Origin of the sequence: Thermoanaerobacter sp. X514, assembly GCF_000019065.1 — a bacterium.
GTDB classification, from domain to species: Bacteria; Bacillota; Thermoanaerobacteria; order Thermoanaerobacterales; family Thermoanaerobacteraceae; genus Thermoanaerobacter; species Thermoanaerobacter pseudethanolicus.
The window spans coordinates 1,723,309-1,777,500 of sequence record NC_010320.1; the positions used below are offsets into that span (position 1 = coordinate 1,723,309).

Here is a 54,192-nt window from a genome sequence, read left to right on the forward strand (position 1 = left end):
TTTAGATTTGTCAAAAAAATTAAGCATGTTTTACCAAGCCTCCTATTTTGTCGTCAGTATTTAGTTTAAGGGATAACAATTTGGAAACTCCTTTTTCTTGCATTGTTACACCGTATATCGCATCTGCCACCATCATTGTCCCTTTTCTGTGGCTTACAACTATAAACTGAGTATCTCTTGACAATTCTTTCAGAAACTCAGCAAATCTCTCCACATTTGCATCATCTAATGCTGCATCTATCTCATCCAATATACAAAAAGGAGTAGGTTTTATAATTAGCATTGCAAATAAAAGGGAAATAGCAACTAATGCCTTTTCTCCTCCTGAAAGAAGAGAAAGGGTTTGCAATTTCTTTCCTGGGGGCTGTGCTTTAATTTCTATACCTGTTTCTAAAAGATTGTCTTCATCAGTAAGTATTAACTCTGCATTACCCCCTCCAAAAAGTCGCCTAAACGTCTCCTTAAATTGAATCTGTAGGATTTCAAAACCATCTTTAAATTTTGTTTTGATAATTTTATTTGCTTCTTCGATTACAGAAATCAAAGATTCCTTTGCCTTTATAATATCTTCCATCTGAGATTTTAAAAAATCATACCTTTCCTTTACCTCTTTATATTCTTCAATAGCATCTATATTCACATTACCTAATCCTTTTATAGCCTTTGCCAAATGATCTGCTCTTTGTCTTAATTTTGAAATCTCGCCTTCTTCAGCTTCTTCAAAAGCTCTGTCTAAGGTCAATTCATATTCTTCCCAAAGCCTATTTTTGATATTGTCAATCTCTATCTGGAATCTTTGCATTTCCATTTCTACCTTATGAAATTCTTCATTAATATTAGTAAATTCTTGTTGTAAAATCGAAAATTTTTCTTTACGCTTTTGTAAATCCTCTTCTTCTTGGAAAATATTATCTTCTAAAGAAGAAATATCTTTTTGAATTTTTTTTACTTCTTGTTGTAATTTATATATTTCTCCTTGCAACTTTTCCCTATCTAAACTCAAATTGACCTTTAAGCTTTCTATTTCTTTAATATTCTTTTCCTTCTCTACTATATTGTTTTTTTCTCTATCAAATTCTTGCCGTTTATCTTTTAAGTTATGAAGTTCATTCTGGAGCTTTTGTTCGATTTTAGCGATTTCAATCTTCAAAGCAGTGATTTCTTTATCTAAAATTGCTAAATTTTCCTCTCCTTTATTGTTTTTTTCTTTAAAGCCATTGATCAAAGCATCCAATCGTTCTTTTTCTTTTTCTAAGCTTTCTAACTCTTTTAAAAACCGGTCAATTTCTTGTTGATAATTTCTAACATTTTCCTTTAATTCATCAATTTCTAAAGTATAATTTTCTAGTTGATTTAATAAATTTCCTATTTCTTTTTCTAATGAAATCCTCCTTTGCTCATTAGAAGTTATATTGTAGCTAATATCAAAAATTTCTTTGTTCAATAATTCTATTTGCTCCTCTTCATGAATTTTATCATTTATTTTTTGCCCAATTTCTTCCCCCAATATTTCTTGTTGATTTTTTAAACTATCAATATCTTTTTTCAGTTTAGTTATCTCTTCTTTTCTTTTAAAGATGCTTTGAAGTTTAGGTTTTAAACTGCCACCGGTTATTGCACCCCCTGGATTTATAACTTCTCCTTCTAATGTTACAATTTTATAAGCTTGATTATATTTTTTAGATAACCTCACTGCATTTTCAATGGTATCTACTATAATAACACGGCCTAACAAAAAATTAAAAATTTCTTCTAAATTATCGTTATACTTTATTAGCTTAGAAGCAACTCCAATTACGCCTTTCTCAGTCAAAATATTGCTTTCCTGTTGAGAAAGACCCCTCCCACGGATTAAATCAAGAGGCAAAAAAGTAGCTCTTCCTAAATCTTTTTGTTTTAACCTTTCAATTATTTCCGCTACTCCCTCAGAAGATTTTATAACTATATTCTGTATACTTGAGCCTAATGCTACCTCAATTGCTGTGCTATAAGTATTTTCAACCTCTAAAAGTTCCCCCACTACTCCTATTATGTTTTCTTTAAAAGAAGGAATATTTTCAGAGAGTTTTAACAAGTTCCGCACAGTTCCACTATAGCCTTCGTAATTTTTATCCATTTCCTCTAAAATAGAAAGTCGTGACCTTTTTCTCTCAATTTCTTCTTTAATAACTTTTAAAGTATCTTCCTTCAAAATCAGCTCATTATCAATTTTTTGTAAAGCTTGCTGTTTAGTAATCCTTTGCTGATTCTTTTTATCCAGTTCTTTTTGTAAAATTTGTAATTCTTCAACAATTTTATTTTTTTCTTTATCCAAAATTTCTATTCGATTTTGAATTTCCTCTATATGCTTTTTTAAATTTTGCTGCCTACTTATTGCCTCTTCCTTTAGAGAATTGTTCAAAGACAATTTTCCTTTCACATCTGCTATGCTATTTAAAATTTCAATTATATCTTCCTTAGCTTTTTCAACTTCTTCTATCTTATCTTTTTGCTGCTTTTGTAAACTTATATATTCTTCCTGAAATTGTTTTAATTTCTCTTCTAATTCTTTTTTGTTAACATGTAAAAGGGCTACATTAGACTCTACCCTTTTAAGTTCTTCCCTCAAAATTTCCTCACGTTTTGCAATTTTTTCTAACTCCTCCCTGTAAAGTCGAGAGGTTTCTTCTAAATTTCTAAGCTTCTCTATTATTAATTCCCTTTTTCCTGAGACTATCTCTATCTCTCTTAACTTATTGTGATATTCCTCTTTTTCACTGTCCAATTGCTGTTTTAAGTCATGAATTTCTTTTTCTTTATATAACAAATTCTCCTCTTGATTGATTTTATGTATTTTTTTTACATCTAATTGATTTTTTAAGTTCTCATATTTTCCTTTTAAAGCATCGTACTGATTCATAGACCTCTTTGCTAATTGAATATATAAACTTATATCTACTTTTCTTTTTTCCTGATGAAGTTTTAAAAACTCTTCTGCCTTGCTTTTTTGCGTTTCCAAAGTAGTAAGCTGCTTCTCTAATTCTACAACTATATCGTTTAAACGAAGTAGATTATCATTAGCTGCTGTGAGTTTCCTTTCTGCTTCTTCTTTTTTATATCTGTACTTTGAAATACCTATTGCTTCCTCAAAAATTTGTCTTCTATCTTCTGGTTTCGCAGATAGGATTTCGTCTATTCTACCTTGTCCTATTATTGAATAGCCTTCTTTTCCTACTCCTGTATCTAAAAAAAGCTCGTATATGTCCTTAAGACGGCAAGGAGTTTTATTTATAAAAAACTCACTTTCGCCAGATCTAAAAATTTTTCTGGTAATAACTACTTCTGTATAATCAAAAGGAAGATAACCATCGGAATTATCAAGGGTGAGATTTATTTCACAAAAACCTAAAGGTTTTCTATTCTCGCTACCTGCAAAAATTACATCCTCTAACTTAGAACCTCTTAAACTTTTGATACTTTGTTCTCCCAGAACTAATCTAATAGCGTCAGAAATATTACTTTTGCCACTTCCATTTGGACCTACAATTGCTGTTACACCTTTTTCAAAATTAAGAGTTACTTTGTCTGCAAAAGACTTAAAGCCTTGAAGTTCAAGTTTCTTAAGGTACATACCACCACTCCTTATGCACCTTCCATTTTACCACATCTACATTTAAATTTCATCTTCATTTTTTCGTATTTCTTCTACAATCTCCTCTATTTCTTCCTTATAAAAAGAAGGTGCTAATATCTCTCCCCATCCTGTTACCATTTGAAACAATCCATCATAAGCCGTATCATGATAACTTCTTATAAAATGTGGTATCCCCTTTTCTTTTAAAATGCCTTCTATCAATTTCGCTTCTATTTCATTTTCTAACACTAAAATTTTAACGAAGCCTTCCATCAAAATCACCTCTATATAAAAATAAAACCTGCTAAAAAGCAGGTTTAGATTATCTTGGTTCTACAATAAATTTTATTGCTGTCCTCATTTCGCCGTCTATCTCAATCTCTGAAAAGGCAGGAATCGCAATTAAGTCTATGCCATTTGGCGCCACAAACCCCCTTGCTATTGCAATAGCCTTAACCGCTTGATTTACTGCACCTGCCCCAACCGCCTGAATTTCTGCTGAAGATTTTTCTCTTAAGACGGCTGCTAATGCACCTGCTACAGACTTAGGTTTAGATTTAGCTGATACTTTTAGAACCTCCACTGTAAAATAACCTCCTTCATACATTATTGTGAAAATGAATACATTTGATATATATTTATATATTCGATAAAAAACCAATATTTCCTTCTTTTTTATAAAATTTTTTTAAAAATTATTTTTTATAAAATCGGTTATAGAAATACGCATAATCTTTTTATCAGTACAAACAACTATTTTGTCGTCAGTCAGACTATTTAATATTTTAAATTCCATTTTTACGTTGTATTTTTTTTCTAAAAACAACTTGTTGAATTTTTTTTGCCCTATAATTGTGGAAATCCGCCTTTCATTAGAAAAAATTGTAACCTTTGTGTTCCTTATATTTTTATCCTCAAATACCCTTATGAGAATGTCAAGAATAACACTTGACTCAACTAATTGTCCCATCGCAGGATGAAAAGGACCTGCTACTACATCTTTATTGTAATTAATATTTTCTGTCGTTTGAAGTCCAATACGAATGACGTCAATATTATTCTTAATAAAAATTATATACATTTTCTTTGAGATTTCAACAGCCTCTTGCAACGTTAGAGGGAAAAATCTTCCTTCTTTATACATTCTTTCAAGATAAGTATTTTTAATCACCAAAGTAGGATAAATCCTCACAAAATCAGGTTTCAACTCCACAATCTTATAAGCGGTATTTAAAGATTTCTCTAAGTTATCTCCAGGTAGTCCTATCATTATTTGTAATCCTAATTTAAAGTCATACTGTCGAATTAGATTCACAGTTTTTACGACATCCTCACTTGTATGACCTCTTCTACTTTTTAAAAGCACTTCTTCATCCATTGACTGTACTCCAAGTTCTATTATTGAAACTTTGTATCTCTTAAGATTTTGTAAAATCTCGGTGTCTATATAATCAGGACGAGTAGACAAACGAATAGCATCTATTTTGCCTTTGTCCAAATATTCTTTCGCAATTCCCAAGTAGAGATTTTGCTTATCCTGTGGTATTCCTGTAAAACTTCCACCAAAAAAAGATACCTCTATTTCTGCATTACTTGGAAGAGTTTTTAAATGGGTTTCTATGGTTTGCCTTACGTATTCTTCTGTTATCTCCTGTTGTTGGCCTGTTATTGAATTTTGATTGCAAAAAACACACTTAAAAGGACAACCTAAATGGGGTATAAAAAGTGGTATTATATACATCTTTTTTTTCATTTCAATATCCCCAATTTAATCAATGCTTCCATAGCCGCAGCTTGCTCAGCTTCTTTTTTACTTTTACCATAACCCTTTCCTAATATTACATCTCCAATCCGCACTTGGGTTACAAAAGTTTTATTATGGTCAGGGCCCATTTCCTCTATTAGCTCATAGATAATTTTCCCTATTTCCATGCTTTGAACAACTTCTTGCAGTTTTGTTTTATAGTCGCGATAAATAAGCCCTTCCAAAACTTCTTCAATGATATTTTTGAACAATTCTAAAATTACATTGCGAACAACTTCTAACCCTCCATCCAGATATACAGCAGCCAGTATCGCTTCCATAGCATCTGCAAGAATAGAATCCCTTTCTCTTCCTCCAGTCAGTTCTTCTCCTTTGCCAATGCGCAAAAAGTTGCCTAATTCTATTTCTCTTGCACATCTAGCAAGGGAGGGCTCACAAACTATTTCAGCTCTATATTTAGAAAGAGAACCTTCTTCTAAATCTTTTCTATTCTTGTACAAATACTCGCTTATTACAAGGCTTAGAACAGAATCTCCCAAAAACTCCAATCTTTCATTGCTAATCTTGCTATTTTTACCTTCGTGAGCCCATGAACTGTGAGTTAAAGCCTCTATAAGCAAATTTTTATCTTTAAAACTATAATTTATTCTCTCCTCTAATTCAGACAAATTTTCTCTTTTCACTTCCATACCTCTTTTAAAATTTTTTAAAAAGTAATGTCCCATTATGTCCTCCAAAGCCAAAGGAATTAGAAATCGCATAATTTACTTCTTTTTCTATAGCCTTGTTAGGCACATAATTCAAATCGCACTCTGGATCAGGAGTTTCGTAATTAATAGTAGGAGGTATAATGCCATTTTTTATAGTCAAAACAGTAGCAACAGCTTCTATCGCCCCTGCTGCTCCTAATAAATGGCCTACCATAGACTTGATAGAACTTACATAGAGTTTATACGCATGGTCTTTAAAGACCTTCTTTATAGCCATTGTTTCAAATTTGTCGTTATATTCAGTGGAAGTTCCATGAGCATTGATATAATCTATCATGTCAAAACTTACTTTTCCGTCCTTTAAAGCTGCTTCCATTGCACGAGCAGCTCCTTCTCCTTCTGGCGCAGGAGCAGTTATGTGGTAAGCATCATCTGTAGCACCATAACCTATTATCTCTGCATAAATTTTAGCTCCTCTTTTTTGTGCATGTTCTAAAGATTCTAAAATTAAGCTTGCAGACCCTTCTCCCATTACAAAACCATCTCTATTTAAGTCAAAAGGACGGGAGGCTTTTTTAGGGTCCTCATTTGTGGACATAGCTTTCATTGCACAAAAGCCTGCAAAAGACATAGGAGTTATAGCGGCTTCAGTACCACCTGTAACTATAAGGTCTGCATCTCCCCGTTGAATAGCTTTAAAAGCTTCTCCTATAGCATTAGTACTGGAAGCACAGGCATTTACTATAGTCTCGTTTATCCCTTTTAGCCCAAAAGTTATTGCAATTTGACCTGCTGCCATATTTGCTATCATCATAGGGATGAAAAAGGGACTTACTTTTCCGGGACCTTTTTCATGCATAATTTTCAACTGATTCTCAAAAGTTTCAATTCCTCCTATGCCTGTACCGTAAATGACCCCAAACCTGTTTAAATCAACTTTAGAAAGGTCAATTTGTGAATCCTCTAATGCCAACTTCGCGCTGGCAACAGCAAACTGGATGAACCTATCCATTCTTCTTGCTTCTTTTTTGTCTATGTATAAAGTGGGTTCAAAATCTTTTACTTCTGCTGCTACCTTAGTAGGAAACTCAGACACGTCAAATTTGGTAACAGTGTCTATTCCAGACTCACCATTTATTAAAGAATTCCAAAATTTTTCTACAGTATTACCTAAAGGTGTAATGACTCCTACTCCCGTTACAACTACTCTGTTCATCGGTTAAAACCTCCAAAATAGAGTAAAATTTTATATTGCATAAAGTCCCGCAACGCGGGACCTCAATTATTCAAGATTGCTTAAGTATTCTACTACATCACCTACCGTTTTAATCTTTTCAGCATCTTCATCAGGAATTTCAATATCAAACTCTTCTTCCAGAGCCATTATGAGCTCTACTATGTCCAAAGAGTCTGCTCCTAAATCATCTATAAAAGATGACTCCATCGTTATTTCCTCTGGATCAATGCCGAGTTGTTCGGCTATTATGTCCCTTACTTTTTCAAAAATCATACCTTCTTCACCTCCTCTCAAAAATTATACATTATGATAATATTACATAACCATTCCTCCGTCAACATTTATTACTTGCCCAGTAATGTAATCTGAAGCGGGACTCGCCAAAAAAGCAACTAATTCAGCTACATCCTCCGGTTTTCCAGCTCTTTTCAAAGGAATGCTCCTTAACATATTTTCTTTTATTTCATCTTTTAACACACTTGTCATATCTGTTTCAATAAAGCCAGGAGCTACAGCATTTACTGTTATTCCCCTACTCGCTAACTCTTTTGCAACAGATTTAGTAAGTCCTATCACTCCTGCTTTAGAAGCAGCATAATTAGCTTGACCTGCATTTCCCATTATTCCCACAACAGATGTAATATTTATTATTTTCCCTTTTCTCTTTTTTATCATATACTTTGAGGCAAATTTTATTACATTAAATGTACCTTTTAAATTTACATCTATTACTTGGTCCCACTCGCTTTCATCCATCTTCAAAATTAAATTATCCTTTGTAATTCCCGCATTATTTACTACCACATCTATACTACCAAATTCTTCTACAATTTTATCTATCGCTTTTTCCACCTCATCGTATTTAGAGACATCACATTTGACAGCCATTGCCTCTACTCCATACTCTTTTGCTTCTTTTACAACCTCTTCAGCACTTTTATCGCTTTTTGAATAGTTGACAACAATATTAAATCCATCTTTTGCTAAACGTACAGCAATAGCACGTCCTATTCCTCTTGACCCACCGGTTATAAAAGCAGTTTTTCTTTCAGTTTCCATACTTATCCCTCCAAAGCAGAGAGAGTCTTTAAAAGAGACTCCTCATCTTCAAAATTATAGGCAGCTTTGGTTCTGTCAATCTTTTTAACAAAACCTGTAAGAGTCTTTCCTGGACCTATTTCAACAAAAGTATCTACTCCATCTTCAATCATTCTTTTTACAGATTGTTCCCATAGCACAGGATGACTCACCTGTTTTATGAGCAAATCTTTAACTTCTTCCCTTGTAACATAGTTAGCTGTTACATTTGATATTACAGGAATTTTTAACTCTTTTATTTCTATTTTTTCTAGATCCTTTTCCAAAAGTTCTCCTGCTTTTTTTAGCATGCTGCAGTGGAAAGGAGCACTTACTGCCAATACTACTGCTCTTTTTGCACCTTTTTCTTTGGCTAGCTCGACAGCTTTTTCCACAGCTTTTACTTCTCCAGATATAACTAATTGTCCAGGGCAGTTATAATTAGCAGGTTCTACTATTCCAACTTGTGATGCAATACGACATATCTCTTCTACTGCTTCATTTTCAAGTCCCAGTATTGCTGCCATAGTACCCACTCCTTGGGGTACTACTTCTTGCATATACTTTCCTCTGTTTTTCACTAAACGAACCGCATCTTCAAAATCTAAAGCTTCAGCCAATACTAAAGAGGAATACTCTCCTAAGCTCAATCCTGCAGTAACCTCAGCCTTTATTCCTCTCTTTTGCAAAACCTTTGTTAAAGCAACAGAAACCGTTAAAATGGCCGGCTGAGTATTTTCTGTTTTCATAAGTTCTTCTTCTGGTCCTTCAAAACAAAGTTTAGATATGCTAAACCCTAAAGCTTCATCTGCTCTTTCAAAAATTTCTCTTGCCTCTTGGTATTTTTGGTATATTTCTTTGCCCATTCCAGCATATTGGGCACCTTGCCCGGGGTAAATAAAAGCTACTTTCATTTTTTCACCTCATTTTATTCAAATTGTCAATTACTTCCTCTGCTTGTTTTATTATGTCCTCTATTATTTCTTTAACAGGTTTAATATCATTTATAAGTCCTGCAATTTGCCCTGCCATAACAGACCCGTATTCTACATCACCGTCTACTACTGCTGCTCTTAATTTTCCTTCTCCTAATTTTTCTAATTGTTCCTTAGGAGCACCCATTTGTTCTAACTTTTCAAATTCTCTTGTCAGTTTGTTTTTTAATGACCTGACTGGATGACCTGTGCTTCTCCCTGTAACCACAGCATCTCTGTCTTTTGCCTTTAAAATATATTCTTTGTAACGAGGATGAGCAGTACATTCAGTAGAGCATACAAACCGAGTTCCCATTTGAACTCCCGAAGCACCTAAGCAAAAAGCCGCAGCAAAACCCCGTCCATCAGCAATTCCTCCTGCAGCGATGACTGGAATTTTAACAGCATCTACTACTTGAGGTACCAACGCCAAAGTCGTCAATTCTCCAATATGACCTCCCGATTCTGTTCCTTCAGCAATAACAGCATCTACCCCAATGTCCTCCATTCTTTTTGCTAATGCTACTGAAGGCACAACAGGAATAACTTTAATACCCCGTTCTTTAAGTCTTTGTATGTACTTACCTGGATTCCCTGCTCCAGTAGTTATAACTTCTACTTTTTCTTCTAAAATAACCTCCATAACTTCATCAACAAAAGGAGACAAAAGCATTACATTGACGCCAAAAGGTTTATCAGTAAGTTCTCTTGCCTTCCGTATCTGTTCCCTTACAAAACTGGCAGGTGCATTACCTGCTCCTATTATTCCTAAACCTCCTGCATTTGACACTGCAGCAGCTAGTTCTGCAGTTGCGACCCATGCCATTCCACCCTGAAATATTGGATATTTTATATTGAGCATTTCTACTATTTTCGTTTTAAACATATTTTTCACCCCTTACTTGCTCCATCTTATAACACTTGATGCCCAAGTCAAACCTGCACCAAAAGCGACAGTTAGTATGACATCGCCTTTTTTTATCAGTCCTTTTCTATAGGCTTCATCTAAAGCTATAGCAACAGAGGCTGCAGAAGTATTCCCGTATTTATCAAGGTTTATATAAATTTTATCATTGCTAAGTTTTAACCTCTTCCTCGCCGCTTCAATTATTCTTGTGTTTGCTTGGTGAGGTATAAGCATATCTATGTCTTCTGGTTTTAAACCACATCTGTTTAAAGCCTCAATAGTAGCACTATCCATTACTTTTACTGCAAACTTAAATACTTCTTGCCCTTCCATAAAAATAGTATGTAAATTCTTTTTTACAGTCTCTTCGCTGGCCGGCATTCTAGAACCACCTGCTGGCATGTACAAGTGTTTCCCGCCAGTTCCATCAGCTCCTAAATAAGAACTCAATATTCCATATCCGCTTTCAACTCTTCCCACAACTACTGCCCCTGCTCCATCTCCAAAGAGAACACAAGTGTTTCTATCCTTCCAGTTTATTATTTTAGACAAAGTTTCTGCTCCAATAACCAATATTTTGTTATGCATACCAGTCTCTACAAATTGCTGAGCGATAGAAAGTCCATATATAAAGCCTGAACATCCGACGGAGATATCAAAAGCGGCTGCGTTGGCTGCACCCAAATTAGCTTGAACTATGCAAGCAGTAGATGGGAAATTCATATCAGGTGTAACAGTTGCGACAATGATCATGTCAATTTCTGATGGGTCTACCTTTGCATCTTCTAATGCTTTCCTTGCAGCTTCAGTTCCTAAATCAGAAGCTGCTTGTGAAGGATCTGCAATGCGTCTTTCTTTAATTCCTGTCCTTGTAGTAATCCATTCATCAGAAGTATCCACCATTTTTTCTAAGTCAAAATTAGTAAGAACTTTTTCGGGAACATAACTTCCTGTACCTAAAATTCCTGCAGCAATCTTTTCACACACTTAACTCATCCCCCATTGATTCAATTTCTTCTTTTATATGATTTAAGACATCATTATCTACAAAATTTTTAGCTTGTTTTATCGCATTAAAAATAGCTTTTGCTTTTGAGTTGCCATGGGCTTTTATGACTGGCTTTTTAATTCCTAAAAGAGGGGCTCCTCCGTATTCAGTGTAATCCATTTTTTTAGTTATTCTTTTTAGTCCACCCATTATCAAAAGAGCACCCAGTTTAGTAAAAATATTTCGGGTCAACTCTTCCTTTAAAAGTTGAGAAATCACAGAAGCAATTCCTTCCATAGACTTTAGTATCGCATTTCCCACAAATCCATCGCAGACTACAACTTCACAGACGCCGTAAGGGATATCTCTTCCTTCCACATTCCCAATAAAATTTAGTTTTGATTTTTTAAGTTCTTCAAAAGCCTTTTTTACTACTTCATTACCTTTTTCCTCTTCTACTCCTATATTAAAAAGCCCTACTCTTGGTCTTTCTATCCCAAACATTTTTTGTGCATAAACATGTCCCATGGCAGCAAATTGTACTAAATTTTGAGCATCACAATTAGTATTAGAACCTGCATCTAATAACACGGTAGCCCCATTTAAAGTAGGAAGTATTGGAGCCAAAGCTGGTCTGTCAATTCCCTTAATGCGCCCTAAAGTAAGCAATGCTCCTGCCATGAGAGCTCCTGTATTGCCAGCTGACAAAAAAGCATCCACTTCTTCCTTTTTAAGAAGTTCTAAACCTACTATCATTGAAGAATCTTTTTTCTTTCTAACAGCCGTAACAGGTACTTCATCATTTTCAATAACTTCTGAAGCATAAACAAGCTTAAGCCTTTTCTCCTTTCCTTGGAGGCCACGTAAAACTTCTTCTTTTCCAATAAGGACAATTTCTATATCATGAAAATGCTTTAGTGCCTCTAAGCTGCCTTTAATTATCTCCTCTGGAGCATGGTCACCACCCATAGCATCAATTGCTAACCTCAACAGTGTCACTCCTTTTTTTTAGAAAATCCTCATCAATGGCTACTAAAATGAACTTACCTCTGAATACTTCCTTATCTTTAACTTTTATCTTAACCCAGACAAAATATTTGTTTCCTCTTTGACGTATCACTTCGGCTTTCGCCACAAGTCTATCTCCTACTTTAACGGGAAACTTGTACTTTATGTTTGCAACTCCAATTAAAGCAGCAGAGGCATCAATAACAGACATAGCTAAAGACTCAGCTTGAGAATAAATGTATTGCCCTTTCACAATTTTTGTCTTGACAAAAACCATATCCTCTGTAGGCTCAAAAATCGAAATACCCCTTTTACCTAATTCTAAGTCTATTAATTCTCCAACTACTTCAGTGCCTGTAATAGTTCTCACTTTTTGATAATTTTCTTCTGCAACACTTTTTATACGCTCTCTAACTTCAGGGATTCCCAATTCCATCCTGTCAAGTCTTATAGTTTGTACACTTACTCCAAACATTTCTGCTAACTCGTCATCAGTGTAAAAGGGGTTAGTATTTATTTTTTCTTTTAAAAGTCTTTGCCTTTCTACTTTACTCATTCGCACAGCCATATTACCAGCTCCAGATATTAGTTGTTTTTATGACCTACCCAAAATTATAAATTATTTTTTTTGTAAAATCAACTAAAAAAAGTAGTAATAGGTCTTTTCCTATTACTACTTTTTTTGACTCTTACTCTTCTACTTTTATTACCTCTCTATCTTTGTAATAGCCGCAGTTAGGACATACTCTATGAGGTAGTTTAGGCTCATGACATCTTGGACATAAAACGTAAGCCGGAGCAGCTATTTTATAACTATTATTCCTTCTGGTATCCCTTCTAGCCTTTGATGTCCTTCTCTTTGGAACTGGCATCTTAACACCTCCTACATCTATTGCAGTAGTTTAGAAAGGACGGTAAGCCGCGGATCAATATCTTCCCGCTTGCAGCTACAGGTTTGATGGTTTAAATTAGTACCGCAAACAGGACACAAGCCTTTGCAATCTTCTTTGCACAAAAATTTCATTGGCAATGACAATATCACAAAATGAACTACAAAAGTAGTTAAATCAAAATTTTCATAAAAGCTATCATCTACTTCTTCGTCTACTGACTCCTCTACATATTCCCGTAATTTAAGGTCTAAATTATAAATAAACTCATCCAAACATCTGTCGCAGACAGCATTTATACTACCTGTAATATCAAGTTCTGCCAAAAGCCCTTCTTTTTGTGCGGTAATGGTACCTTTTACATGTAGAGGAGTTACAATTTTGTATTCTTCCCCTTTAAATTCAATGCTCTCTATGTCCTCTACATAGTCTATATTTATGCTGCGGCCAAGCTGTCCTTTGATTTTTAATAGATCGACTTTCATTTTTCTTCACACACCTTAAAATAATTGACATCACCTATTATACTAACCCCACAACCCGTTGTCAAGATTATCTACTTTAAACCCCTTACCAATTTTTCAGTATCTTTAGCAATCATATATTCTTCATTTGTAGGAATAACCATAACTTTAACTTTTGAATCTTCTGTAGATATAATTTCCTCTTTTCCTCTTACCTTATTCTTCTCTTTGTCCAGTTTAAAACCTAAAAACTCTAGATCCTCTAAAATAAACTCTCTCATTTCTGGTCCATTTTCTCCAACTCCAGCAGTAAACACAATTACATCAACACCACCCATAGCAGCTGTATAAGAACCTATTGTCTTTTTCACCCTATAAGCGAAAACTTTTAATGCCAACATAGCCCTTTTATGCCCTTCTTTAAAAGCTGCATTTTCTATATCTCTAAAGTCATTACTTATTCCTGAAATTCCGTATACACCTGATTTCTTATTAAGTATATCTATAACCTGTTCTGCAGTCAATCCTTCTTTTTCCATTAAGAAAGTTATAATTGAAGGATCAACATTTCCGGACCTTGTACCCATAGCCAGCCCTTCTAATGGAGTAAATCCCATACTTGTATCTATCGACTTACCGCCTTTAACCGCAGCAATACTAGACCCATTCCCTAAATGGCAAGTAATAATTTTTAACTCTTCAATAGGCCTCTTTAATATTTCAGCAGCTCTTAAAGATACATATTTATGAGAAGTCCCATGGAATCCATATCTTCTTATTCTGTATTTCTCGTAGTATTCATAAGGAATGGGATAAATATACGCATAATCTGGCATTGTTTGATGGAAAGCCGTATCAAAAACTGCTACCATTGGCACCCCTGGCATTATCTGCCGACAAGCTTTTATTCCCTCAATATTAGCAGGATTGTGCAAAGGTGCAAGGTCAATACATGCTTCTAATTTTTTGATTACCTCATCGTCAATCAATACGGAATCAGTAAAAAACTCTCCACCATGAACGACTCTATGTCCTACTGCATCTATTTCTTTCATATCCTTTAATATTCCGATTTCTTTATCAACCAAAGCATCTAAAACAATTTGTATAGCTTCTTTATGATTTTTCATATCTTTTTGTATCTTTATTTTATCTTTGCCCTCTACTTGATGAGTTAAAAGAGAATCATGGATACCTATTCTTTCCGCCAATCCTTTCGCTAGCACTTTTCCATTATCCATATCCAATAATTGATACTTTAATGACGAACTTCCACAGTTCATAACCAAAATCTTCATACTCGCTGCCTCCTCAAAGTTATTTTTGCACCCCTTGAGCTTGTACACAAGTTATTGCTATAACATTAACAATATCTTCTACACTACAACCTCTTGACAAGTCATTGATAGGTTTTGCAAGACCTTGAGAAATTGGTCCGATAGCATTAGCTTTAGCAAGTCTTTGAACTAGCTTATATCCAATGTTTCCCGCTTGCAAATCTGGGAAAATAAGCACATTTGCATTCCCCGCTACAGGACTTCCTGGAGCCTTTAACTCTCCTACTTCTTTGACAATCGCAGCATCTAATTGAAGCTCACCATCAATTAGCAAATCAGGCGCCAATTCTTTTGCGATTTTAGTCGCATTTTTCACCTTATCTACTAATTCATGGTTTGCACTTCCTTTAGTAGAAAATGACAGCATAGCAATTCTAGGCTCAATTCCAGCAAGGACTTTTGCAGTATGGGCAGAAGCAATGGCAATTGCTGCTAATTCCTCTTCATTAGGATTAGGATTTATTGCACAATCAGCAAAAATAAATACTCCATCGCTTCCATAAGTACAATTAGGTACTTCCATTATAAAGGCGCTGGATACTACTTTGACACCTGCAGCAGTTTTTACAATTTGAAAAGCCGGTCTGAAAACATCAGCAGTAGCGTGAATCGCCCCAGATACCATACCATCAACATCGTCTAATTTGACCATCATGCACCCATAGTACATAGGGTCTTTCATAATTTGATATGCCTGTTCTTCTGTAACTCCTTTGTTTTTTCTCAAATTATAATATTCTTCAGCATATTTTTGTAAAAGAGGCGACTTTTCAGGGTCTATAATTTCTGCTTTCGAGATATCCAATCCCTTTGCTTTTTCTTTTATTTCTTCTTCCTTCCCTAATAAAACTACATCAGCAATACCTTCTTTAATAACCTTTTCAGCAGCTTTTAAAGTTCGAGCTTCACTTCCCTCAGGAAGCACAATCCTTTTTTTATTAGCTTTAGCCTTTTGTATGATACTATCCATTACTGCCATTTAAAATCTCCCTTCCTTTTTTAATTTTATCACTATAATATTGTATACACGATGTCCCTTTTACATTTTATCATATTTTATGTAAAATAATAAGTATATCTTAAAAAATTTTTTGAAAGGGTAAGAAGTTGTATGGGAATTTTAGGAATTATTGTCGAATATAATCCTTTTCACAATGGCCACCTTTACCATCTGCAAACTTCAAAAGAATTAACCAAATGCGATTATACTATAGCAGTAATGAGTGGAAACTTCGTGCAAAGAGGAGAACCAGCAATTGTAGACAAATGGAAACGAACTCAAATGGCATTAAAAGCCGGTATAGATTTGGTAATCGAGTTACCAGTAGTTTATGCTACCTCTACAGCTGAAAATTTCGCTTATGGAGCAGTGAAATTATTAGACTCTTTAAAAATAGTAGATTGTATTTCCTTTGGGAGTGAAAAAGGCGATTTAAACGAACTCACAAAAATTGCTGAAATACTTTTAGAAGAGCCAATTTATTATAGAAAAGCATTAAAAGAATATTTAAAAAGCGGCATAACCTTTGCAAAAGCACGGGAATTAGCATTACAAAAAGTTATAAATAATAATGAAATAGAAAAGATTTTACAAACATCCAATAACATATTGGCAATAGAATACCTTAAATCTTTAAAGAAAATAGGTAGTTCTATTACACCTTTTACTATAAAGAGAAAAGGCTCTTTGTACACCTCTTTAGAGCTAAAAGGAGAATTTGCCAGTGCCTCTTCTATAAGAAAGCATATTTTTGAAAAGGGACTAGAAGGCTTAGAAAAATATATCCCGGACTTTACAAAAGAAATTTTGCAAAGTTCTTTTGAAAAAAAACAAGGTCCCGTATCTTTAGAGGAATTTTCTAATATTTTAATTTATCTGTTGAGAAATCACATTCCTCTCAATCACATATTTGATGTCTCTGAAGGCTTAGAAAATAAAATTTACAAAGCTTCTTATAAAACTAATAATGTTGAGGAACTTATGAAACTTGTAAAATCAAAGCGATACACCGAAAGCAGAATAAGACATATACTCATTCATCTATTACTTAATATAGATAAACAAATTTTTAAAGAATTTGATGGCCCTAATTATATAAGGGTTTTGGGTTTTAATGAAAAGGGCAAAGAAATGCTAAGAGAAATAAAGAAAAAATCTCCCCTCCCTATAATCACAAAAGTATCTCAGTATAAAGAAAAACTATCTAACACTAAAATGTTCGAAAAAGATTTATTTGCTACTGATATCTATACTTTAGCTTATAAAAACTCCTCTATCGCCGGCTTAGATTTTATACATCCTTTAATAAAACTTTAAACTCCCCACCATTCATTTTTAAAGGACTTTTTAAATAATAATAGTAATGACATCAAAACAAGGTGGGGATAAATCTTGAAAAACACCTTTTTAAATATTTTTATTTCTTTTTTAATTTTAATGGTACTATCTTTAATACTTTTCCCTAAAGAAGCATTAGAAGCCGCCAAAGGCGGTATAAACCTTTGGCTTTTTACTATTACTCCTTCTCTACTTCCTTTTTTCATAGGTTCAGAGCTTCTTTTACAATTAGGAGTAGTACATTTTTTAGGCACTTTTTTAGAACCTATAATGAGGCCCTTATTTAACGTGCCGGGAAGTGGCTCTTTTGCGATGGCAATCGGATACACTTCCGGCTATCCCGTGGGGGCTCAAGTAATATCAAGACTTTGGGAAGAAAATTTATGCACAACAGAAGAAGCAGAAAGACTCATGTCCTTTTGCAACAATTCAGGCCCCCTTTTCATGTTGGGAGCCGTCGCAATTGGCATGTTCGGTAGTCCAAAATCCGGATACATAATCATGGCTTCTAATTACTTAGCAGCTATAACCACTGGACTTCTCTTTCGTCTCTACAAGAAAAATTCTTATAAAAAACCTCCTTCAATAAAAAACCTTTTAAATGCCGCCATCAAAAAAATGTATTATACAAGAGAGCAGAACAAAAAAAGTTTAAGCACTATACTGTCAGAAGCTGTCTTTAAATCAACAAATACTATTATCATAATAGGAGGGTATGTTATACTTTTTTCGGTTGTAATAGAACTTTTAAAACTGTATAAAATTTTGGATTTTCTTTCTTACTTTATATCTCCTATATTCTTATTATTAGGTTTTGACAAAAGTCTAATACCTGCTTTTTTAAGTGGCCTCTTAGAAATAACAGTAGGTTCAAACTTAATAAGCCAAGTTTCTGCACCTTTAGAACAAAAAGTAGTACTAGTAAGCGCTATAATAGCATGGGGCGGAATATCGATACATGGACAAGTGTTAGGAGTAATAGCAAAAACAAAAATAAAATATTTTCCTTATTTCATTGCAAAAACAATCCAATTTTTTCTTGCGGCTTTATACTCCCATTGGTTACTCTCTGTAATAAAAATTCAAGAAGAAAATGCAATTTCTCACGTTTTCAACCCATATACTTACAAAAATTCCTGGGACCTATTTCAATTTTCTTCAATAATTTTTATAATTGTCACTTTAACTATCCTATTTTTTGCAATAGCCATAAAACAATATCTACAACAACATTAATTACTTGTTGCCTTTTAATTCTTCTCTATTTCTTTTAATAGTTTCTAATATTTCAGACACTTGTGACTCAATTTTAGCAAGTAATTCATCAGCATATTCTCTACTTCCTAACCTTATTTCCTTTGCATTAGCTTGGGCAGTAGAAATTATTTCTGCTGCCGTCTTTTCCGCCTTTTTAACTATCTCACTTTCACTCACCATTTCCTTAATCTTTTGTTCAGCTTCTTTTATTATCATTTCTGCTTCCTGTTGTGCCTCTAAAAGAATTCTTTGCCTTTCTTGTTTGATCCATTCCGCCCTTTTAAATTCATCTGGCAATTTTATTCGGATTTGTCTTATTAAGTCCAAAACTTCTTCTTTGTTTATCAAAACTTTGTTAGAAAGAGGAATAGAAGAACTGTTTTCTATAATGTCTTCTAATTCTTCTAAAAGATTAAGAACTTCTAAACCATCAAAATTTGACAAAAATAAACCCCCCTTTAATTATCTTGAAAATTTTTCCATTAATTTTTGAGCCACAATATCCGGCACAAACTCAGAAAGACAACCGCCAAACTGAGCAATTTCTTTTACCACACTGGAACTTAGATATCCATACTTTGCATTAGTCATTAAAAAAATCGTCTCAAGAGAAGGATTTAATTTTTTGTTGATTAGTGCCATTTGAAACTCATATTCAAAGTCAGATACCATTCTTAAGCCTTTTATTATAGCATTAGCTTTGACTTTTTTAGCATAATCTACTAATAAACCATCAAAATAATCAATCTCTACATTAGAAATATCATAAGTTACCGCTTTTAAAAGCTCTACCCTTTCTTCCACCGAAAATAAGGGCTTTTTCGAGGGATTTAAAAGCACAGCTACAATCAGCTTATCAAACAGATTTGCTCCTCTTTCTATAATATCAATGTGTCCATAGGTAACTGGATCAAAACTCCCTGGATAAATTGCAGTTTTCATATTTCCTCCTTATAAAATGATAATATTGTCTCCCCATATTTATTTTCTCTTATCTTTACTAAATTTCCATACATTTCTCTTACTTTATCATTTTTATGGTGTTCTGCTATTACAATGCCATCTTCCTTTAAAACTTTAGCCTCTCCAAGCTTTATAAGAGTTTTGTCAACAAGGTTTTGATAATAAGGGGGATCTAAAAATATTATATCAAACTTTGTATTATTTTTGTCTAACATTTCGATAACTTTTAAAACATCTCGATGAAGTATTTTAGCAAAAGGTACTAAATTTAATTCAGTTACATTCTCCCTTATGCATTTTATGCTTTTTAAACTTTTATCTACAAAATAGCAAAACTGTGCCCCTCTGCTTAATGCCTCGATGCCTATATTTCCTGTACCCGCAAATAAATCCAAAAAAATACTTCCTTCTATTTTGTTCATCAATATATTAAACAGGGATTCTTTAACTCTATCGGCAGTTGGACGCACTTCATTGCCTTCTAAAGATTTTACCTTTCTTCCCTTTAACTTACCTGCTATCACTCTCAAAGACATTACCCCCACTTCAACAATTATTTTAGCATATTTTTTAAAAATATCGCAAAAAATATGTATAAAATTTTTTCAAAATGGCAAATAATATTTATGGGAACAGAAATTTCCCCAAAATTCTTCCTTCAATTTCTCCTCTCCCAGTCCAGGTAGGCAACTACCTGGATTAAAATTTTAAAAGGGCAATCACAAGGACTGCCCTTTTTTATTATAAATTATTTTATTTCCAAGTTCCTTTGCTGGCCATCTGACTTTCTGCCATTTGTATCATTTTCCTTACCATATGGCCACCTACAGCACCACAATCTCTTGATGTGAGATTGCCCCAGTAACCATCAGCTGGAGGAGTTATTCCTAATTCATTAGCTATCTCATACTTCCATTGGCTCATAACTTGCTTGGCTTCTTTTACAACAAGAGGATTTTTGGTTTCTGATCCTACAGCCATTTTAATCACCTCCTAAATCATATTCCATTATTAATTTAACCCGCTATTTAGCTTATATACCTGTAAACTATTGCTATATATACCTTTTGATATTAAAAAGGATATCCCAAAGGGATATCCTTTTTTTATATTAATAATATGATTTATTTCCAAGTTCCTTTGCTGGCCATCTGACTTTCTGCCATTTGTATCATTTTTCTTACCATATGGCCACCTACAGCACCGCAATCGCGAGATGTGAGGTTGCCCCAGTAGCCATCAGCTGGAGGAGTTATTCCTAATTCTCTTGCTATTTCATATTTCCATTGGCTCATAACCTGTTTTGCCTCTTTTACCACAAGAGGATTCTTAGTTTCTGATCCTGCTGCCATTTCAATCACCTCCATTTGTATTTGTATTATTAATTTAACCAAAATACTGTTTTATAAACTATAAATTTGTTTTCAAAAATGTATAAAAGTGATTGAAATGGCAAATAATAAAAATTTATTTTTCCTCAAAAAACACTCCTACTGCTGCAGGCCCTGCATGGGTACCTATTCCGCAGCCAGCTCTTGACCTTAAAAACTTAGTTATTCCTAACTCACTTCTTAAAGCGGCTTCTATTTCATTTAAAAATTCTTCTTTATCTGTATGAATTAATCCCACTTCTCTATCTGTAAAATCTACTCCTGTATTTTTCATATAATCAATCATCCAGCGAATAACCTTTTTTTGACCTCTAACCTTATCTACTATTTTTAATTCCCCGTCATCATTCATTAAAATAGGCTTTATATTTAAAATATTTCCTATAAAAGCCTGTGATTTAGGTAGACGTCCTCCTCTGTACAGATAGTCTAAAGAATCAAAAGCCATTATATACCTAATTTTAGGAATTAAATCATACACCTTTTCAACAATTTCCTCCTTAGAAGCCCCTGCAACTGCCATTTTAGCAGCTTGAAGAACTAACATACCATTTCCTAATGTAAAATGTCTTGAATCAATAACTTCAATCCGTTTTGGGTCTACCATATCCTTGGCAATCACAGCAGATTGATAAGTGCCGCTAAATTTAGAAGTCAAAATGATGGCAATGATGTAGTCATAGCTCTTTAATAAATCCTTAAAAACCTCCATGAACTCTACTGGTGAAACTTGAGTAGTTGTAGGCATTTTCCCTTCTCTTAAAAGCCTATAAAATTCTTCTTTTGTTATATCTACACCATCTTTATAACTTACACCATCAATATTGATAGTCAGAGGAACTATAAATATCCTATAAGTTTTCACTAAATCCTCAGGTATGTCAGACAAGCTATCTGTAACAATTGCTATCTTTTCCATACTACTATTCTCCTTCTCTAATTTAATATTATTCCTTCTAATTTTTGATAAAATTGATTAAGTAAAATACTTCTTAGCTTTGGATAGTTTTCAAGTTTAGGGTCTTTTTCCAGTAACTCTTCTACATCTTTTTGCACTCTCTCTAAAACATCTATGTCTTCAAAAATGTTAGCAATTTTAAATTCAGGAAGTCCATGCTGTCTTAATCCTAGAAATTCACCTGGCCCTCTTATTTCTAAATCTTTTTCTGCAATTTTAAATCCATCAGAAGTTTGAGCTAAAACTCCCAGTCTTTTTTTAGCTATGTCAGAATTAGAATAACTAATCAAAATACAGTAAGACTGAAATTCTGACCTGCCAACTCTACCTCTCAATTGGTGAAGCTGTGCAAGTCCAAATCTTTCTGCATTTTCTACAATCATCACTGTTGCATTAGGTACATTTACTCCCACCTCTATTACTGTAGTCGAAACTAAAATATCAATTTTTCCATTTACAAACTCTTCCATAACCTTCTCTTTATCGCTGTCCGCCATTTTACCGTGTAAAAGTCCTACTTTAGCTTCCTTAAAAGCATCTTTATAAATTTCTCTATATACTATTTCGGCAGACATCGCATTTATTTTATCCGATTCTTCAATTAGTGGACAAACTACATAAACTTGCCTTCCTTTTTTTACTTCCTTCATTGCAAACTCGTAGGCTTTTTCTCTCACAGAAGAAGAAATAACGTATGTTTTAACTTTTTTTCTTCCAGGAGGTAATTGGTCAATTATTGATATATCTAAATCTCCATAAAGAATGAGAGCAAATGTCCGAGGAATTGGTGTAGCTGTCATAACCAAAACATCGGGATTTTCACCTTTTTGTGTCAAAAGCGCCCTTTGTCTCACACCAAATCGGTGTTGCTCATCAGTTATACAAAGTCCTAAATTGTTAAAAATAACATTATCCTCTATTAGTGCATGGGTCCCTACTACAATATCATAATCTCCATTTTTGATTTTTTCTAATACTTCTTTTTTATTAGAAGGTGAAATGCTACCAGACAAAAGCCCAATTTTTATATCAGTATTTCTAAAAAGCTCTTTTAACGTATAATAATGCTGTTTTGCCAATATCTCCGTTGGAGCCATCATTGCCACTTGATAGCCATTCTTGACAGCAATGTACATGCTGCAAGCTGCAACAACTGTTTTACCAGAGCCCACATCTCCCTGCACTAAGCGATTCATCACTTTGTGAGAATTCATATCTGCAATTATTTCTTTTAAAACTTTTATCTGTGCCAAAGTCAATTTAAAAGGCAATCCCATAAGAAAAGGCTTTAAATCTGCCTGTTCAAATTTTATTCCTTTTTTTTCTTTGACAGACCTTTTCATTAAAAATAAGGCCATTTGCAGCAAAAAAAGTTCTTGATATTTAAATCTGTATTTTGCTTGTTCTAAATATGCCTCATTTTGGGGGAAATTTATATTAATTAGTGCGTTCTTTATATCCATTAATCCTTTTTCAGATAAAAATTCTTCATCAAAAAACTCTTCCACTTCCTGTACATAATCATGAAGCGCATTAAACATTATCTTCCTGATAGCATTTTGCGTCAACCCTTCTGTAAGCCCATAAATAGGAACTATCCTTCCAGTGTTTAATTTAAAATCTTCACTTTTTTCTAAAACAGGATTTTCTACTATTAACTGCCCATATTTAAATTGCAATTTGCCGTTTATTATATATTCTTCACCAATTTTAAAATTATTCTTTATATAAGGCTGATTATACCAGACTAATTCTACTACACCTGTCCCATCTTTTACAGGCACTTTAGTTATGATGACTTTTGAAGTCTTTATTTCTCTCGGGCTACCTGCGATGTAACCTCTAAAAGTTTGTTTTTCCCCAACTTTTAGGTCCTCAATCTTTAAAATATCGCTTCTATTCTCATAATCTTTGGGAAAATAGAATAATAAGTCCTCTACTGTGTTTATTCCCAATTTTTTAAGAAGTTTTGCCCTTTTAGGTCCAACTCCTTTTACGTACTGAATATCCAGATTCAAAGGCATTTCGTTTCACCTTTACTCTATTGATATAACATAATAGTAAAGCGGCTGACCTCCAAAATAAATTTCCACATCTGCATCTACGGAAAGAGAATTTTTCAATTCCTCCGCTTTTTCTTTTTTAACTTGCTCTCCATAATATATGCTAACTAATGAAGAATCCTCATCTAAAGCTTTATAAATCAATTCTTGCGCTACTTTATTATAATCTTTTCCTACTGATTCCAGACTGTCATTTATAAAACCTAACACATCTCCTTTTTTGATTTCAAAACCGTTTATTTGCGTGTCTCTTATTGAATAAGTAACTTCAATTGTCTTTATATTACTTAATATTTCTTTTATTCTAGCTACATTTTCCTCTAAACTTTTTTCAGTATCAATATTTACGATGGCAGTTATAGCTTCATTAAAATTATTTGTTGGGATTATTTCTACTTTCTTATTTGATAAGGCTTTTGCTTGTTCACAAGCCATTATTATATTTTTATTATTAGGGAAAACTAAAATATTTTCCGCATTTATCTTTTTTATACCCTCTAAAATGTCATTTGTACTAGGATTCATCGTTTGCCCACCATTTATAATAACATCACAGCCCAGCTCTGAAAAAAGATTTTTAACTCCCTGACCATTAGCTACAACTAAAACTCCATATTTTTTCTCAGGCTTTCTCTCTTCACTTACCAAACTTTCATGTTGTATTTTCATATTGTCAATTTTTACTTTTATAAGTTCACCTATTTTAAGCCCTTCTTCTAATACTAATCCAGGATTGTTAGTGTGCACATGAACTTTTAAAATGTCCTCCTCCGAAACTAACACCAAACTATCTCCAAATCTTCCAAATTTCTCTTTTAAAATAGCCTCTGCATAACTCTTTTTTGTTTTGACTAATATTTCTGTACAATATAAAAATCTTAAATCCTCCACAACTTGCTTATTTGTTACTATCCCTTCTAAAACTTCTATAGGTTCAATTTTATTTCCTTTAAACCCTTCAAACATCCCTTTTAGTACATAAACAAATCCCATTCCACCAGAATCAACTACTCCAGCCTCTTTTAAAACTGGTAAGAGATTGGGAGTGTTTTGTAAAGACTTTTCTGCAGCTTCAATAATTTTTGTGAAAAATTCTTCAAAATTTTCAATTTGTTTACATATTTTTTCAGCCTCTTCTGCAGTTTCCCTACATACTGTGAGAATAGTGCCTTCTACAGGTCTCATAACTGCTTTATAAGCTACCTCTACACCAGCTTTCAAGCCTTCTGCAAAATCGCAAGGAGTTATCTTTTTTGTATCTCTAAGTCGTTTAGAAAAACCTCTAAAAATCTGGGACAAAATAACTCCCGAATTACCTTTTGCTCCCATTAAAGTGCCTTTAGAAATAGCATCTAAAACTTCTCTTATCGTATCTTGTGATTTCTCTAACTCTTTTGCAGCGTACTGCATTGTATATGCCATATTAGAGCCAGTATCACCGTCTGGAACAGGGAAAACATTAAGTCTATCAACTTCTACTTTATTGTTAAAAAGATAATTAGAGCTTGCTATCATCATGTTCTTTAAAGTTTTTCCATCTAAGTACTTCAACACAACTTCCTCCTCAATTATCAACTTTAATTCCCTGAACATTTATTATTACATTTTCTACTTTTACTCCTACAAATTTCTCGACAGCGTATTTCACTTTTTCAATAGCATTCGCTGAAACAGTTTTTATATTTACACCGTATAGGACAACTATATAAACTTCCAGTGTTACACCATCTTCTGTGGCTAAAACTTTGACTCCTCTGCCAGAATTCTCTGTTTTAAATATTTCTATTAATCCATTTGCTCCTCTCCTCCCCAAGCCTACTATCCCATAACACTCCGCTACTGCTCTACTGGTTATAGCAGCAATTGCATCATTTGAGATATTTATTACTCCATATTTGTTTTTTATTTGAATCATTAATATCCCTCCAAATCAATCTTAATTTATATTTTACCTGAATATTTAAATAACATCAACTAGCCTGCGATGCTATATTACTCACCTATTAAAATTTTACACCTGCTTTATTGTAAAGGTATTTACATTTACAAAGGATGATGATAAAATAATATCGTTATGTTAATTTTTCTATTGTGCAAGTAATTATTTTTTGATAAAATATTATTGTCTTTTAAAGGAGGTGCAACTATGCTTAAGTGCGATATTTGTGGAAAAGGGCCTTTAGCAGGCTATCAATATAGCCACTCCCACAGAAAATCTATAAGAAAGTGGAAACCTAACATAAAAAAAGTAAGAGCTATAGTAGATGGTACTCCTGTTAGACTCCATGTATGTACAAAATGCTTAAAAGCAGGAAAAGTACAAAGGGCATTATAAAGAAAGACGTGCATTTTTGCACGCTTTTTTATTTTTTCACTTAAAATATATGTTTACATAGTAACCGGCTATTACAAGAAAAATTCCTAAAAAGATCATCCACAACCAGTAAGGAATATACATAACAAATATCAATACACCCAAAGCCATCAATATATATCCCAGCGAATAATTCAATTGCCTATTTAATCGCTTCAGCTTATAAAAAAATTTATCCATAAAAACACCCCTTCCCTCTTTAGTTACTATATACTATTCATTGGAAGGGGATTTTGAAACTATTCTCTTGGCTTTATCACTAATAAAAGCCCTTCTTCTATCTCTATTGTAGCTTTATTATCTGTAAAAACATTGCTTATACCGTAAGGCATCTCTAAATCCATACTTTGACCTGAAAGACCATAAAACAAACCTTTAGTGTATATTCCATTTACTTCCTTTGAATAAGGCAGTAAAGATAAAAGTTCTCCTTTTTTACCTTCAACCTCTATAAATTTATTAATCAAATATATTTCATTCATTTCATTTACAATTTTACCCTTAATATTGCGTTTTAGGAGATACAACAAAAGTGAAAGATTTGCATAAGAATGGTCAAGCCTTTCACCAATTACTCCTATAAAAGTGATTTCTCTTGCACCTAATTCTATCGCTTTTAACATTGCCAGTTGTGTATCTGTCTCATCCTTCATGGGTGGATATTTTTCTATCCTTACCCCCTCTTTTTCATAAAATTCTAAAACTTCTTCTTTTATTGAATCTAAATCTCCCACTATTAAATGAGGTTTTAGTTTCATTCGGTAGGCATGATTTGCTCCACCATCTGCACATATAACCATATCTGCATCTTTTATCAGCTTTTTATAAAAATTATAATCTTTTATATCCCCATTAGAAATAATTAAGACCTTCATTTTTCTACTGCCTTTCTAAATTCTTTTATAGTTTGTGCAGGATTTGAAGACTCAAAAATTGCAGAACCAGCTACAATTATATCAGCTCCTGCCTCAACCACTTCCTTTACATTATAAAGGTTAATTCCACCGTCTACCTCAATTTCAAAGTTTAAGCCTAAATCTTCTCTCATTTTCTTTAATTCTTCAATCTTTTTAAGCATTGAATCTATAAACTTTTGTCCTCCAAATCCAGGATTTACTGTCATAATCAAAATCATGTCAACATCCTGTAATATATATTTTAAAGTTTCTAAAGGTGTGGCTGGATTTAAAGAAACCCCAGCTTTTTTGCCGTAGCCTTTTATTTTTTGTATTGTCCTATGCAAGTGTATACAAGCCTCTTGGTGGACAGTTATAATATCCGCTCCTGAATTTGCAAACTCCTCTATGTACAAATCCGGATTTTCAATCATCAAATGGACATCAAAAGGAAGAGAAAAAAATTTTCTAAGGGACTTTACAACTACTGGTCCAATAGTAATATTTGGAACAAAATGGCCATCCATCACATCAATATGTAAAAGGTCAGCATCTTTTTCTATCTTTTTTATATCCTCTAATAAATTCGCAAAATTTGCAGATAATATTGAAGGAGCTATTTTCAATTTTTAGTACCTCCTCTTCTCTTTTTCCTTTAATTCTTTAAGCAGAGAAAGATAACTCAAATACCTGTTTTTATCTATTAGCCCTTCTTTCACAGCCTTTATAATATTACAATCTGGCTCATTTACATGAAGACAAGAAGAAAATTTGCATCCCCTTTGAAGCTCTAAAAATTCTCTAAAATAGTATCGAAGGTCTTGATTATCAATATCTAATGTCAAAGCAGTAAAACCAGGAGTATCTAAAACATACCCTCCAAAATCAAGAGATAAAAGTTCTACACTTCTTGTTGTGTGTCTACCTCTTAAAAGCTTTTCACTGACTTCCCCTGTCTTCAGTTTTATATTTGACTGAATAGAATTAATCAAAGAGGACTTTCCTACTCCAGAAGGACCTGCAAAAAACGAAACCTTGTCTTTTAAATAAGATTTCAGTTCCTTAATTCCATCTTTTGTTACTACGGAAGTAGTCACTGCTTTATATCCTATTTTCTGATAAATAGTCACCAAATCAAAAGCCTCTCTATCCTCTTTTAAATCCACCTTATTGATACAAATTATAGGCTCAATATCATTGCTCTCTGCCAAGACAATCATTTTATCTAACAAAACTCGATTAATCTCCGGCTTGGCAATAGCAAAAACTATTATCGCTTGATCTACATTAGCAATAGGGGGCCTTATAAGTTCATTTTTTCGAGGTAAAATGTTTAAAATATACCCCTCACTATCGTTTATCATTTGAATTTCCACAATGTCACCTACTAAGGGAGTAACATTATCTTTTCTAAATTTTCCACGAGCACGGCATTCTACAATGCCGTGCTCTGTGGCTACATAATAAAATCCAGCTATTCCTCGTACAATTCTTCCTTCTATCCTTGTCAATTAAAATCTCGCCTCCACTGTACTATACACTTCTCCATCTATATCCACCTCAATTGTAGCTTTACCTTTATATGCCGTTACAGGAACAGTAAGGGGGCTTTCTTGATAAGTGTGTTCATCAGAATATACTAAATTCTTTTGCTCATTTTGTATTACATATACATCCACTTTCATAGTACCCGGTTTGTTGGGCAATTCAATAATAACATTTTTAGTTCGTTGTTGTAAAGAATCTTGAGGCATCTTGCTGACAATTAAATCTATCGGACTTCCCTTTTGAACCTCACTGTTTGGAGGAACACTTTGCTCTAAAACTACATTTTCTGGCACATCAGTTGTCTCTTTATAAATGACTTTACCTAATTTTAAACCAGCATTTTCTAAGGCAGTTGTTGCTTCCTCCAATGTCATATTAACTACGTTGGGCATTATTGCCGGCTGTTGACCTTTGCTAACATACAGATCAATCACTGTGTTATATTCTACCTGTACTCCTTGTCTTGGATTTTGGTCAAAAACATATCCTCTAGGAAACTGGTCATTGTATTGTTCTATAATATTTGCTTTGAGGCCCATATTCTCAAGAATATTTTTAGCCTCTAAATAATCTTTGTTTATAACATTAGGCACCACAACAACTTGCGTACCTTTACTAATCACTACATAAACTGTAGTTCCAGTTTTTACTACACTCCCTTGTGGAGGGTCTTGAGATAAAATAGTATTTTCAGGTTTATCGCTATACCGCTCTTCACTTATCTCCATCTTTAAATTATGGTCTGATAGAATTTTACTTGCTTGGTTTAAGGACAAACCAACAACATTTGGAACCACAACATCGCTCACTTTAAAAAAGTTATTGAGGACGTATATGGTACCATAAGACAAAGAAGCCAGTAGCAAGAGAATTAATAAAACAGTTGCTATTCTCTTTATGACGTTTCGCCTTTTCTTTTCTTTCTCCTTTCTTTGTGCCGCTCTCTTTAACTCTTCTACATCTTTAGAAGGAATCACCCGTGTTTTTGTGTTTTCCTCTTCTTTGAAGTTTAGTTCTTTAGGGTTTCGCAAAAAAACATCTAGGTCCTTAAGAAAATCTGCTGCAGTTTGATACCTTAGATTTACATCTTTTTGAGTAGCTTTTAAAACTATTTGATCTAATTCTTTTGGTACTTTGTCATTTAGCTTTGAAGGAGGAATTATATCTTCTTGAATGTGTTTTAAAGCGACAGAAATAGGACTGTCTCCCTCAAAAGGCACTTTTCCTGTTAACATTTCATAAAGGACAATTCCTAAAGAGTAAATATCCGTCCTTTCATCTACTATTCCACCCCTTGCCTGTTCAGGCGAAAAATAATAAGCAGTTCCTACCACATCTCCGGTGTAAGTTATAGTAGAACCATTAGCAGCTCGTGCAATTCCAAAATCAGTAACTTTCACCACATCGTCGTCAGTAACAAGAATATTTTGAGGTTTTATATCTCTGTGAATTATTCGATTTTTATGGGCGTGATCCAGGGCTTTACAAACTTGTCGTGCTATTTCTATTGCTCTACCTACTTCTAACGGTCCTCCATTTTCACTTATAAGCTTTTTTAAAGTACGTCCCTTTACATATTCCATCACAATGTAGTAAATATCTCCTTCTTGCCCAACATCGTATATACTCACTATATTAGGATGAGAAAGACTTGCCGCTGCCTGAGACTCTCTTCTAAATTTTTTCACAAAATCCTCATCTGCTGCAAATTCAGGCCTCAAAATTTTGATTGCCACTATTCTGTTAAGGAGATGACACTTTGCTTTGTAAACCTTAGCCATTCCCCCTGCGCCAATTTTCTCTAATATTTCATATCGGTTACCTAATATACGTCCAATCATGATGTCACCTCCTTAACAGCGATAAGAGTTATATTATCGTATCCGCCGTTAGCCTTTGCAATATTTACTAAATTAATACAGGAGGTATTTATATCTTCATTTTTAGTAAATTCATCTAAAATTTGTTGGTCTGTCACCAAATTAGTAAGCCCATCTGTACACAAAAGTAAAATATCCTCTGGCATAACAGCGTCATGGAATATATCGACTTTTACTTCCTCATCAACTCCCAAAGCCCTTGTTATTATATTTTTTTGAGGATGAATCCGGGCTTCTTCATGAGTTATTTTACCCATTTTTACAAGTTCTTCTACAAAAGAATGGTCTTCTGTAATTTGCTTTATGCTGTTATCTCTTATCAAATAAGCCCTACTATCTCCAATATGTCCTATAAAAAAATGATTTTTTTCAAAAAATAACAAAGTAAGAGTAGTACCCATCCCTGTCAATTCACATTCTGAACAGGCTTGAGAATAAACAATTTTATTAGCATATTTAATTGATTTCTCTATAAAACCTTCTATAGAGGAAATTCCTCTATCCTGTAGCTTAAAATAATTCTTTTTAAAATAATCAACAATGGCTTCAACTGCAGACTTACTTGCAATTTCACCCCCATTATGGCCTCCCATTCCATCAGCCACAATAAACAGTGGCAAATCTTTTTCTTCCGAAGCATAATAATAATCTTCATTTTTTTCTCTTACATTGCCAATATCAGTTAGGGCAGCTGCAATCATAAAAACCCTACCTTTCCTTTAAATACTTTCTCCTCAGCTGTCCACAGGCAGCTTCAATATCGCTACCCAATTCCCTTCTCACCGTACAAGATATCCCTGCATCTTCAATAATTCTTTTGAACATCATCACCTTTTCATTGTTTGCCTTTTTAAAACCTATTTCTCTTACGTAATTAATAGGTATTAAATTAATATGACACAACATACCTTTTAATAAATCAACCAATTGATACGCATGTTCTTTTTTATCATTTACTCCTTCAATCAACGAATACTCAAAGGTTATCCTGCGCCTTGTTTTATCTACATAATATTTACAAGCCTTCATCAATTCCTCTAATGGATAAGCTTTATTTATTGGCATTAGTTGAGTTCTCAATTCATCATTAGGAGCATGTAATGAAATAGATAAATTCACCTGTAGTTTTTCATCTGCAAATTGATAAATTTTAGGAACTATTCCACAAGTAGATATAGTTATATGTCTGCTGCCTATTCCTAAACCGTGGGGGTTATTCACTATTTTTATAAATTTCATCACTTCATCATAATTGTCAAAAGGTTCCCCACTTCCCATCAAAACAATATTAGAAATCTTGCCATAGTCGCTGTCTATAGCCATAACTTGGTCTACCATCTCTGAGGCTTTTAAATCTCTAACTTTACCTCCAATAGCAGAAGCGCAAAAGCTACATCTCATATTGCATCCTACTTGAGTAGAAACACAAGCAGTATTTCCAAATCTGTATTTTATGGCAACTCCTTCGATGATATTACCGTCTTCTAGTAAAAAAAGGTACTTTACTGTGTCATCTATCTCAGAAACCCTTCTCTCTTCAATTTTTAATTGGGAAACATAAGCAATTTCTTTTAATTTTGAGCGCAAATTCTTAGAGATATCTGTCATCTGATCAAAATCTGTCACTTTTTTGCCATAAATCCACTTGTAAATCTGCTTAGCTCTATATCTACTCTCTCCAATATTTACAAAGAATTCTTCCATTTCTTCTAATGTCATGTCTTTTAAATTGTACAACTCAAATTACCTCCGTGTTCATTTAAGATTAAGATTTGTCCCTGTCAAGAATCAGTAGGTAACTTATTTAGCTGACATTTAGCACAGACTAACTCCCCTATTTTATCCTTCTTAACTTGCTTATAAAAAAGCCATCAATTTCATGTTCTAAAGGTGTAGTTTGTACATATCCTAAAGAAGCAGTTTCAATGTTTAATCCACTTGGCATCTCAGCTTTTATATCAACCAATTTAAAATCAGGGTGTTCTTTTAAAAATTTCATTATTACATTTTGATTTTCTTCCTTTCCTATGGTGCAGGTACTATACACTAAAAATCCACCTTTTTTTACATATTTTGAACTGGAATCTAATATTTTATATTGAGTTTCAATTAATTCTGAAATTTCTTTTCTCGTATAATTCTTTAACTTAATATCGGGTTTTTTCCTGATTATACCGATACCTGTACAAGGAACATCTGCTAAGACTTTATCAGCCTTTTCCAGATATTTTTTATTGACAAAAGTAGAATCAAAGGCCTCAGTTTTTACATTTGTAATTCCTAATCTTTTACAATTTTCTTTTATCAATTCCAATCTATGAGGGTGCAAATCAAAAGCTACAACTTTGCCGTTATTTTTCATCAATTGTGCTATATGAGTTGTTTTACCACCAGGAGCAGCACACACATCTATTACTGTTTCTCCTTCTTTGGGATTTAAAATTTTAGAAACCAACATAGAAGCTTCATCCTGAATGTAAATAAAACCTTCTTTGTACAATTGATGACTTTCAGGGTTTTTAATATCTATATACAATGCTTCTTCTAGATAATAGCCTTTTTTATAAGCTATACCGTCAGAATCTAATAGCCTTTTCAAATCTTCAATATCAATTTTTAGAGTATTAACCCTGTAGCAAATTTCAGGCCTTTCATTTAAACTTTTTAAAAGCGCCTCTGCCTTCTCTTCATCGTAATTATTTAGTAATCTTTCCACAATCCAATCAGGATAAGAATATGTTACCTTCAAATATTGCTTTAAATCCCTCTCTTTATCAGGGAAAATTACTCTTTCTTTCTCTCTATCGTAGTTTCTTAAAACTGCATTTATAAAATTTGCTCTCTTTATCCCTAATACTTTTTTAGCTATATTAACTGTCTCATTTATAGCAGCATAAGAAGGAACTTTGTCCATGTACAAAAGCTGGTATAATCCCATTTCAAGAAAAATCATGGTTTTTAAATCCGGAGCCTTATTTACAAAAAAAGAAAGTATAAAATCTAATGTGTACTTTCTTTCAATAACACCAAATACCAACTCTTTAGTAAAACCTCTATCTATTTCTTTTAATTCTTGTCCTTTTAAATGCTTATTAAAGGAAATATTCGCATAAGCTTCTTTTGACAACACTTCTTGAAGTATTTTATAAGCTATTTCTCTTGGTTTCATTTATCGTATTTTTCTCCTTTACTCTCTGCTATTTCTTATAATAATCAATCTCAAAAGTTGCATAATAGAAACTAATGCTGCAGCTACATAAGTCAAAGCAGCAGCTTGTAAAACCCGCCGAGCGGGTTCAATATCTTCTCTTGTAAAAAGCGCATTTGATTGAAGAAGCGCTATTGCTCTATTGCTTGCATCAAATTCTACAGGCAAAGTAATAACCTGAAAAAGCACTGCTGCACTAAAAAGAAGTATACCTATGTTTATCAACTGTAATCCTGGAGCACCCATGAAAAATCCTAAAATTACTAAAGGCCAAGCTAAATTAGCCCCTAAATTAGCTACAGGAACAAGACTGTTTCTTACAGTCAAAGGCACATAACCTTTCGCATGTTGTATCGCATGCCCTGCTTCATGGGCAGCTACTCCTATTGCAGCTATAGATTCACTCCCATAAACAGATTCAGAAAGTCTTAAAACTCTTGCTCTTGGATCATAATGGTCAGTCAAATTGCCCGGTACCCTTTCAATTCTAACATCATAAAGCCCCATACTGTCCAATATCTTTCTCGCTACTTCCTCTGCGGTATATCCATATCTATTTCTGACACGAGCATACTTGCTAAAAGTGCCCTGCACCTTAGCTTGTGCATACATAGCAAATATTAAAGCAGGTATTAAAAGTATTACCGTAGTATCCCAAAACATATTATTCACCCTCCATTTAATATTTTTTTTATGGTCTCTTCAATCTTTGATACCTCTACACGAGTATTAAAACATGGCCCATTAGGTCTCTCATTTATTATACCATACACAGGGATTTGCTTCACATCCTGCATGCCGCTTGTCAAATCTCTTTCACAAGCAATCGCTATTATAACCTTTGGCTTTGTGTCCTTTACTACTTTTCTTGCTAGAGTACCTCCTGTAGCAACTGCCACATTTACGCCATATTTCTCCTTGAAATTTACCAAATCATTGATTTGGCACTTTCCACATCGTCTACAATTATCTATATCATAAGTCACTTTAAATTTACAGCCGCTGTATTGTATGCAATGAGGTGCCAATATCAATATGTCTTGTGGAGCATATCTCTTTATATTTTTATTAAACAAAAAATTCTTTATTTCAATATAAGACTGCTCTACCTTTTCAATTTTTAAATCCAAAACTCTTGCTACAAATACCACGAAGGGATAAAAAAGATCTAAGAAATTTGCTATGAAAGAGCTTAAAAATTTGTTAGATTTTTTACTGACCACCACATAAAATGTTGCTCCAATAACAGCTACAATTAAAGCCATCAAAAAGAGAACAAAAATCATTAACGTAATAAGTAGATATTTGTAAAGTTCAATTCTACCTCTATTTATTACGTATAAAATTCCCAAAACAACTAAAGTAAAAACCAAAAAGGTAACTGCCAATATCCCCAAAAAAATTCTTTTTTTCCCCTTCAAAAGTAATTCTCCTTTTTAAATTATCTAAAGATTGTCCCTTCAGGTATATTGTGACCTATTAAATATTCCCTAATACCCATTTTTTTAGAACCTTCTTGTTGAATTTCTACTATCTTTAGGGCGTCTTTATCGCATTTCACAATTAAGTCGCCTTTTGACTTTAAAACTGTTCCATTTTCTTCATTCCCATTGTATTCAACTATCTCGCCTTTCCAAATTTTTAACATTTTATCTCCATAAAACGTGTAACAACCAGGCCAAGGTTTCATTCCCCTTATCAAATTTCGGATTTCTTCTGCCGTTTTGTTCCAATCTATATGTCCCATTTCTTTAGTAAGTATTGGTGAATAAGAAGCCTCCTCTTCCCGCTGTTTCACGGGAGTCAAACTGCCTTTTTCTAACCCTTTTAACGTTTCTATCAAAACTTCTGCTCCTAATCGAGAAAGCTTATCATGAAGTGTTTCCGCATCATCTTCCTCTAAAATAGGAATAGATTTTTTGATAAGCATATCTCCTGTATCCAATCCCTTGTCCATAAGCATTGTAGTAATACCCGTTTCTTTTTCACCATTGATTATAGCCCAATTAATTGGAGCGGCTCCTCTATATTTTGGCAAAAGAGAAGCGTGGACATTGATACAACCATATTTAGGAAGAGTCAAAATCTCTTCAGGTAAAATCTTTCCATAGGCTACAACAACTATGGCGTCAGGATTTATCTCTTCTAATCTGTTTAAAAACTCTGGGTTGTTTTTTATTTTCTCCGGCTGTAAAATTTCTACTCCTTTTTGCAATGCCACTTCTTTGACAGGAGAAAAGCTAAATTTCATTCCTCTTCCTTTCTGTTTATCTGGCTGCGTAACCACTGCAGCTACATCATATCCTTCTTCAAAAAGCTTTTGCAAAGAGGGGACGGCAAATTCAGGCGTCCCCATAAAGACAATTTTCAACAAGTCATACCTCCTCGTATAATTAATTTTAAAGACAATAAATTTGTCTCACTTCTTAAAAATTTAATAAAGTGCATTTATAACTGGAAATCTTTAATATTCTCATCTTGTCTAAAATCTTATCTATTGCCATGAATCCGTAATATTGCGCAATATGCAGGATTCATGGCGCGGCCGTCTCATCTTTTTTCGGCCTTATTATTTACTTTTGAGATAACTTGTAGCATTATTATACTGTAAAGTTAATGTGGGACAGGCTTTCGTCCTCCATGCGGCTTGACCGCTCTTTTAAGTGTGGTCCCTACACCAGATTTGCCTTTTCTTACGCGAAATCTGCTTTGTCATATATAAGCCCCTGGCAGCAGAGGATTCAGGCTTATATATTAAGAGCTAATTGCGAGGTTGCTACATAATCTGGTTGCTAGGGTTATCTCAAATTAACTTTTACTTACTTTATCACTTTTGAAAGGAGGTGTAACAATCTTGAATAAGCTTTTTGTTGGTATGGATGTAAGCCTGAATGATGTCAAGGTTCATATTCTCGACCAGGAGGGTAATGATGCTTCCTCCCGTTTTTCTGTAGAAAATAACCCTCATGGTTGTGATGTTATAGTATCACGTATCTTGGAGTGTTGTAATAAATACAATATTCAAAAGGTCTTTATTGGTTTGGAATCTACCTCAGTCTATGGCTGGCATCTTCAGTATTATTTGGCTGATCATTCTGCTCTTAAGCCTTATCAACCTTCTATTACTACTTTTAATGCAAATATTATTAATGCTTTTAAAAAGTCTCTCGGCAATTTACCTAAAAATGACTGGATTGATGCCTTTGCTATTGCCGAAAAACTGAGATTCGGTAGACTCCCTAAATCTTGTTCTGTAGATTTTAGATATCTTGCTCTCCAGAGGCTTACTCGCCATCGCTTTCACATTGTTAATAGTATTGTTAGAGAAAAAAATTATTTACTCAGCAATTTGTTCCTTAAGTTTAGCGGTTTGTGCCAAAATAAAGTCTTTAGTAATAATTTTGGAGCAACTGCTACTGAAATATTTAATGAGTTTTTCACCCTTGATGATATTGCGGCTCGACCGCTTGATGAACTTGCCGGCTTTTTGGTTGATAAGAGTAAAGATCGCTTTGATGATCCAGAAGCTACAGCTAAATTGCTTCAAGAGGCTGTTCGCAAGTCTTATAGAATTAATGCTACTGTAGATGATTCTTTAAACTTTGTTATCAAGTCTTGCTTTGACAATCTACAGTCCCTTGAAAAGCAGAAGAAAGCTGTAGAAAAAGCCATTATTAATGAGGTAAAAGGATTTAACAATGAATTTCTTTGTCTTACATCAGTAAAAGGTATTGGCCCAACCATCGCAGCCGGCTTAATATCTGAGATAGGCGGAATTTCAAGGTTTGATAATGATAATGCCCTTGCAAAGTTTTCCGGCCTTTATTGGTCAGAGTACCAGTCTGCTGATTTTAAAGCGGAGGACACATATCTCAAGCGTACTGGTAATGAGTATCTCAGATATTATTTTATTCAAGCAGCTGACCAGCTCAGGAAGTATTTACCTGAGTTCTCACAATACTATGCCCGCAAATTTAAAGAAAGCAAAACTCACAAGCATAAACGTGCTCTTGTATTGACTGCACGTAAAACTGTAAGGTTAGTCTTCGCTCTGCTGCGCGAAGAAAAACTTTATAAATCCCCAATAATGAAAGGAGATGATTGTATAAGTTAACATATTACCCCATAACCATATTTTACATTAATTTCCATTAGCTTATTGCGTGATGGTTAGCTTTGCTATACCCTTTTTTAGGTTATTTTATTAAATTTTTTTTGAATTTTTTTTACCACCCTCTTGACATATTACCGAAATACTTAACCTGTTCTTTTTCTTCTTCATCTAAAAATCTTATAGCCTTATCTATAAACAAAACCCCGTTTAAATGGTCTATTTCATGGCATAAAGCTCTTGCCAGTAAATCCTCACCTTCAATTTCCCTCTCTTTACCTTCTCTATCCAAATATTTTACCTTTACTTTTTTAGGCCTTTTAACCTCTCCTACTACTCCCGGAATACTTAAACATCCTTCGGCCCCTACTTGTTCTCCTTCTTCATATACAATCTCAGGGTTTATAAGCTCTAAAAGACCTTCTCCCACATCTATGACAACTAACCTTCTCAACACTCCTATTTGATTAGCAGCCAATCCTACTCCATCGTTGAGATACATAGTTTGTGCCATATCCTCTAATATAGTCAAAATATGAGAATTTATCTCTGTAACAGGTTTTGCTTTTTTTCTTAAGACCTCATCTCCAATTTTTCTAACATACCTTATTGCCAAAATAAATACCTCCTTAAATTTACATTATACTCAAAGGGTCAATGTCTACAGCTATCCTTATATCTTTAGAATATTTCATCTTTTGAATTTCTTCTGCTATCTCCGTCAAGATGTCTCTATCTTCACTTTTTAAAATGACCTGCCATCTATATCGGTTGTTTATTTTACTTATAGGAGCTGGAGCAGGTCCTAATATTTTATTATAACTCTTATTTTGAAGTTTGTTAATAAGCTTTTGACAAGTTAAATAAGTGCTTACAGCAGTATTTTTAACCTCTTCCTCCTTTTCTCCTGATACCACTATATTCATTAGATGTGAAAAAGGAGGGTATCTAAAAATTTCTCTGTATTTTATCTCTTCGTTGTAAAACTTCACATAATTTTGCTGTTTTGCAGTAACTATACTATAGTGGTCATCTTCATAGGTCTGTATTACTACTCTTCCAGGCTTTTCACCTCTTCCTGCCCTTCCAGCTACCTGAGTGAGCAGCTGAAAAGTCCTCTCACTGGACCTAAAATCAGGAAGATTTAAAGTTATATCTGCAAGTATTACTCCCACCAACGTAACATTTGGAATGTCAAAGCCTTTAGATATCATTTGCGTACCGATTAGAATGTCTGCCTTACCATTTCTAAAGTCATAAAAAATTTTCTCATGAGACCCTTTTTTTCTTGTGGTATCTACATCCATCCTCAAAACTCTTGCATTAGGAAAAAACTTTTTTATGTCGTTTTCTACCCTTTCGGTCCCTATGCCTAAATACCTAATCCTTTTACTTCCACATTTAGGACATGTATCTTTCATAGTCTCCTCATAACCACAATAATGGCAAACCAATTTTTTATCTTCAAAATGATAAGTTAAAGAAATATCACAATTAGGACATTTAGGCACATAACCGCAATCTCTGCAGGAAACAAATGAAGAGTATCCTCTTCTGTTTAAAAAAAGAATAGTTTGCTCTTTCCTTTTAAGATTTTCTTTTATATAGGAAAATAATTTGCGACTAAATATTGAAGTATTTCCGCTTGCCAATTCCTCACTCATATTGACAACTTCTATCTGCGGCATAGAAACATTAATCCTTTTTGTAAGTCTTATAAGTTTATATTCTCCTTTATTAGCTTTATAATAGGTCTCTAAAGAAGGAGTAGCACTGGCCATAACCAGAACTGCTTTTTCTATTTCACACCGCTTTTCTGCCACTTCTTTAGCATTATATTTAGGTCTTAAGTCTGATTGTTTGTAGGTGGTCTCATGTTCCTCGTCAATTATAATGAGGCCAAGATTATTAAAAGGAGCAAAAACTGCATTTCTCACACCAACTACTACGTCCACTAAACCATTTTTTACTTTTCTCCATTCATCAAAACGTTCTCCCGGTGAAAGGCCACTGTGAATTACAGCCACTCTATTGCCAAATCGACTCACAAACCTTTCAATAGTCTGAGGCGTCAATGAGATTTCTGGTACTAAAACTATAGCGCTTTTGCCTATTTTTATAGCTTCATCTATCAATTGAAGATAAACTTCAGTTTTGCCACTTCCTGTTACACCAAAAAGCAAATATTTATCAAAAGTGCCTGTCAAGATAGACCTTTTAACCTCTTCTACAGCTCTTTGTTGTTCTTCTGTCAATAATAGAGGCTTAGTTTTTTCAATATCTTTTACACTAAATCTCAATACTTCTTCCTCGTAAATTTCTATATACCCTTTATTTTGTAAACTTTTTATAACTCCATAGTCTATATTGAGCACCTTGACAAGCTCAGAAAGCCTAATAGGACTTCTATTTTTTAAATATTGTAATATTTCGTATTGCTTTGGCGCCTTTTTGGAAAGCTGTGAAGGTATCTCATCAATATTTATTTTCACAACCTTTACTTTCTTTTCCCCTTGCTTTATCCCTACAGGCATTATAGTCTGGAGAGCTTCAGAAAAATAACATTTATAATAATCCTTCATCCACTTAGCCAGTTCAATCATTTTTTCATCAAATATGCTATAGCTGTCTAAAATCCTATGGATATCCTTTATTTTATCCACTGAATAAGACGCCTTGTCAGTAATACTTATTACATATCCCTCTATAAACCTATTATTAAAGGGGACAGATACCCTCATCCCAATTTTTACATTCATTCCTTCAGGAATACGATAAGTATATACCCTGTCAGTATTAGAAGATTTAATGTCTACAACGACCTCGGCAAACATGGCAACCTCCGCCTGTTAAATATTTACCAAATAAAAAAAGCCGAAAGGCCTTACAACAATTTAGCTATTTCATCTAATATCACATGAGAAGCTTCTATCTTTGTCATCAAAGGATACTCCTTTACGTTTAAATCTCTATCTATGATTTTTATTATATTCGTGTCTACTTCAAAACCTGCTCCCTTTTGAGTTACATCATTTGCAACTATTAAATCCATATTTTTCTCCTTTAACTTTCTTTGTGCATATTCTACTAAATTAGTAGTTTCAGCAGCAAAACCTATCGAAATCTTGTTTCCTTTTTTCTGTCCTACTTCATACATTATGTCTGGATTTTTAACTAATTCAATAGTTAATTTCTCTTCATCTTTTTTTATCTTTTCTTTTTTCATCTCTTTAGGTCTGTAGTCAGAAACAGCTGCAGCCCCTATGACAATGTCTACTTCATTAAGGTGCATCATGACAGCATTGTACATATCTACCGCTGTTTCTACAGGAATAAAAGTCACATCTTTAGGTACCTCTATATAAGTAGGCCCAGAAATTAAAATCACTTGTGCCCCTCTTTCCACTAAAGCTTTTGCAATCTCATAGCCCATTTTACCCGAAGAGCGATTTGTAATGTATCTTACAGGATCAAGAGGCTCTCGAGTAGGCCCTGCTGTTACTAACACCTTTTTCCCTTCAAAATCTCTTTTTTTCTCATTGTCCAATAACTCTAAAATAGCTTTTTCAATCTCCTCTACATCAGCCAATCTTCCTGCGCCATAAGTTCCACAAGCAAGCCTTCCGGCAGCTGGCTCCACAAATAAAAAACCATATTCTTTTAAAATTTTAATATTCTTTTGAGTCACAGGATTGGTATACATGTTTGTATTCATGGCGGGAGCAATTAGTACAGGACTCTTTGTAGCAAGAATAGTAGTAGTTAACATATCGTCTGCAATCCCATGAGCAATTTTAGCAATAATATTTGCGGTTGCAGGAACTATTGCAAATACATCAGCTTTTTTTGCTAAAGAAATATGCTCAATTTCCCAATATTTCCTATCCTCAAACATATCAACAACTACTTTATTGTTAGTTAAAGCCTCAAAAGTGAGAGGATTTATAAAATTTGTAGCTTCCTTTGTCATTATGACATCCACATTTATGTCTTTTTTTACGAGTCGAGATGTAAGGTCTGCAGCTTTATAAGCTGCTATACCTCCTGTAACCCCTAATACTACATTTTTTTTGCTTGTATTCATTTCAACACCCTCTATTTTATTCCATATTTTTGCGGTCTTTGATAAGTAATAAGTCCATTGTTTACTTCTTCTGTAGCAATTGTTACAGGTTTATCAGAATCTATGTCTACTAATTTAGTGTCACCAGCAATAAGCTGTCTTGCTCTTTTTGCAACTAAAGAACACAAAGTATATTTGCTATCTACTTTTTCCATTAAATCTACAATTGATGGATATAAAATCATACCAACCCCTCCTTGATTTCTAAGTACAAATCCTTATTTCTATCAACTCTGCATTTCTCTGCAATAATTATAGCTTTAATTTTTTCAACCGCTTCTTCTACACTATCATTTATAACTACATAATTGTACCTGGAAACATAGTTTAATTCCTCATAAGCACTTTTAAATCTTTTTATTATCTCCTCTTCTGTCTCTGTCCCCCGTTTTTTAATCCTATTTTTTAATTCTTCCATTGAAGGAGGCAATATGAAAATAAACACTCCTTCTGGAAACTTCTCTTTTATTTTTAAAGCTCCTTGAATATCTATCTCTAAAACCACATCATTTCCTTCATCTAAATTTTTTAATACGAAATCCTTCGGTGTACCGTAGTAGTGGCCATATACCTTTGCCCATTCTAAAAAAGAATCATTTTCTATCATTTTCTCAAATTCCTCTTCCGATTTAAAAAAATAGTTTTTCCCTTCTATTTCTCCGCTTCTTGGCTGACGGGTAGTAGCAGATATACTCAATTTTAAATCTTTCTCTTTTTCCATCAAAGCTTTGCATATCGTCCCTTTTCCTGCCCCTGAAGGCCCAGAAAGTACAATAAGTAACCCTTTTTTCTTTTTCGACAACACAAATTCCCCCTACTCTTCCTCTTCTTCGTCTTCTTCTAAAGTATCTTCTAATATCTCCTTGTTAGAATTGAGACGATTAGCTACGGTCTCTGGTTGAACAGCAGAAAGTATTATGTGGTCACTATCAGTAATTATAACGGCTCTTGTTCTTCTACCATATGTAGCATCGATAAGCATACCTCTATTTTTTGCCTCTTGAATTATTCTTTTTATAGGTGCAGATTCTGGACTAACTATTGCCACCAATCTATTAGCCGAAATTATATTGCCAAAACCAATATTTATTAATTTAATCGACATACTTTTTCCTCCCTACTCAATATTTTGAACTTGTTCTCTAATTTTTTCAATCTCATTTTTCAAGTCAATGACTTTATTAGAAATTCTATAGTCTATTGACTTTGAAGCAATCGTATTAGCTTCACGATTCATCTCCTGAACTATAAAATCTAATTTTTTACCTATAGAACCTTCTTCTTTTAAAGAATCTTTAAATTGAACAATGTGGCTTTTAAGCCTTGTTATTTCTTCAGCAATACATGACTTGTCAGCAATAATTGCTATTTCCATTGCCATCCTATTAGGATCTATATCTACCCCCAATTCTTTTATACGCTGTTCCAATCTTTTTCTATAATCTTCTACCATTACAAAACTCAAATCTTCAATCTCTTTTACTATATCTGAAATTTTGCCCATTCTATTAACTATATCATCGTATAATTTTATACCTTCTTTGTTTCTCATGTCAATGAGGTTATTAATAGCTTCTCCCAATGGCAGTTTTAATAACTCCCATATTTCTTCTAAATCCAAATCCTCATTCTTTACCCTGATAACTTCCGGCAGATACACTAAATCACTTACCTTTATAAATCCTTCTAATTCAAATTTAGACTTTACATCAGTAAAAACTCTAAGATATTCTGACAAAAGATTCTCATCAATTTCTATAACATTAATACTTCTTTCATACACTTCAAAACCAATATTTAATTCTATTCTCCCTCTCGCAATCTGCTTTGAAACAAATTCTCTCACTTTTTCTTCAAGTCCACTTAAAAGTTTATTCATCCTGCAATTTATGTCTAAAAATCTGTGGTTTAAAGATTTAATTTCCACAGTTATATAATAGCCTTTTTCCTTAATCTCACCTCTTCCATAACCGGTCATGCTTTTTATCATCATATCACCTTTTTCTTATTATAGTCAAATTCTCACTGTATTAAACTAAAGCTCTATTTCGCCCCTGAAGACTTCTTCCACACTTCCAGATAAATAAATACTATTGTCATCCAGCCATTCTACTAAAAGTTTACCACCTTTAAAATGGACATTGACATTTCGCTCCGTCTTACCTAAAACTGCTGAAGCTACTGCAGAGGCACAGGCACCACTTCCACAGGCAAGAGTAAGCCCCACACCTCTTTCCCAAGTCCTTACAGAAATATTTTCTTTATCTTCTACTTTTACAAAATCCACATTTGTACCTTGAGGAAAAATGGAAGATTTTTCAATTTTAGGACCTAATTCTTTAATCATATTTTCATCTAAGGATTTTACAAAAACAATAGTATGAGGCACTCCTACTCTTATAGAAGTTAATTTATAAACTTTCCCATCTATTTTTACCGGCTCATTTATAAATTTTTGCTTATCAGTTTTTACAGGTATTTTATTAGCCTCAAAAATAGGACTACCCATGTAAACTTTTACACTTTCTACTTTCCCATTTTCTACAAAAACTTCTGGCATAATCACTCCCGCTAAGGTTTCCACTGCCATTTTCTCTTTTTTTACTATCCCTCTTTCATAAACATATTTTGCAAAACACCTAGAACCATTACCGCACATTTCTGCTTCGCTACCATCTGCATTAAAAATCCTCATCCTAATATCCGCAATTCCTGAAGGCTCAACGACTAAAAGACCATCCGCCCCTATACCAAAATGCCTATCACAAAGTTTAATAGCTAATTCACTATAATCTACATTTTCTCGAGCCTCAATTACTATAAAGTCATTTCCCAATCCATGCATTTTAGTAAATTTCACCTATATCACTCCATTTTCTAATCTTCAAGGATATTATAACACAAAAAAGGCTAATTTGGTTAGATATTTTAAGAAAATGTGAGGAAAACAATCATAAAACGATCATAAGGCCAATAGCAGCCAAAACTCCCATAATTCCGCCAAAATAAAAAGGTGCAGTTACTCCCAATGTATCCCAAAGTATTCCCGCTATAAAAGAAGCCGGTAAAAGGCCAATGCCTGTAAAAGTAGCATGAAGCCCTATAACTGTACCTTTTAAATGAGGTGGAGAAATCTCCGCAACTAAAGCTTTTTCAACACCCTCAGTCAAAGCGATGTACAAACCATAAACAGAAAATAATATCCACATAGCACTTTTAAAGCCAAAAACAGCAAATCCCAAATACACTATTCCGTAAAGGAAATAGCCGATGATGAGAAGTTTCTTTCTTCCTATTTTATCCGACAATCTTCCCATAGGATACGAAAAAATCATATAAACTATGTTGTACACCAAATACAAAAGTATAACATCCGAATCGCTAAATCCCACATTTTTCGCCCTTAAAAGCAAAAATTGATTAGAGGAATTACCCAAGGCAAAAATTAAAATAACTATTAAAAACATTTGAAGGCGTCTATCAAGACTTCTCCAAGAAAATGAAAGCTTTTTTGAAAGTTGATTTGTTACTTTGCTTTCCTTAGCAAAAAACAGCACAAAAACTCCTAAAAAAGCTGGTATTAAAGAATACATAAAAACCGCCTTATAATTCCCTTTGTAAGAAGTCAAAAAATAATAGGCTAAAGCAATTCCAATCGTTGCCCCTAAGGTATCCAATGCTCTATGAAGTCCATATGCTCTTCCGATCTTATCTTTATCTACAGCTTCAGCAATTAAAGCATCTCTCGGGGCTGTTCGTATTCCTTTTCCAAATCTGTCACTAGTTCTACCTAAAAACACCCATCCCCATGAAGTAGCAAAATACAAAAACATTTTTCCTATAGTGGAAAAAGAATATCCAGCTATAGCTAAAGGTTTTCTTTTACCTACTTTATCAGATATGTACCCTGAAAAAACTTTAAGTATGCTAGCTAAACTTTCTGCAAAACCTTCAATGATACCCACTATTGCCGGGCTTGCCCCCAGTTGAGAGGTGAGAAAAAGTGGAATCAAAGGATATACCATTTCAGTAGATATATCTGTAAGAAGACTTGTCAACCCCAAAATAATTACATTTAACAATTAAAATGCCTCCCTTCACTCTTTATTATTTTCATAAACCAATGAAGCAAAATATTCAAAGTCTCGACTGGCTTTTTCTAATAAATCCTTAACCTCTTTTTTCATTTCACACTCAAACACATCTCTTTGGGCTACTTTTTCAAACCACTTATATAACTTATTCAACTCATCTTCATTTTCCTCTAATTCTGCAAAAGTAAAATTTTTTCTTGCTATCTCTTTTTCAATCTCTTTAAAAAACTCTTCACATTGTTCCTTTATTTCACTATATTCTTCCCTCCTTTGATGATTAAATTGTTCTATCACATCCTTCTCTATTTCTTCATCAAGGGCCACTACTTCAAAGGCTTTAAAATCTCCTCCAAAGCCTTTAATTTCATCCTTTAGCTTCTCTATTTCTTTTAAAAACCTTTCCATGTAAGGCACAATACATACAGACTGTTGTAAATACAAAGCGCCAATTTTTTTTATTCTTCTCCATATAGTAACCCTAGCTGTTGACGAATCACTTGGGACCTTATACACAAAAAGTAACCACTTCAACTTTCCACCTCCTCTATCTTTCTTTCTCTTGCTTTTCAATTTTCTACTTATGGCAATTAAACTTTAATTCCTATTTTTACATCTTGTTTTATTGTAACAAATGTTACAACTAAAATCAATACAATCAATTTTTCACTATTAAACCCTTCGATTTCATGGTATACTTTTTATATACAATAAAATCTGGAGGTTATACTATGGCTTTGGACGGCATAACTTTACATGCAATAATAAAAGAACTAAAAGAAGAAATTATTGGTGGAAGAATTGATAAAATATATCAACCTGAAAAAGAAGAATTAATCTTTATAATACGAAATAAAGGTAAAAACTATAAACTGCTATTGTCTGCTAATGCAAATTATCCAAGAATATATCTTGCAGAAGAAAATAAAGAAAATCCTGCTGAGCCTCCAATGTTTTGCATGCTATTGAGAAAATTTCTTCAAAGCGGCAGGATAATAGATATAAAACAAGTAGAATTTGACAGAATAGTAAAAATCGACATAGAAACAAAAGACGAATTAGAAAATCAAACAATTAAAACTCTAATTATTGAAATAATGGGAAGACACAGCAATATCATATTAATTGACAAAGCTACTCAAACGATAATAGATAGCATAAAAAGAGTATATTCCGATATGAGTAAAGTAAGAGAAGTACTACCTGGGAGGCAATATGTCTACCCACCACTGCAGGAAAAGTTAAATATAAATAATCTCTCGCTACCTTCTTTTAAAGAAGCTGTTAATAACTACAAGTCAAAAAAAATTGAAAAAACCTTAGTAGATATTTTACAAGGATTTAGCCCCACTTTGGCAAGAGAAGTTACTTTTAGATGTAATATATCTGACAGATTTGTAGAATCAATAGAAGATGAGCAAATTGAAAATCTATATCAAAACATAAAAAAAATATATGAAGATGTTTTAAGCTTAAATTTAAAACCTTGCATTGCCTTTCAGGAAAATGAAGTAATTGACTTTTCTTGTATTGATTTATCTCAATATATTACAAAAACTTTTTTCCCTACAGTGAACAAAGCTGCTTGTAAATTTTTCAGTGAAAAAGCAAATATAGTAAATTTGCAAGTAAGGTCCTCGGATTTAAGAAAAATCATCAACAACAATTTAGAAAAACTTTATAACAAATTAGATAAACTTCAACAAGAATTAAACGAAGCAAAAAATGCTGACACTTTTAGACTTTACGGCGAACTTATAACAGCAAATATGCATTTGTTAAAAAAAGGAATGGAAAGCTTCAAAACCATAAACTATTACACTGGTGAAGAAATTGAAATACCCATTGACAAAAAATATTCCCCTTCAGAAAATGCACAAAGATACTTTAAAAAATACAGCAAGTTAAAAAATGCCAATAAAATAATAGAAAAACAAATATCCGATACTCTTGAGGAAATAACTTATTTAGAAGGTCAACTAGTGAACTTGGAAAATTGTACATTACCATCAGAAATAGAGGAAATAAAAAATGAACTGTCTGAACAAGGGTATATACATAAGCAGCAAAAGAAAAAAATATCACGGCAAACTCTTTCTCAACCGTTACATGTAGTATCTTCAGACGGTTTCGACATATATATAGGGAAAAACAACACTCAAAACGATTATCTAACGTTAAAATTCGCAAATCCTAACGATATATGGCTTCACACAAAAGACATGCCAGGGTCTCACGTCATAATCAAGACAAATAACAAACCTGTGCCTGAAACAACTCTTATTGAAGCTGCAAAATTAGCCGCCAAATATAGCAAAGCGAAACATTCTTCAAATGTACCTGTTGATTATACCTTAAAAAAATACGTAAAAAAACCTTCTGGCGCAAAACCAGGTTTTGTAATATATACAAGCCAAAAGACCCTTTATGTAGACCCAGAGTAAGATGCTTTTTAGGCATCTTACTTCTTATTTTAAAGGCACACTAAATATAGGAATATATTTTCTTCTATTTTCTTGTATAACACTCTCATACAAAAAAACTGTATCTACTAAAATTGCTCCTTTTTCTTGTTTTTCAAAAAGACTATTTACTTCTTCTATGTCAATGCTTAAACGTATGTCTCTGGCAATGGTAATGTGGGAAGTAAACTTTCTTTTATCTTTTTCAAAGCCAATTTTATATAATTCCTCATCTATATTGTCATGCAGTTTATTAAGAAAGGAATTTTCTTCTGTACCTACCCACAATACTCGCATATCGCCATTTCCCTTAAAAAATCCTACTTTGTCAAATTTTATATAAAAGGGACTAATATCTTTTACTGCTACTTCAAGAGAGTCTTTTATTTTCATTACACTTTCTGTTTCTATTTCCCCTAGAAATTTTAAAGTAATATGGAAATTATCTTTATGAGTCCATCTTCCTTTTATCGTATAATTTTTTAACTCTTCCTGAAAACTTGATAATTTCCCTATTGATTTTTCATCTAAATCAATTCCAATAAACGTTCTCATAGCACTCCTCCTTTTTTCTATTTCCATGGAAATAATTGTATTAAAACTTTCATTGTCCTCCTCAAAATTATAGCAAATAGAAGCAAAAAAAATCCATCTCAAATAGACTATTGCTATATTTTTCTTGCCTCTGTTTCTGTTAGCTTTATGATTTTTTAAATAACTTACATCATGACTTTTTTAACCTATTGACAAATGTTTATGTTGATGTTATTATCTAATTAAATTGCTAAAGTGAATAATAAAATAAAAACTCTTATCGAGAGCAGGTGGAGGGACTGGCCCGATGAAACCCGGCAACCGGTGGCCGAAAGTTTTAAACATGCGGCTGCACGGTGCTAATTCCTGCAGAACGTTGAGTTCTGGCAGATAAGAGGATTTAAAAACCTCTTCGTACTGTCAGAAGAGGATTTTTTATTTTTATTTTGGGAAAGGAGGCTTTTCTTTGATCTATATTAGAAATCTTACAAAAGTTTATCATTCAGCTTCAGGAAATGTTAGGGCTTTGGAAGACGTCAACCTCAACATAGAAAAAGGCGATATTTTTGGAATTATAGGTCTGAGCGGTGCTGGAAAGAGTACTCTCCTGCGCTGCATAAATATGCTCGAAAAGCCAACTTCCGGTTCAATTGAGATAGATGGTGTTGAAATGACTCGGCTTTCTCCCTCTGAATTAAAAGAAATGCGAAAAAAAATAGGCATGATATTCCAGCATTTTAATCTGTTATCATCCAGAACTGTCAGAGGCAATGTGGCTTTTCCTTTGGAGATTGCCGGGCTGGACAAAAGGACAATCGATAAAAAAGTAGAAAATCTTTTAGAGCTCGTGGGGCTTTCCGACAAGGCCGACAACTATCCTTCTCAGCTTTCAGGCGGTCAAAAACAGCGGGTAGGTATAGCACGAGCCCTGGCTAATGATCCGAAAGTTCTTCTTTGTGACGAACCTACTTCAGCGCTGGATCCAGAAACAACTCTTTCTATTTTAAATCTTTTAAAAGATATAAATAGGGAGCTGGGAATCACCATAGTTCTCATAACACATGAAATGAATGTCATTAAACAAATTTGCAATAAAGTAGCAGTTATTGAAAAAAGTCGTGTGGTAGAACAGGGACCTCTTATTGAAGTATTTAAAAAACCTCAAACAGAAACCGCACGAAATTTTTTGAAATCTGTAACTTTATCAGAAATGCCTAAGGAATTAAAAGATAGGATTGAAAACTTGTCCCACGAACACTTGGAAGGCAAAATTATTAAAATTGCCTTTTTCGGCGAAATTACAACAGAACCTGTCATATCAAACATTATAAGAAAATTTGATGTTGACACCAATATTCTCTATGGAAACATTGACCACATCCAGGGTATGCCCTACGGTACTCTTATAGTTGAGCTAAGAGGCAAAAACGGTGAAACAGACGCTGCTTTAAAATATCTAAAAGATTTGGGACTCGACGTGGAGGTGATTGAAAATGTCTGAAACTATAAACTTGTTGCTGGTTGCCACATGGCAAACTATTTACATGGTGGCGGTGTCAACGTTCATAGCAACGATTTTCGGGGTACCCCTCGGAATCCTGCTGATGGTAACCGACAGGAATCAGATACTGCAAAACGAACTTTTAAACAAAATACTAGGCACTATTGTAAATATTTTTCGCTCTGTGCCTTTTGTAATACTTTTAATCGTGCTTATACCTTTTACACGATTGCTTGTAGGGAAAGCTATAGGGACCACCGCAGCGATTGTTCCCCTTTCGGTAGCGGCTATTCCCTTTATGGGAAGGCTTACCGAAACAGCATTAAGAGAGGTAGACCGCGGTATCATTGAAGCAGCCCAGTCTATGGGAGCTTCACCCCTTCAAATCATAACCAAGGTGCTAGTCCCCGAGGCTTTACCTTCAATAGCCGCAGGGATTACCATAACTACTATAAATTTAGTGGGATATTCTGCCATGGCAGGTGTTATAGGAGGTGGTGGGCTAGGAGATTTAGCAGTAAGATATGGATATCAGCGATTTATGCTCGACATTATGCTTTATACCGTAGCAATTTTGGTAGCTATGGTACAGCTAATTCAACTCATAGGAGATGTACTAGTAAAACAGCTGTCAAAAAATCGGTAAATTTTACTTTTTTAATAAAGGAGGAGATTGATGTGAAAAAGTTCTTAACTACACTTTTATTACTGAGCCTTCTAACAATTTTTATTGCGGGATGCGGAACAAAACAAGGACCCACTTCCGACAAACAAACCCAAAACCAGGGCGTATCAAAAACAACCATCAAAGTAGGAGCTACTCCAGTGCCCCACGCCCAAATTTTAAACGTCGTAAAACCCCTCCTCGAAAAAGAGGGAATTACTCTAGAGATTGTAGAGTTCACAGATTACGTGCAACCCAACCTAAAGCTAGCTGAAAAAGAATTAGATGCTAACTATTTCCAGCACATCCCTTATCTTGAAGATTTCTCAAAGGAGCATAATCTTGATTTAACATATATTGCTAAAGTTCATATCGAACCCATGGGTATATACTCCCAAAAAATCAAAAACCTCAGTGAGTTAAAAGAAGGCGCTACCATTGCCATACCCAACGACGCTACCAATGGCGGAAGAGCTTTGCTACTGCTGCAATCAGCTGGAGTAATAAAATTAAAACCAGATGCAGGTATTAAAGCAACAGTAAATGACATTGTCGAAAATCCTAAAAAAATTAAGATTTCCGAGCTGGAAGCCGCTACTCTGCCAAGGGTACTGTCAGATGTAGACGCAGCGGTAATAAACACCAACTACGCCTTGGAAGCTGGACTTATACCCACTAAGGATGCTCTCTTTATCGAATCAGCAAATTCCCCTTATGTCAATGTACTGGTGGTCCGCAAAGGCGATGAATCTAGGCCTGAACTTAAGAAGTTAGCCGAAGCCTTAAATTCTCCAGAAGTTAAAAAATTCATTGAGGAAACATATAAAGGTGCTGTCGTACCCGCCTTTTAAGCAGGAGGTGATTTTATTGTCAGAATCTGATAAAACTATCGGTGTCATCGCTGGTACACCAGTAGATACTCAGATGGGAGTCGATTTTATAAGAAAAAAGGGGCTTGAAGCGGTGGGAATCCCTGCTGCTTCAAGCCCCGATGAACAAAACATGCTCCAGTTCTTAAAACCTGATGCTCTCACCCAGAAGGTAATCTCTATTATAGGCGATTTCCAGAAGCAAAACATAAGAAAGGTAATGATTTACTGCAATTCTCTTTCAGCTGCAATAGACCTTGAACTTGTAAAACAAAAGTACCCTGATACCAATATTGTAACACCACTTCAAGTATACCATAGCCTGGCGTCAAGATATAAGCGGTTGGTAATCTTGGCTGCCAATGGCCAGTCCTTGAAGACTATAGAAAAAATCTTTTACGAAAATAATCCTACGATTCAAATCATCGGGGTCACTACGCTTCCAGTAATAAGGGCAATTGAAAATCTCGAAATTCCAGAAATCATCATTGATAAATTTAATCTTGCCGATTTAGTCCCTAAAAACTTCAATGCAGAGGGGCTGGTGCTAGGCTGCACCCACCTACCTTATTTGAAAGAAAAACTTGAACAAAAATTAAACGTACCTATCATTGACCCAGCAGAAAAAATGCTGGCTGAACTCTTTTTGTGAGATTAAAAACACTTGAGCATCAATTTCCGGAGATAAAAACAGAAAAGAGGTAGCCCATTTTAAAAACAGACTACCTCTTTTAAATATGTATAAAATTTTACCGGCAGCGACCTACTCTCCCGCGAAAGCAGTACCATCGGCGCTGGAGGGCTTAACTAGCACCCCAGCCGGTCTTGCGACCGTCTGGGGGCCCCTTGTGGACCGTGTTCGGAATGGGAACGGGTGTTTCCCCTCCGCTATCGCCACCGGAAATCTAGACCCTCAAAACTGCACAAAGCCTTATCGGTCAAGTCCTCGACTGATTAGTACCGGTCAGCTAAGAGTGTTTCCACTCTTACACCCCCGGCCTATCTACCTCGTAGTCTTCGAGGTGTCTTACCCCTCTCGGATGGGAAACCTAATCTTGAGGCGGGCTTCACGCTTAGATGCTTTCAGCGTTTATCCCTTCCGAACTTGGCTACCCAGCTGTGCACCTGGCGGTGCAACTGGTACACCATCGGTTCGTCCACCCCGGTCCTCTCGTACTAGGGGCAGTGCCTCTCAAGTTTCCTACGCCCGCGACGGATAGGGACCGAACTGTCTCACGACGTTCTGAACCCAGCTCGCGTACCGCTTTAATGGGCGAACAGCCCAACCCTTGGGACCTACTTCAGCCCCAGGATGCGATGAGCCGACATCGAGGTGCCAAACCTCCCCGTCGATGTGGACTCTTGGGGGAGATCAGCCTGTTATCCCCGGGGTAGCTTTTATCCGTTGAGCGACGGCGTTCCCACTCACTGCCGCCGGATCACTAAGCCCGACTTTCGTCCCTGCTCGAGATGTCTCTCTCGCAGTCAGGCTACCTTCTGCCTTTGCACTCTTTCGCGCGATTCCCGTCCGCGCTGAGGTAACCTTTGGGCGCCTCCGTTACCCTTTAGGAGGCGACCGCCCCAGTCAAACTGCCCACCTGCCATTGTCCCTACGCCGGTTTCACGGCTATAGGTTAGAATTCCGGTAATCCCAGGGTGGTATCCCAACGTCGACTCCAGTAAGGCTGGCGCCCTACCTTCTCTGTCTCCCACCTATCCTGTACAAGAATTACCAAAATCCAGTGACAGGCTACAGTAAAGCTCCACGGGGTCTTTCTGTCCAATCGCGGGTAACTCGCATCTTCACGAGTACTACAATTTCACCGGGCCCCTCATCAAGACAGCGCCCAAGTCGTTACGCCTTTCGTGCGGGTCGGAACTTACCCGACAAGGAATTTCGCTACCTTAGGACCGTTATAGTTACGGCCGCCGTTCACTGGGGCTTCGGTTCAGTGCTCTCACACTTCCCCTTAACCTTCCAGCACCGGGCA

The 54,192-nt window shown here is 34.4% G+C and carries 58 protein-coding genes, 2 rRNA genes and 1 riboswitch (2 of these 61 cut by a window edge); of the genes, 9 read left to right on the forward strand and 51 right to left on the reverse strand.

Going from position 1 to position 54,192, the window contains the following annotated elements; genetic code table 11:
* From ftsY to pta, 18 genes are all read right to left on the reverse strand, one after another.
* A protein-coding gene (gene ftsY, locus TETH514_RS08635) for a signal recognition particle-docking protein FtsY (RefSeq protein ID WP_009052428.1) crosses the window boundary here: on the reverse strand, positions 1-27 show its beginning. It extends 933 nt beyond the left edge of the window; only the first 27 of its 960 coding nucleotides appear in the window; the start codon lies at positions 25-27; its stop codon lies off the left edge, out of view.
* Positions 20-3,610: a chromosome segregation protein SMC gene (smc, locus tag TETH514_RS08640; RefSeq protein WP_009052429.1), complete on the reverse strand. Its 3,591-nt coding sequence runs from the start codon at positions 3,608-3,610 to the stop codon at positions 20-22. The genes ftsY and smc overlap by 8 nt, the downstream gene beginning before the upstream one ends.
* A gap of 42 nt (positions 3,611-3,652) precedes the next feature.
* On the reverse strand, positions 3,653-3,886 hold the full coding sequence (locus TETH514_RS08645; RefSeq protein WP_003866673.1) for a DUF2007 domain-containing protein: 234 nt from the start codon (positions 3,884-3,886) through the stop codon (positions 3,653-3,655).
* A 49-nt stretch (positions 3,887-3,935) separates the two neighbouring features.
* On the reverse strand, positions 3,936-4,196 hold the full coding sequence (locus TETH514_RS08650; RefSeq protein ID WP_003869192.1) for a stage V sporulation protein S: 261 nt from the start codon (positions 4,194-4,196) through the stop codon (positions 3,936-3,938).
* A 105-nt stretch (positions 4,197-4,301) separates the two neighbouring features.
* Complete coding sequence (locus TETH514_RS08655) at positions 4,302-5,366, reverse strand: elongator complex protein 3 (protein ID WP_009052430.1); 1,065 nt, start codon at positions 5,364-5,366, stop codon at positions 4,302-4,304.
* Positions 5,363-6,103, reverse strand: a complete 741-nt coding sequence (gene rnc, locus TETH514_RS08660; RefSeq protein ID WP_003866670.1) for a ribonuclease III — start codon at positions 6,101-6,103, stop codon at positions 5,363-5,365. The genes TETH514_RS08655 and rnc overlap by 4 nt, the downstream gene beginning before the upstream one ends.
* Positions 6,075-7,304: a beta-ketoacyl-ACP synthase II gene (gene fabF, locus TETH514_RS08665; RefSeq protein ID WP_003866669.1), complete on the reverse strand. Its 1,230-nt coding sequence runs from the start codon at positions 7,302-7,304 to the stop codon at positions 6,075-6,077. Before fabF ends, rnc begins: the two co-directional genes overlap by 29 nt.
* A gap of 66 nt (positions 7,305-7,370) precedes the next feature.
* A complete protein-coding gene (gene acpP / locus TETH514_RS08670; protein ID WP_003866668.1) occupies positions 7,371-7,598 on the reverse strand; it encodes an acyl carrier protein in 228 nt (75 codons plus the stop codon).
* Positions 7,599-7,640: 42 nt separating this feature from the next.
* On the reverse strand, positions 7,641-8,384 hold the full coding sequence (fabG, locus tag TETH514_RS08675) for a 3-oxoacyl-[acyl-carrier-protein] reductase (protein ID WP_003866667.1): 744 nt from the start codon (positions 8,382-8,384) through the stop codon (positions 7,641-7,643).
* Between the two features lie 2 nt (positions 8,385-8,386).
* On the reverse strand, positions 8,387-9,316 hold the full coding sequence (fabD, locus tag TETH514_RS08680; RefSeq protein ID WP_009052431.1) for an ACP S-malonyltransferase: 930 nt from the start codon (positions 9,314-9,316) through the stop codon (positions 8,387-8,389).
* 4 nt (positions 9,317-9,320) lie between these two features.
* A complete protein-coding gene (gene fabK / locus TETH514_RS08685; protein WP_012268728.1) occupies positions 9,321-10,262 on the reverse strand; it encodes an enoyl-[acyl-carrier-protein] reductase FabK in 942 nt (313 codons plus the stop codon).
* A gap of 12 nt (positions 10,263-10,274) precedes the next feature.
* A complete protein-coding gene (locus TETH514_RS08690; RefSeq protein WP_009052432.1) occupies positions 10,275-11,270 on the reverse strand; it encodes a beta-ketoacyl-ACP synthase III in 996 nt (331 codons plus the stop codon).
* Positions 11,263-12,261, reverse strand: coding sequence for a phosphate acyltransferase PlsX (gene plsX / locus TETH514_RS08695; protein ID WP_009052433.1), 999 nt, complete (start codon positions 12,259-12,261; stop codon positions 11,263-11,265). The genes TETH514_RS08690 and plsX overlap by 8 nt, the downstream gene beginning before the upstream one ends.
* The gene (fapR, locus tag TETH514_RS08700; protein ID WP_003869201.1) at positions 12,245-12,847 is read right to left on the reverse strand and encodes a transcription factor FapR; all 603 of its coding nucleotides are present in this window, start codon (positions 12,845-12,847) and stop codon (positions 12,245-12,247) included. Before fapR ends, plsX begins: the two co-directional genes overlap by 17 nt.
* Positions 12,848-12,968: 121 nt before the next feature.
* A complete protein-coding gene (gene rpmF / locus TETH514_RS08705) occupies positions 12,969-13,151 on the reverse strand; it encodes a 50S ribosomal protein L32 (protein WP_003868236.1) in 183 nt (60 codons plus the stop codon).
* Positions 13,152-13,168: 17 nt separating this feature from the next.
* Entirely contained in the window at positions 13,169-13,654 is a 486-nt protein-coding gene (locus TETH514_RS08710; protein ID WP_003868235.1) for a DUF177 domain-containing protein, read from the reverse strand.
* Between the two features lie 71 nt (positions 13,655-13,725).
* Positions 13,726-14,931, reverse strand: coding sequence for an acetate kinase (locus tag TETH514_RS08715; RefSeq protein WP_003868234.1), 1,206 nt, complete (start codon positions 14,929-14,931; stop codon positions 13,726-13,728).
* A gap of 19 nt (positions 14,932-14,950) precedes the next feature.
* Complete coding sequence (gene pta / locus TETH514_RS08720; protein ID WP_003868233.1) at positions 14,951-15,949, reverse strand: phosphate acetyltransferase; 999 nt, start codon at positions 15,947-15,949, stop codon at positions 14,951-14,953.
* A 132-nt stretch (positions 15,950-16,081) separates the two neighbouring features.
* Between pta and TETH514_RS08725 the strand changes: the two genes are divergently transcribed.
* Together TETH514_RS08725 and ylbJ are read left to right on the forward strand one after the other, a co-directional pair.
* Positions 16,082-17,287, forward strand: a complete 1,206-nt coding sequence (locus TETH514_RS08725; protein ID WP_003868232.1) for a nucleotidyltransferase — start codon at positions 16,082-16,084, stop codon at positions 17,285-17,287.
* Positions 17,288-17,362: 75 nt separating this feature from the next.
* Positions 17,363-18,544, forward strand: coding sequence for a sporulation integral membrane protein YlbJ (gene ylbJ / locus TETH514_RS08730; protein WP_009052434.1), 1,182 nt, complete (start codon positions 17,363-17,365; stop codon positions 18,542-18,544).
* On the opposite strand, the gene TETH514_RS08735 is transcribed toward ylbJ, so the two are convergent.
* From TETH514_RS08735 to TETH514_RS08775, 9 genes are all read right to left on the reverse strand, one after another.
* Positions 18,545-19,009 (reverse strand): ATPase, encoded by a 465-nt coding sequence (locus TETH514_RS08735; protein ID WP_003868230.1) that lies wholly within the window; start codon positions 19,007-19,009, stop codon positions 18,545-18,547. It abuts the gene before it with no gap.
* An 18-nt stretch (positions 19,010-19,027) separates the two neighbouring features.
* Positions 19,028-19,507 carry a pantetheine-phosphate adenylyltransferase gene (gene coaD, locus TETH514_RS08740; RefSeq protein ID WP_003868229.1) on the reverse strand — a complete coding sequence of 160 codons (480 nt, stop codon included), beginning with the start codon at positions 19,505-19,507 and terminating at the stop codon, positions 19,028-19,030.
* On the reverse strand, positions 19,504-20,064 hold the full coding sequence (rsmD, locus tag TETH514_RS08745) for a 16S rRNA (guanine(966)-N(2))-methyltransferase RsmD (RefSeq protein WP_012268729.1): 561 nt from the start codon (positions 20,062-20,064) through the stop codon (positions 19,504-19,506). The genes coaD and rsmD overlap by 4 nt, the downstream gene beginning before the upstream one ends.
* A 217-nt stretch (positions 20,065-20,281) precedes the next feature.
* Positions 20,282-20,509, reverse strand: a complete 228-nt coding sequence (locus TETH514_RS08750; RefSeq protein WP_003868227.1) for an alpha/beta-type small acid-soluble spore protein — start codon at positions 20,507-20,509, stop codon at positions 20,282-20,284.
* A 143-nt stretch (positions 20,510-20,652) separates the two neighbouring features.
* Positions 20,653-20,880 carry an alpha/beta-type small acid-soluble spore protein gene (locus TETH514_RS08755; protein WP_003869210.1) on the reverse strand — a complete coding sequence of 76 codons (228 nt, stop codon included), beginning with the start codon at positions 20,878-20,880 and terminating at the stop codon, positions 20,653-20,655.
* A 115-nt stretch (positions 20,881-20,995) separates the two neighbouring features.
* Positions 20,996-21,838 (reverse strand): DegV family protein, encoded by an 843-nt coding sequence (locus tag TETH514_RS08760; protein WP_009052435.1) that lies wholly within the window; start codon positions 21,836-21,838, stop codon positions 20,996-20,998.
* A 17-nt stretch (positions 21,839-21,855) separates the two neighbouring features.
* Positions 21,856-23,901: an ATP-dependent DNA helicase RecG gene (recG, locus tag TETH514_RS08765; protein ID WP_009052436.1), complete on the reverse strand. Its 2,046-nt coding sequence runs from the start codon at positions 23,899-23,901 to the stop codon at positions 21,856-21,858.
* A gap of 12 nt (positions 23,902-23,913) precedes the next feature.
* A complete protein-coding gene (locus TETH514_RS08770) occupies positions 23,914-25,494 on the reverse strand; it encodes a DAK2 domain-containing protein (protein ID WP_009052437.1) in 1,581 nt (526 codons plus the stop codon).
* Positions 25,495-25,504: 10 nt separating this feature from the next.
* The gene (locus TETH514_RS08775; RefSeq protein WP_003868221.1) at positions 25,505-25,855 is read right to left on the reverse strand and encodes an Asp23/Gls24 family envelope stress response protein; all 351 of its coding nucleotides are present in this window, start codon (positions 25,853-25,855) and stop codon (positions 25,505-25,507) included.
* 231 nt (positions 25,856-26,086) lie between these two features.
* On the opposite strand from TETH514_RS08775, the gene rpmB reads away from it, so the two are divergent.
* Entirely contained in the window at positions 26,087-26,275 is a 189-nt protein-coding gene (gene rpmB / locus TETH514_RS08780; RefSeq protein ID WP_003868220.1) for a 50S ribosomal protein L28, read from the forward strand.
* 36 nt (positions 26,276-26,311) lie between these two features.
* Here rpmB and TETH514_RS08785 read toward each other — a convergent pair whose 3' ends face one another.
* The 11 genes from TETH514_RS08785 to fmt form a co-directional block, all read right to left on the reverse strand.
* Complete coding sequence (locus tag TETH514_RS08785; protein WP_003868219.1) at positions 26,312-26,494, reverse strand: hypothetical protein; 183 nt, start codon at positions 26,492-26,494, stop codon at positions 26,312-26,314.
* A gap of 59 nt (positions 26,495-26,553) precedes the next feature.
* On the reverse strand, positions 26,554-27,189 hold the full coding sequence (locus TETH514_RS08790; RefSeq protein WP_003868218.1) for a thiamine diphosphokinase: 636 nt from the start codon (positions 27,187-27,189) through the stop codon (positions 26,554-26,556).
* Positions 27,186-27,836 (reverse strand): ribulose-phosphate 3-epimerase, encoded by a 651-nt coding sequence (rpe, locus tag TETH514_RS08795; protein ID WP_003868217.1) that lies wholly within the window; start codon positions 27,834-27,836, stop codon positions 27,186-27,188. Before rpe ends, TETH514_RS08790 begins: the two co-directional genes overlap by 4 nt.
* A 3-nt stretch (positions 27,837-27,839) precedes the next feature.
* Complete coding sequence (rsgA, locus tag TETH514_RS08800) at positions 27,840-28,721, reverse strand: ribosome small subunit-dependent GTPase A (RefSeq protein ID WP_003868216.1); 882 nt, start codon at positions 28,719-28,721, stop codon at positions 27,840-27,842.
* Positions 28,722-30,599, reverse strand: coding sequence for a Stk1 family PASTA domain-containing Ser/Thr kinase (pknB, locus tag TETH514_RS08805; protein ID WP_003868215.1), 1,878 nt, complete (start codon positions 30,597-30,599; stop codon positions 28,722-28,724).
* On the reverse strand, positions 30,596-31,339 hold the full coding sequence (locus tag TETH514_RS08810; RefSeq protein WP_009052438.1) for a Stp1/IreP family PP2C-type Ser/Thr phosphatase: 744 nt from the start codon (positions 31,337-31,339) through the stop codon (positions 30,596-30,598). The genes pknB and TETH514_RS08810 overlap by 4 nt, the downstream gene beginning before the upstream one ends.
* Positions 31,340-31,346: 7 nt before the next feature.
* On the reverse strand, positions 31,347-32,375 hold the full coding sequence (gene rlmN / locus TETH514_RS08815) for a 23S rRNA (adenine(2503)-C(2))-methyltransferase RlmN (protein ID WP_003868213.1): 1,029 nt from the start codon (positions 32,373-32,375) through the stop codon (positions 31,347-31,349).
* 97 nt (positions 32,376-32,472) lie between these two features.
* Positions 32,473-33,807 (reverse strand): 16S rRNA (cytosine(967)-C(5))-methyltransferase RsmB, encoded by a 1,335-nt coding sequence (rsmB, locus tag TETH514_RS08820; RefSeq protein ID WP_003868212.1) that lies wholly within the window; start codon positions 33,805-33,807, stop codon positions 32,473-32,475.
* Positions 33,808-33,825: 18 nt separating this feature from the next.
* Complete coding sequence (locus TETH514_RS08825) at positions 33,826-34,509, reverse strand: zinc metallopeptidase (protein WP_003868211.1); 684 nt, start codon at positions 34,507-34,509, stop codon at positions 33,826-33,828.
* Between the two features lie 5 nt (positions 34,510-34,514).
* Positions 34,515-35,267: a DUF116 domain-containing protein gene (locus TETH514_RS08830; RefSeq protein ID WP_009052439.1), complete on the reverse strand. Its 753-nt coding sequence runs from the start codon at positions 35,265-35,267 to the stop codon at positions 34,515-34,517.
* A 20-nt stretch (positions 35,268-35,287) separates the two neighbouring features.
* Positions 35,288-36,217, reverse strand: a complete 930-nt coding sequence (gene fmt / locus TETH514_RS08835) for a methionyl-tRNA formyltransferase (RefSeq protein ID WP_009052440.1) — start codon at positions 36,215-36,217, stop codon at positions 35,288-35,290.
* A 504-nt stretch (positions 36,218-36,721) separates the two neighbouring features.
* On the opposite strand from fmt, the gene TETH514_RS08840 reads away from it, so the two are divergent.
* Positions 36,722-37,960 carry an IS110 family transposase gene (locus TETH514_RS08840; RefSeq protein WP_172632708.1) on the forward strand — a complete coding sequence of 413 codons (1,239 nt, stop codon included), beginning with the start codon at positions 36,722-36,724 and terminating at the stop codon, positions 37,958-37,960.
* A gap of 112 nt (positions 37,961-38,072) precedes the next feature.
* Here TETH514_RS08840 and def read toward each other — a convergent pair whose 3' ends face one another.
* The 10 genes from def to TETH514_RS08890 all read right to left on the reverse strand — a co-directional run bounded on the left by def (position 38,073) and on the right by TETH514_RS08890 (position 46,705).
* Positions 38,073-38,573: a peptide deformylase gene (def, locus tag TETH514_RS08845; RefSeq protein WP_009052442.1), complete on the reverse strand. Its 501-nt coding sequence runs from the start codon at positions 38,571-38,573 to the stop codon at positions 38,073-38,075.
* Positions 38,574-38,592: 19 nt separating this feature from the next.
* Positions 38,593-40,791, reverse strand: coding sequence for a primosomal protein N' (gene priA, locus TETH514_RS08850; RefSeq protein ID WP_009052443.1), 2,199 nt, complete (start codon positions 40,789-40,791; stop codon positions 38,593-38,595).
* A gap of 50 nt (positions 40,792-40,841) precedes the next feature.
* Positions 40,842-42,041, reverse strand: a complete 1,200-nt coding sequence (gene coaBC / locus TETH514_RS08855; protein ID WP_003868206.1) for a bifunctional phosphopantothenoylcysteine decarboxylase/phosphopantothenate--cysteine ligase CoaBC — start codon at positions 42,039-42,041, stop codon at positions 40,842-40,844.
* Positions 42,042-42,052: 11 nt separating this feature from the next.
* Positions 42,053-42,265, reverse strand: coding sequence for a DNA-directed RNA polymerase subunit omega (gene rpoZ, locus TETH514_RS08860; protein WP_009052444.1), 213 nt, complete (start codon positions 42,263-42,265; stop codon positions 42,053-42,055).
* Positions 42,262-42,885 (reverse strand): guanylate kinase, encoded by a 624-nt coding sequence (gene gmk, locus TETH514_RS08865; protein ID WP_003868204.1) that lies wholly within the window; start codon positions 42,883-42,885, stop codon positions 42,262-42,264. Before gmk ends, rpoZ begins: the two co-directional genes overlap by 4 nt.
* A gap of 9 nt (positions 42,886-42,894) precedes the next feature.
* Positions 42,895-43,185 carry an extracellular matrix/biofilm regulator RemA gene (gene remA, locus TETH514_RS08870; protein ID WP_009052445.1) on the reverse strand — a complete coding sequence of 97 codons (291 nt, stop codon included), beginning with the start codon at positions 43,183-43,185 and terminating at the stop codon, positions 42,895-42,897.
* A gap of 12 nt (positions 43,186-43,197) precedes the next feature.
* Entirely contained in the window at positions 43,198-44,070 is an 873-nt protein-coding gene (locus TETH514_RS08875) for a YicC/YloC family endoribonuclease (protein WP_003868202.1), read from the reverse strand.
* 45 nt (positions 44,071-44,115) lie between these two features.
* Positions 44,116-44,940, reverse strand: coding sequence for a diaminopimelate epimerase (dapF, locus tag TETH514_RS08880; RefSeq protein WP_003868201.1), 825 nt, complete (start codon positions 44,938-44,940; stop codon positions 44,116-44,118).
* 91 nt (positions 44,941-45,031) lie between these two features.
* Positions 45,032-46,162 (reverse strand): MFS transporter, encoded by a 1,131-nt coding sequence (locus TETH514_RS08885; RefSeq protein ID WP_009052446.1) that lies wholly within the window; start codon positions 46,160-46,162, stop codon positions 45,032-45,034.
* A 15-nt stretch (positions 46,163-46,177) separates the two neighbouring features.
* Entirely contained in the window at positions 46,178-46,705 is a 528-nt protein-coding gene (locus TETH514_RS08890) for a Chromate resistance protein ChrB (protein WP_009052447.1), read from the reverse strand.
* Between the two features lie 197 nt (positions 46,706-46,902).
* On the opposite strand from TETH514_RS08890, the gene TETH514_RS08895 reads away from it, so the two are divergent.
* Complete coding sequence (locus TETH514_RS08895) at positions 46,903-48,615, forward strand: NFACT family protein (RefSeq protein WP_003868197.1); 1,713 nt, start codon at positions 46,903-46,905, stop codon at positions 48,613-48,615.
* A gap of 24 nt (positions 48,616-48,639) precedes the next feature.
* Here the strand turns inward: TETH514_RS08895 and thpR are convergent, their stop codons facing one another.
* Entirely contained in the window at positions 48,640-49,188 is a 549-nt protein-coding gene (thpR, locus tag TETH514_RS08900; RefSeq protein WP_003868196.1) for an RNA 2',3'-cyclic phosphodiesterase, read from the reverse strand.
* A 253-nt stretch (positions 49,189-49,441) separates the two neighbouring features.
* A riboswitch (SAM riboswitch) is annotated at positions 49,442-49,564 on the forward strand.
* Positions 49,565-49,633: 69 nt separating this feature from the next.
* On the opposite strand from thpR, the gene TETH514_RS08905 reads away from it, so the two are divergent.
* Genes TETH514_RS08905 through TETH514_RS08920 form a run of 4 tightly spaced genes read left to right on the forward strand, consistent with a single transcriptional unit; the run spans position 49,634 to position 52,853 of the window.
* Positions 49,634-50,668 (forward strand): methionine ABC transporter ATP-binding protein, encoded by a 1,035-nt coding sequence (locus tag TETH514_RS08905; RefSeq protein ID WP_003868195.1) that lies wholly within the window; start codon positions 49,634-49,636, stop codon positions 50,666-50,668.
* A complete protein-coding gene (locus tag TETH514_RS08910; protein WP_003868194.1) occupies positions 50,661-51,314 on the forward strand; it encodes a methionine ABC transporter permease in 654 nt (217 codons plus the stop codon). Before TETH514_RS08905 ends, TETH514_RS08910 begins: the two co-directional genes overlap by 8 nt.
* A 32-nt stretch (positions 51,315-51,346) precedes the next feature.
* Positions 51,347-52,183 (forward strand): MetQ/NlpA family ABC transporter substrate-binding protein, encoded by an 837-nt coding sequence (locus TETH514_RS08915; RefSeq protein ID WP_003868193.1) that lies wholly within the window; start codon positions 51,347-51,349, stop codon positions 52,181-52,183.
* Between the two features lie 16 nt (positions 52,184-52,199).
* Positions 52,200-52,853: an aspartate/glutamate racemase family protein gene (locus TETH514_RS08920; protein WP_003868192.1), complete on the forward strand. Its 654-nt coding sequence runs from the start codon at positions 52,200-52,202 to the stop codon at positions 52,851-52,853.
* A 98-nt stretch (positions 52,854-52,951) separates the two neighbouring features.
* Here the strand turns inward: TETH514_RS08920 and rrf are convergent.
* Both rrf and TETH514_RS08930 read right to left on the reverse strand, forming a co-directional pair.
* Positions 52,952-53,103 (reverse strand): 5S ribosomal RNA (rrf, locus tag TETH514_RS08925).
* 32 nt (positions 53,104-53,135) lie between these two features.
* Positions 53,136-54,192: ribosomal RNA gene (locus TETH514_RS08930) — 23S ribosomal RNA — on the reverse strand; it runs 2,241 nt beyond the window's last position.

Excerpts from the sequence above, each read along its gene's own strand:
- TETH514_RS08775 (WP_003868221.1), bottom strand. The coding sequence starts at position 25,855 with ATGATTCAAATAAAAAACAAATATGGAGTAATAAATATCTCAAATGAT.
- TETH514_RS08895 (WP_003868197.1), top strand. The coding sequence starts at position 46,903 with ATGGCTTTGGACGGCATAACTTTACATGCAATAATAAAAGAACTAAAA.
- fabK (WP_012268728.1), bottom strand. The coding sequence starts at position 10,262 with ATGTTTAAAACGAAAATAGTAGAAATGCTCAATATAAAATATCCAATA.
- rsmD (WP_012268729.1), bottom strand. The coding sequence starts at position 20,064 with ATGTCTTTGAGAGTGATAGCAGGTAAGTTAAAGGGAAGAAAGGTAAAA.
- TETH514_RS08785 (WP_003868219.1), bottom strand. The coding sequence starts at position 26,494 with ATGGATAAATTTTTTTATAAGCTGAAGCGATTAAATAGGCAATTGAAT.
- TETH514_RS08790 (WP_003868218.1), bottom strand. The coding sequence starts at position 27,189 with ATGAAGGTCTTAATTATTTCTAATGGGGATATAAAAGATTATAATTTT.
- recG (WP_009052436.1), bottom strand. The coding sequence starts at position 23,901 with ATGCCTTTGAATCTGGATATTCAGTACGTAAAAGGAGTTGGACCTAAA.
- TETH514_RS08810 (WP_009052438.1), bottom strand. The coding sequence starts at position 31,339 with ATGATTGCAGCTGCCCTAACTGATATTGGCAATGTAAGAGAAAAAAAT.
- fapR (WP_003869201.1), bottom strand. The coding sequence starts at position 12,847 with ATGGCTGTGCGAATGAGTAAAGTAGAAAGGCAAAGACTTTTAAAAGAA.
- TETH514_RS08750 (WP_003868227.1), bottom strand. The coding sequence starts at position 20,509 with ATGGCTGTAGGATCAGAAACCAAAAATCCTCTTGTTGTAAAAGAAGCC.
- coaD (WP_003868229.1), bottom strand. The coding sequence starts at position 19,507 with ATGAAAACTGCAATTTATCCAGGGAGTTTTGATCCAGTTACCTATGGA.
- smc (WP_009052429.1), bottom strand. The coding sequence starts at position 3,610 with ATGTACCTTAAGAAACTTGAACTTCAAGGCTTTAAGTCTTTTGCAGAC.
- coaBC (WP_003868206.1), bottom strand. The coding sequence starts at position 42,041 with ATGAATACAAGCAAAAAAAATGTAGTATTAGGGGTTACAGGAGGTATA.
- TETH514_RS08710 (WP_003868235.1), bottom strand. The coding sequence starts at position 13,654 with ATGAAAGTCGATCTATTAAAAATCAAAGGACAGCTTGGCCGCAGCATA.
- rpmF (WP_003868236.1), bottom strand. The coding sequence starts at position 13,151 with ATGCCAGTTCCAAAGAGAAGGACATCAAAGGCTAGAAGGGATACCAGA.
- rnc (WP_003866670.1), bottom strand. The coding sequence starts at position 6,103 with ATGGGACATTACTTTTTAAAAAATTTTAAAAGAGGTATGGAAGTGAAA.
- priA (WP_009052443.1), bottom strand. The coding sequence starts at position 40,791 with ATGTTTGCCGAGGTCGTTGTAGACATTAAATCTTCTAATACTGACAGG.
- remA (WP_009052445.1), bottom strand. The coding sequence starts at position 43,185 with ATGTCGATTAAATTAATAAATATTGGTTTTGGCAATATAATTTCGGCT.
- rpmB (WP_003868220.1), top strand. The coding sequence starts at position 26,087 with ATGCTTAAGTGCGATATTTGTGGAAAAGGGCCTTTAGCAGGCTATCAA.
- rsmB (WP_003868212.1), bottom strand. The coding sequence starts at position 33,807 with ATGAAACCAAGAGAAATAGCTTATAAAATACTTCAAGAAGTGTTGTCA.
- TETH514_RS08655 (WP_009052430.1), bottom strand. The coding sequence starts at position 5,366 with ATGAAAAAAAAGATGTATATAATACCACTTTTTATACCCCATTTAGGT.
- TETH514_RS08725 (WP_003868232.1), top strand. The coding sequence starts at position 16,082 with ATGGGAATTTTAGGAATTATTGTCGAATATAATCCTTTTCACAATGGC.
- pknB (WP_003868215.1), bottom strand. The coding sequence starts at position 30,599 with ATGATTGGACGTATATTAGGTAACCGATATGAAATATTAGAGAAAATT.
- fabF (WP_003866669.1), bottom strand. The coding sequence starts at position 7,304 with ATGAACAGAGTAGTTGTAACGGGAGTAGGAGTCATTACACCTTTAGGT.
- pta (WP_003868233.1), bottom strand. The coding sequence starts at position 15,949 with ATGGCAGTAATGGATAGTATCATACAAAAGGCTAAAGCTAATAAAAAA.
- TETH514_RS08715 (WP_003868234.1), bottom strand. The coding sequence starts at position 14,931 with ATGAAGATTTTGGTTATGAACTGTGGAAGTTCGTCATTAAAGTATCAA.
- TETH514_RS08825 (WP_003868211.1), bottom strand. The coding sequence starts at position 34,509 with ATGTTTTGGGATACTACGGTAATACTTTTAATACCTGCTTTAATATTT.
- rpoZ (WP_009052444.1), bottom strand. The coding sequence starts at position 42,265 with ATGATTTTATATCCATCAATTGTAGATTTAATGGAAAAAGTAGATAGC.
- acpP (WP_003866668.1), bottom strand. The coding sequence starts at position 7,598 with ATGATTTTTGAAAAAGTAAGGGACATAATAGCCGAACAACTCGGCATT.
- TETH514_RS08840 (WP_172632708.1), top strand. The coding sequence starts at position 36,722 with ATGGATGTAAGCCTGAATGATGTCAAGGTTCATATTCTCGACCAGGAG.
- TETH514_RS08760 (WP_009052435.1), bottom strand. The coding sequence starts at position 21,838 with ATGGAAAAGATAGCAATTGTTACAGATAGCTTGTCTGACATACCTGAG.
- thpR (WP_003868196.1), bottom strand. The coding sequence starts at position 49,188 with ATGAGAACGTTTATTGGAATTGATTTAGATGAAAAATCAATAGGGAAA.
- TETH514_RS08910 (WP_003868194.1), top strand. The coding sequence starts at position 50,661 with ATGTCTGAAACTATAAACTTGTTGCTGGTTGCCACATGGCAAACTATT.
- TETH514_RS08755 (WP_003869210.1), bottom strand. The coding sequence starts at position 20,880 with ATGGCAGCAGGATCAGAAACTAAGAATCCTCTTGTGGTAAAAGAGGCA.
- fabG (WP_003866667.1), bottom strand. The coding sequence starts at position 8,384 with ATGGAAACTGAAAGAAAAACTGCTTTTATAACCGGTGGGTCAAGAGGA.
- TETH514_RS08645 (WP_003866673.1), bottom strand. The coding sequence starts at position 3,886 with ATGGAAGGCTTCGTTAAAATTTTAGTGTTAGAAAATGAAATAGAAGCG.
- TETH514_RS08875 (WP_003868202.1), bottom strand. The coding sequence starts at position 44,070 with ATGATAAAAAGCATGACCGGTTATGGAAGAGGTGAGATTAAGGAAAAA.
- fabD (WP_009052431.1), bottom strand. The coding sequence starts at position 9,316 with ATGAAAGTAGCTTTTATTTACCCCGGGCAAGGTGCCCAATATGCTGGA.